The sequence below is a fragment of the Dongia deserti genome, assembly GCF_003574735.1.
Classification (GTDB): Bacteria; Pseudomonadota; Alphaproteobacteria; order Dongiales; family Dongiaceae; genus Dongia_A; species Dongia_A deserti.
Genome location: NZ_QORW01000011.1, coordinates 1 through 54,566 on the forward strand (window position 1 = coordinate 1; position 54,566 = coordinate 54,566).

A 54,566-nucleotide genomic window follows, 5' to 3' on the forward strand; every position below is an offset into this window, starting at 1 on the left:
CCATCATGCGGCGACTCTATTGTCGACCGCGAAGACAACACTGCTCCCGGCAAACGACCGCCTCGACGTCCAAACCGGGCTTGCATTTTGCCGCGCGATTAGACAACAGCCAGGGTCAAACTGAGAAATTGCTGGCAAATCTGGACAGGTCCGGTTCACGTTCGATTGCTGACCAACCAGCTAAGTGCCGGTTTCGGAAAGAAGGCAAGTGCCGGCCGCCGGGACTTATAGGTGACTTGGTGTAGTCTGGATTGCGGTAATCTGGATTATGCTGGGATCATCGAACACATTGTAAGCGCGCATCGACAGTTCCGACTTGGCATAACCGGCCCTCAGCTCGAGGCGCACGCCGCTCAAAACTTATGCATCTTTGTACTGTCTGCCCAATCAGAGGGCAAACACGCGACTGCGCGCCTCTGCCGCTGAAGCCGATTGCGGGAGACGCAGGCATCCTGGGCTGAATGTTCGCTCCTGACGGTGGCATTGCTCTTGCTTTGCATGTTGCGAGCGAAGATCAGGTCATGAGAATCATGAACGGCGGTCTTGAAATCGGCTTCGATGCCTGCCCGCTTTCGGGCCGCACGCGCCTGTCGCACCTGTATCAGATGGCGCCGTTGCGCGCCTTGTTCCCGCTGTGCACAGGCATGGATCTGCCGGTCGCCGTGACCACCAGCACGTCGGGCGGCTTTGCGGGCGGCGATCGGATGGATCTGTCGCTCCGCATCGGTGCCGGGGCCGGCGCCATGGGGACCGCCCAGGCTGCGGAGAAATTCTATCGCTCGACCGGGGCCGACACGGAGATCGCAATCCGGCTGGAGATCGGGGCCGGCGGCTGGCTGGAATGGCTGCCGCAGGAATCGATCCTGTTCAACGGCGCGCGCCTCAAGCGCCGCACGGAGATTACGCTCGCCCGCGATGCCGGACTTCTCGCCGGCGACCTGCTGGTGCTCGGCCGCCGGGCGCGGGGCGAGCGGATCGGTTATGGATGCATCCACGACCAGTGGCGCATCCGCATCGACGGCGCGCTGGCCTGGGCAGACTCCCTCTTCGGTGAAGATGACGATCTGGCGGATGCGTTGCAGCATCCCGCGGCGCTCGGCAATGCTGGAGCGGCGGCTTTGCTGGTGCATGCGGGGCCGGATGCCGCAGCGCGTCTTCCGCTGGTGCGCGATCTGCTCGATGCCGGCAACGTCCCGGTGCGCTGCGCCGCCACCTGCGTCAATGGCATTCTGCTGGTGCGGTGGCTGGCAGAGGAGTCCCTCGACATCCGGCCGAGCTTCGCGCGGATATGGACAGCCCTGCGCGCGGCGGCACGCAGCCTGTCACCTACCTTGCCGACCTTCTGGCATCATTGAGGGATCGCCGATGCGCCTGACGCCGCGGGAAAAAGACAAGCTGCTGATCGCGATGGCGGCCAACGTGGCGCGGCGGCGACTGGAACGCGGCGTGAAGCTGAATCATCCGGAAGCGGTCGCTCTCATCTCCGACTTCATCGTCGAAGGCGCGCGCGACGGGCACAAGGTCGCCGATCTGATGCGCGACGGCGCGAATGTCCTGAGGCGCGATCAGGTGATGGAGGGAATCCCCGAGATGCTGCACGAGGTGCAGGTCGAAGCGACTTTCCCTGACGGCGTGAAGCTGGTCACCGTCCACAATCCGATCCGCTAGGAGACGGCATGATTCCAGGCGAACTGTTCGTGCAGCCGGGCGAGATTGTCCTCAACGAAGGACGGCCGACCATCACCTTGCGCGTCGCCAACACCGGCGACCGGCCGATCCAGGTCGGCAGTCACTATCATTTCCATGAGACCAACGAGGCGCTCTATTTCGACCGCAGCGCGGCGCGCGGCTATCGGCTGGACATCCCCGCCGGCTCCGCGGTGCGCTTCGAGCCGGGGCAGAGCCGCATTGTCACCCTGGTCGCCATCGGCGGAGCGCGCGTGATCTGCGGCTTCTCCGGCGCTAAGAACGGTCCGCTGGAGAGCTGACATGGCCTATCGCATGGAGCGCGGCGCCTATGCCCTCACCTACGGCCCGACCACGGGCGACCGCATCCGCCTGGCCGACACGAATCTGGTGATCCAGATCGAGAAGGACCTCGCGATCCCCGGCGAAGAGGTGAAATTCGGCGGCGGCAAGACGATCCGCGACGGCATGGGCCAGTCGCAGCGCAGCCGGGCCGAAGGCGCGATGGACACCGTCATCACCAATGCGGTGATCGTCGATCACTGGGGCATCGTGAAGGCTGATGTCGGCTTGAAGGACGGCCGCATCGCCGCGATCGGCAAGGCGGGCAATCCCGACACGCAGCCGGGCGTCGACATCCTGATCGGCCCCGGCACCGAGATCATCGCCGGCGAAGGCCGCCTGCTGACCGCTGGCGGAATCGACGCGCATATCCACTGGATCTGCCCGCAGCAGGCGGACGAGGCGATCTACTCCGGCGTCACCACCATGGTCGGCGGCGGCACCGGTCCGGCGGAAGGCACCAGCGCCACCACTTGCACGCCGGGCCCTTGGCACATCGGGCGCATGCTGCGCGCGGTCGAGGGGTTGCCGGTGAATGTCGGGCTGCTGGGCAAGGGCAATGCCTCGCGTCCCGCCGCCTTGAGAGAGATGGTGGCGGCCGGCGCCTGCGGGCTGAAGCTGCACGAGGACTGGGGCACCACCCCCAGCGCAATCGATTGTTGCCTGGCGGTGGCGGAAGAGATGGACGTGCAGGTCGCCATCCACACCGACACGCTGAACGAATCCGGCTTCGTCGAGAGTACCATCGCGGCGTTCAAGGATCGCGTCATTCACGCCTATCATACCGAAGGCGCCGGCGGTGGTCATGCGCCGGACATCCTGAAGGTCTGCGGCCTGCCGAACGTGCTGCCCTCTTCCACCAATCCGACGCGTCCTTTCACGGTCAATACGCTCGAAGAGCATCTCGACATGCTGATGGTGTGCCATCATCTGGATGCACGCATTCCGGAAGACGTCGCCTTCGCCGAGAGCCGGATCCGGCGCGAGACCATCGCGGCCGAAGATCTGCTGCACGACCTCGGCGCGATCAGCATGATCTCATCCGACAGTCAGGCCATGGGCCGTGTCGGCGAGGTCATCATCCGCACCTGGCAGACCGCGCACAAGATGAAGGCCCAGTTCGGCTCGCTGCCTGGCGACCCGGCCGAGCATGACAATCTGCGGGTCAAACGCTACATCGCGAAGTACACCATCAATCCCGCGCTGACCCAGGGCATGGCCGCCGATGTCGGCTCGGTCGAGGTCGGCAAGCTTGCCGATCTCGTGTTGTGGGAGCCGGCGTTCTTCGGCGTGAAGCCGGACCTGGTGCTGAAGTGCGGCATGATCGCCGCGGCACCGATGGGGGATCCCAATGCTTCGATCCCGACGCCGCAGCCGCAGCATTATCGCCCGATGTTCGCCGCCTTTGGCGGGGCGCCCGCGGTCAGTGCCGTCACCTTCACCAGCGCCGCCGCCCTGCAGCGCGATATCGGGCGGGAATATGGGCTCACCCGGCAGCTGGTCGCGGTGGCCGGAACGCGCTCGATTTACAAGAAGGACATGGTGCATAATGCCGCCATGCCTGCGATCGACGTCGATCCCGAAACCTATGAAGTGCGTGCCGATGGCAGGCTGCTGACCTGTGAACCCGCCGCGCAGCTTCCGATGGCGCAGCGCTATTTCCTGTTCTGATGTCATGGACGCGGCGCGTCATGCTGCCCACTACATCGCCGCCGGCGAATGGCTGGCGACACTGGAAGTCGGGACCGTCACGCTGATCTACGCCGACCGTTGCCGGCGGCGTGTGCGCCTCCTCGATGATTCGGGCAACCCTTTCCTGCTCGATCTGGTGCGCCCCGCGCGCCTGGCTGACGGCGACGGGCTGGTGCTGGCAGATGGCACCATCATCCGAGTGATTGCCGCGCCGGAGCCGCTGACCGAAGCCATCGCCACCGACGCGCGGCATCTGGCGCGCCTCGCCTGGCACGTCGGTAACCGGCACGTGCCGGCGCAGATCGTCGATGAGCGCTGCCTGCGCATCCTTCATGACGCCGTGCTGGAACAGATGCTGTGCGGCCTGGCCGCCGAGACGCGCACCATCACCGCGCCCTTCCATCCCGAAGGCGGCGCCTATGTCACTCTGGCGGCCGGGCACCATCATGGACACGATTGAGCGGAGCGCGAGCGCAGCTGAAGCGGCGGCGCGCCTTCTTACCTGGCTGTCTCCCGCTTTCCCGGTCGGTTCCTTCAGCTATTCGCACGGGCTGGAATATGCCGTCGAAGCCGGCCTGGCATCAGACCGCTCGGCATTGCTCACCTGGATCGAAGGCATTCTGCGTCACGGCGCCGGCAGGTTGGATGGCATGCTGCTGCTGGAAGCGCACCGCGCCGCCACGGCCGCCGACCTTGATCGCTTGGCGGAGGCCGCTGAGCTCGCAGCCGCGATGCGCGGCAGCGCCGAGCTCGCGCTGGAATCGACGGCACAAGGCACTGCTTTCCTGAAGGCGATCGGCCGCGGGTGGCCGCACCTCGCCGATGCGCCGGCGCTTCGGACCCTCGCGCGCAGCACGCGCGTGGTCTATCCGGTGGCGGTGGGTGCAACCGCCGCCCTGGCAGGGATCGCCGAAGCCACGGTGCTCCAGGCCTATCTCGCCGCCTTCTGCGGCAATTTTGTGTCCGCCGCCTTGCGCCTGGCGCCGATCGGTCAGAGCGATGGTATCGCGGTGCTGGCCGCGCTGGAGCCGGCGATCTCCATCCAGGTCGAGTGCCTGGGCGTGACGCAATTCGAGAGACTTGGTTCCGCATCCTTGATGGTCGATTGGTGCAGCATGAAACACGAAACCCAGGATACGAGGTTGTTCAGGTCATGAGCCTTCCCGTTCGCATCGGAGTCGGCGGCCCGGTCGGCTCCGGCAAGACCGCCTTGCTGGAGCGGCTGTGCCGATGCCTCGCCGATTCGTACGAGATCGCCGTCATCACCAACGACATCTATACCAGCGAGGATGCCAGGTTCCTGACCCGCTCCGGCGCGCTGCCCATCGAGCGCATTGCGGGCGTCGAGACCGGCGGCTGCCCGCACACCGCGATCCGGGAGGATGCCTCCATCAACCTCGCCGCCGTCGATGAGATGTGCGGCAAGTTCCCGCAGCTAGAGCTGCTGTTCGTGGAATCAGGTGGCGACAATCTCAGTGCCACCTTCTCGCCGGAGCTGGCGGACATCACGCTCTACGTGATCGACGTTTCCGCCGGCGACAAGATTCCGCGCAAGGGTGGGCCGGGCATCACGCGCTCCGATATCCTTATCATCAACAAGACGGATCTGGCGCCGCTGGTCTGCGCCGATCTCGATCTGATGGCGCACGATGCAGTAATCAAACGCGGAGAGAAGCCGGTTGTCTTTTCCAACATGCGCACGGGCGAAGGGCTGGAACGCATTGTGTCCCTGATCCTGGAGTTGGGCGGTCTGCCGGCGCGCCGCGCCCAGTTCGTCCGCGAGCTGCCGCCGCTGACGGAATGGCGGCAGGTCTAGGAGCTGTCGCATGCTGACCGGGACATGCCATTGCGGTGCAGTGCGCGTGACGATCCCGAGAAAGCCGCGCAGCGTGACGGATTGCAACTGCTCGATCTGCCGCCGCTATGGCGTGCTCTGGGCCTATTACACGGCGTCCACGGTCCGCGTCGAGGCCAAGCGTGGAGCGACCGAGTCCTATTCCTGGGGCCGGAAGGCGCTGCGGTTCGTGCGGTGCACCACGTGCGGCTGCATCATGTGCTGGCAGCGGGCTTTGCATTTCAATTCCGGATCTACTGGCGCGTCTACAGCTTAAGGGACTTACGATAAACGATCCGGCAGCCGCCGAGCGGTTTATCAAGTTCGTAGGCTACTTCCGCTTCAGAGATTTTGCCCTCTCTCTGATGCAGCTGGCTCCGGCTGGCTTTCTGCGCAGTAGTCGCATCTTTGCAGCTCGCACACAGTTCGAAGACGTCCAAGCCATATAAAATTTGAGCGATCGACGAAATCCCACTCGGATGGGAACCTTGCGGGGAGTCGCTAGTCCGGTTCGCATCCAGCAGCAGACATAACTGGCTCACACCGGCTCGCCTGCGTAGTGCCAGACTGAGACGTCGTATGCAGTCTTGTGATCGGTCGGGTTCACCGCCGAAAGCAGACCTCTTTCCTGCCCGCGCTGGGTACCTACCATGACCTTGCGGCGGCACCGTTGCGACAGGTGCGGGCGCGAAAACGTGAACTTTCTTACCAGCAGGGCTCTACGGGGCAAGTCCGCGCAGTTTGACTCGGCGATGCGTGCTCCACCCATCCAAAACTGCGACCTCACGACAATACAGGTGCGGGTTTGCTTGGGCTCACGCGATTTCCGGTGGTCGCGTGAGCCACATTATACCGAGCAGATGATGACCGACGCCGTCAGACGCGTGCTGAGCTTCGGTGTCCGGTACTGGCGACGCTGAAGGTTAATCGTTGTCCGAAGCGGCCGCGCCGGCATCAACGTGTGAACGGGCAGTGGCCGGAACCGTCGTCAGCATGGCGAGGTCGTCGAGGCGTCGCCACACGTCCAGCGGGACGCGCCGGCCACTGCACCCAAGCTGCGCCAAAGAATGGATCGTGCCCTCGCAGACGAGCACCACCGTCGCCTGTTGCGCGAGTTCGGCGCCCTGCACCGAGGCCGATATCCAATAGCCATCCGGCGCCAGGACAGCATCGAAGCCGTGCCAGTGGACCCTAACCGGTCGCTGCATGCCACGGGCGACAAGAGCGGCGAACGGCAGTACCAGCAGCGGGAAGGCCACCTCCAACATTGTCAGCTTGCCTGCTCCAATGCCTTCTGGCAGTGCGGCGAAATCGGAAAGGGCGGCACCAGCCTTAATGGGACAGAGCAACTCGCCCTGCGCCGCCCGCCATTTGCCCGGCCCAACGGTTGGCGGCTCACCCGGCGGCGCCTGGAGCAATTGGAGCACCAGTTCTGGCCCAGGAAACCCGGCGGCGGTCAGCCAGGCCGCGCCCGCACCGACTTCCTCGGCCAATCCCCACGGCAGCCCGCTTCCACGGGCGGCCTTGAGGCACACAGCCTGTATCTCCGAGATCGAGAACATGATCTCGTCGGAGGCCGCGGTTGGGACCGGTGGACCGGCGCGCGTTGGATCATGAGGCTCAATTCTCATTCGACTGAATCCGCCAGCTCGTCAGGAAAGGGCGCGCCCTGGAAGAGGCTAATTCTGACCCAGCGGTCCGAACGCGGATCGAAGCGCGTGGCGCCGAAGAACGCCAGCTTGCAACGCAGGAGGTCGATGGGGAGCATGTCGGCCGAGATCAAATTGTCACGGATCTCGGCATAAGGGTGCGTTCGGGCGATCTGCACGCGACGGATCATGTAGCGGAATTCCGGATGGGCCAGAAGGAAGGCCGCTATGGGCGCGTGCACATCCCAGTGCTTGAGCGCCTCATGGAGCGACTGCGCCTGGCGCCCGATATCGAGCGGCTGCTCGCGCTCGGCGCCCGCTTCCTCGAAGCGTTCGCCGAGGCGTGGTTCCAGCTTGTCTTCCGACACGTACCAGAAGCGCGCCGTGTTCTCCGGCTGGGCATAGTCCAGCCTCAGCGGCGTGTCATAGATTTCCGCCATACAATTCCGGATTGTGCCTACAGCCATGCTGCCGTCGATCGTAAAGCTTGCGTCCTCATCGACATGCATGCTCTCGGCTAAGTCATCGACGAGGGCTCCGTGCGGCTCGATCACCAGCGCCAGCAACTGCTCCTGGCCCTCCGTCGAGAGCTGCACGTTGGCCCAGCGCCAGAGCGCATCCCACGCGTTCGCCGCCCGCCTGTCCCATCCGTCGGCAATGTAACCCGAAAGTCGGGCAAGGTCGGCGCGAAGGCTGTGCAGCTTCGCGACTTGGATCGGATGAGCGCTTGACCAGAGCGCCGCGTTTTCGCGCGCCCGCTCAAGTGCCGCCTCGAAGTGCGCGCATTCGCGCCTACCGGCCCCGGGCAAGGCCCGCACGCGCGCAAGCGCTTCCTCCCGCGCCATCACCCAGTTGTTGAGCAGGGCAGGATGTCGGATCAAAAAAGGCGCCATGCCGAGCCCCGTGGCATTGCCGACACCGAGCCGTCGCCGCAACGACCGATCCAGCTTGGCGGCAGTGGTGCCGCCTCTCGCCTGCGCAAGATGTTCGACTAGGTCGACCGTAAAAGCACGGATGAGCCAGACCGTCAGCATCTCGGCCTGGAACGGCGCGCGCAGTTCCGGCCGCTCGCAAATCCGCGCGCGGTCGGCGGCGCCGAACTTGCCGGACCCGTAGACCGCCGTGGTGCGCATCAGATAGCCGACCGAGTCGAGCTCACGCTGGTTCGGCTGACGCCCCTGCGCGAGACTGTCGACCACGTGCGAAAAGACGCGCACTGACTGATTGGCACGACTCAGCGTCAACTCGCTCGCGGTGATGCGCCCCGCTTCCTGCAGGGGGACATTGGCAGCAAGCCGGCTGACGTCGGACGGGGCGCGGGTGCCGTCGAACAGCGCGAAGGTCGCGTCCCAAGCGGTGGCGATTACGCGATCCGAACGCTGTTCATCCGGCAGGTCATGGCCGAACGCCACCAGTGAATAGGTGCGGACAGGACCGATGGCGCGATAGACGGCGTGCCCCACACCTTTATGATCGAGGTTCCAGACGGGCCGATCGAACCGCCAATGCTCGTCCTGCATGCGGCGCAGCAGGCATCGAAGGAAGGACAGGCGCGTGGGATGGCTGCAGCCCATGCGGGTGAGCCGCATCACCTCGGCCGGGCTGCGGCGAAGCAACGTGGTGTCCGCGACCCGGGTATGGACGCTGGTGCTCATAGTGCGGATGCCGGGCCGAAACTTGAGGCGAAGAACCGCAGCCAGTTACCGCCCAGGATCGCCGCCACCTCTCCCTCGACCATGCCCACCTTACGCAGGCCCGCCGCGATGTTCCCGAAGTCGCGGTTGTCACGGAACCAGGCGGGCATCTCTGGAAATCCGGGCGCCGCGGCACTGCCTTCACCGTAATCGATCCTCTTGGTCCAGCGGCCGGAGCGCATCCATTCCACGACGCTGTCGGGCTGGTCCTGGCAGAGGTCTGTGCCGAGGGCAAGCCGTTCGACGCCCATCAGCTCGGCGGTGTGCGCGATCATCGCGCAGAACTCGTCGAGTGAACAAGCGCTGCCGTTCTTCAGGTGATGCGGATAGGCCGAGAAACCGAGCACGCCCCCGCTTTCCGCCAGCGCTCGCAGCACGCGCTCCGACTTGTTGCGCCGGGCGGGGTGCCAGCTGGCGGGATTTGCGTGGGTTATTGCGATCGGACGGGTGGAGTGCTCGATCGCCTCCAGCGTTGAGCGCTCGGCAGAATGGCTCACGTCCACCACCATGCCCACGCGGTTCATCTCCGCGATGACCTCGCGCCCCATGCGCGTGAGGCCGGCATCCTCGGCCTCATAGCAGCCGGTGGCGAGCAGGGACTGGTTGTTGTAGCTGAGCTGCATGAATCGCAGCCCCAGCCGATGGAGCACTGGCACGAGCCCGATTTCATCTTCGATGATCGAAGGGTTCTGCGCGCCAAAGAAGATTGCCGTGCGGCCCGACTCTTGCGCCCGTTCGACATCGTCTGCGCTGAAGCCCTGGAAGATGAGGTCCGGATACCGTTCGAACCAGTGGTTCCAGGCGGCGATGTTGGCGGCGAGTTCGCGGAAGGTCTCGTGATAGGCAATGGTGACGTGCAGCGCATCGACGCCCCCTTCCCGCAGCTGGCGGAAGATCTTCTCGGACCACCGGTCATACTGCAGCCCGTCGATCAGTGGCGGCCGCCTCATACCGGCTCTCCGGCGGCGACATAGGCCGTCTTGACCGTGGTATAGAATTCGGCCGCATAGCGGCCCTGTTCGCGCGGACCGTAGCTGGACGCCCCGCGGCCGCCAAAGGGGACGTGATAGTCGGTCCCGGCGGTCGGCAGATTCACCATGATACAGCCCGCCCGCATGTGGCGGCGGAAGTGACGAGCGCGCGCCAGCGACCGCGTCATAATCGCGGCGGTCAAGCCGAACTCGCTGTCGTTCGCGATGGCCAGCGCCTCCTCATAGGATTGAGCCTTGATGATGCAGGTGATCGGCGCGAACATCTCTTCTTGGTTGATCCGCATGTCGTTCCGGGTGTTGGCGAAGATTGCAGGGGCCATGAAGTAACCGTCCGTCGGCGCCTCGACCCGGAAGCCGCCGCACAGCAATTCGGCGCCCTCGCTCCGGCCCAGCGCGATATAGTCCAGATCTTGCGCCAGCTGTTGCGCGCTCACCACGGGACCGATTTGTGTGCCCGCCTCCAGGGCGTGACCAACCTTCAGCGCCCTGGTCGCAGCCACCAGCTTCTCGACAAAGGCGTCGTGAACCGCCGCGTGAACAATGAGCCGAGAGGCCGCGGTACATTTCTGGCCGGTGCCACCAAATGCGGCGTTACAGGCATGGGCAATGGCAAGGTCGAGATCGGCGTCATCCATCACCAGAAGCGGGTTCTTGGAGCCCATCTCCATCTGCAGCTTCTTCATCGTGCCGATCCCGCTCGCCGCGATCCGGCGGCCGACCGGTACGGAGCCGGTGAAGCTGATGCCATCGACCGAGCGGCTTTCGGCCAGCCTGCGACCGATTTCGCCGCCCGACCCCATGACCAGATTGAACACCCCGCGCGGCAAATCGGCGCGCGCGATGATCTCGGTCAGCATGACGGCGCTGGCCGGTGTCAGCGTGGCGGGCTTCCAGACCACGCCGTTGCCGAAGGCGAGCGCAGGCGCGATCTTCCATGCCGGCGTTGCGATCGGGAAGTTCCACGGTGTGATGAGCGCGACGACGCCGAGCGGCTCGCGCCGGATTTCGATCTCGATCCCCGGCCGCACGCTGTCCGTGGCTTCTCCCATCTGCCGCACGGTTTCGGCGGCGAAATAGGCGAAGAACTGCCCCGCCCGATAGACCTCCCCACGACCTTCCGCCAGCGGCTTGCCCTCTTCGCGCGACAGCATCGTGCCGATTTCGGTGGCACGCGCCATCAACTCGCGTCCGATGGACATCAGCGCTTCGTAGCGACGTTCCGGACCGGCTGTGGCCCATTCTGGCTGCGCCGATCGCGCAGCGGCAATCGCTTCTTCGACCTGGCCACCATCGGCTTGCTCATAAGAGCCGATCAGGTCGGCAACGTCTGATGGATTGCGGTTTTCAACCACGCCGGTGCCCGCGCGCCATTGGCCGTCGATGTAGTTGCGGGTTTCGAGATTCATGGCGCGGGCCCGATGGTCGCGATGCCGGTCCAGTCTCCGCGATTGCAGTGTTTCAGGCAAACGAGTAATTTTCGACAAAGCTTCAAATTTTCTGAAGTGGATCAAATGATCAGGCTCGAAGCGATGCGTGTTTTCCTCGCTGTGGCTGATTGCGGCAACATCAGAGAAGCGGCGGAACGGCTGGGCCGCACGCCATCAGCCATCTCCATGACGCTGAAGCAGATCGAGGACCGGCTTGGGAGCCCTCTGTTCCAGTCCGACCGCAAGCACAGCGTGACCGAACTGGGCCGGTTCGTGCTCGACGCAGGCGCGGTGCTGTTGCGCGATTTCGACCGGACGATGGACCTGATCACGGCGTACGCGGAGAGCCGCTCCGGACGGCTTCGCCTCGCCTCGGTGCCCTCGGTAGCCGCCATGCTGCTGCCGCAAGTCCTCAAGGAATTCACAACAGCACGGCCGGGCCTCGAGATCGAACTCATCGATACCGATAGCTTCGATGTCCGCAAGCTCGTTGAGAGCGGCCAGGTCGATGTCGGCATTGCAAGCGCACCGAGAGACCAAGCCGGGCTCGACTTCGATCCGTTGTTCACCGATCCCTTCCGGCTGGTCTGCCGAGCAGCCTCGCCCCTTGCAAAGCGCAAGCGGCCCCTTTCGTGGGGCATGCTGCAAGGCTATGAAGTGATCGTGAACGAGGCGTCGCGACCGCTTCCGTCACCGGAATTTCAGGCCCTCGCCGCTCGCGGACGTTTGACCGTGCGCAACGTCACCTCGCTGCTTGCGCTGGTGCAGTCGGGGGCCGGAATCACCTTGTTGCCGGCTTTGGCAACTGCCAACCTACCACCCTCCCTGCGCGCGGTGCCGCTGGCCGATCGCTCCGCCATGCGCACCGTCGGATGGCTGTCGCGCCAGGGTCGCATTGCCAGCCCGGTGACGACTGCCTTTCGAGCCGCATTGTCCGCTGCAACGCGACAAAGGGCTAAGGAGCTAGGGCTTGCCCTCCCGACGGTGCGCTGAGCATATGTGCCGGGTCAAGTCCGCTCCTTGCTGGTTTCAGCTGATTCCAACGCAGAGAATGTATCCCAGAAGCATGAGTTGAAGATAAATAGCTGATGGCGCGCTAGTGCCATTTGCTCCGACAGGCTGCGGATGCCCCCGAGTTCATAGCCTCTACAACTCTGCTCGACTCGATTTCCGCCATGGGTCAAACTGAGCCTATCCATCCAGTTGAAGGATGGTCGGATCTATCTCCGACAGCAGACCTCCCTATTGCCGCCACATAGTGAATTGACTCGGGGCCCCAAGCAACTTGAACAAACGACGCCTGATTGGGCGCATGTCGCCCAATCCGACTCCGAGTCTACTTAATCGCGGATTCCGTCAAACGGGTGACTAGACGAAGATCCTTGATCGCCGCCTCGACGGTATTTCGCACCGGCGCGCCTTCGATCACACTCTTCCAGAACCCCACGAGCTCGCGGATAAACGGCTCCTCGTAGCTTGGCCGGTAGACGGTCTCCTGCCAACACATGGCATCCGATCTGGACACGGTGAGTTTGGTCGGAAAGTGGTTGAGGTAGGGCGATGGAAAGGTCAACTCGTAGACGCAGTCGTTGAAGTAGATCGTTACACGCTCCTTATAGTCGGCGACCTTGTGCACGAACAGGTGAGTCAACTGCCAGATCGCGTCGCAGCCGGTCAGCCGCACGCAGCCATGGCTACCGTCGCCGCCGGCGAAAAAGGCGGCACCGACCACCGCGCCTGTTTCCAGGCCCAGCGCCTCCAGAACACCGTGGACAACGTTGATGTCATGAATCATACTCGAGCAATAGGAGTTCGTGTAACCCCACATTTCGCTCGGCGTCAGCGCGCGACCGACCGCGCGCGCGACCTGCTCATCCCGCCGCCGACAGCCGTCCGCCAGGATCTCAGCCGGAATGTCGCCGGTCTTCACGAAATCGCCCTGATGTTGATTGAAGGGCCATGAATCGGGATCCTGCACTTCCACGCTTATCATCCGCAGCTGAGATGGGTCCTTCGGCAGAAGCGACAGGAGCTTCTCGTAACTGGGATCGTAGCGCTTCATGTAGCCGACCTGGACGACCCTGCCGGCCTTGTCCCGTGCGGCGGCGATCTCCTCGGCTTGCGGCACCGAAAAGCAGAGCGGCTTCTCGCAGAAGACATGGACGCCGCGATCGAGGGCGCGGAGCGTGATCTCCGCGTGATACTGGTCGGGCGCGGCGATCAGGATGGCGTCGATCCCGGCCTCCAGAAGCTGCTCGTAACCGGCGAACGCCGTGTGGCCGCGGCTCTCCAGCTCGCGACGCATATCTGCGGAAGCATCCGCTATGCCGACGATCTCAAAGAGCCTCTCCAGCCGACGCAGGTTGGGGATATGCTCGACCTGACCGATCAACCCGGCCCCAACCACGCCAATCCTCACTCGCTTCGCTCGGTTCATTCCTATGTTCCCCCTCCCGCGCCGCTACAAGTTGATCGTGTCTTCAGCCATGGAGTCGCTTCTGCTCGCCGAGGCGGCTGATCTCGGCTTCGAGCCGGCTGAGGTCCTCGCCGCCGGCCATGACATGCAGTACCTCATCGCGGCTGATCTCGCTGCGCGCGTACGTCCCTCTGCTGCGGCCACGATTGAGAAGCGTGAACCTGTCGGCGACGGTGTAGGCGTGATGGATGTTGTGCGAGATGAAGACGACACCCAGGCCCCGATTGCGCGCCTGCGCCACGTATTTCAGCACGATCGCGGCCTGGTGCACGCCGAGCGCCGACGTCGGCTCGTCCAGGATGAGCACGCGGGCGCCGAAATGAACCGCTCTTGCGATCGCTAGGCATTGCCGTTCGCCGCCGGACAAAGTGCCGACCGCTTGGCTGGGATCGCGGATGTCGATGCCGATCTCGGCCAGTTCACGGATCACGATCGCGTCGGCATGGTCGACATCGAAGCGCGCGAACGGCCCCCAGCCGATCTTGGGCTCTCGTCCCAGGAAGAAGTTGCGGGTGACGCTGAGCAGCGGAATCATCGCCAGGTCCTGATAGACAGTGCCGATGCCGCGATCGAGCGCCTGGCGCGGTGAGCCTATCTGAACCGGCTCGCCGTCGATGAGATAGGTGCCGCGGGTCGGCGGGTGCACGCCGGCCAGGATCTTGATCAGCGTCGATTTGCCCGCTCCGTTGTCGCCCAGCAGGCAGTGTACCTCTCCCGGGTAGACGGCGAAGCTCAGGTCCTGCAGCGCAACCACGGTGCCGAAGGACTTGTAGACGCTCTGGAGCTCGATGATCGGCGTCATGGCGCGCCTCCTAGCGTTCCTGTGTGGCGCGTCGGCGCACATAGTTGTTGAACAGCACGGCGACCAGCACCATCAGGCCGAGGAAGACCTTGAACAGGTCGGAATCGATGCCGATGTAGAGAATGCCGATCTGGACGGTGCCGTAGATCAGCGCGCCGAGCATTGCCCCGATCGCCGAGCCGTAGCCCCCGGTCAGCAGCGTGCCGCCGATCACAACAGCGATGATCGCATCGAACTCCTTCTGCGTGCCGCGGAGCGTATCCGCCGAGCCGACCGCGAGGACTTGCGTCGCCGCGAACAGGACCGCCGCGACGGCCGTCAGGATGAAGAGGATGATCTTCACCCGGTGCACGGGGACACCGACATTGCGGGCTGCCGACGGATCGCCGCCGACCGCGAAGATCCAGTTTCCGAACTGCGTTCTCAGCAGCACCCATGTGGCGAGCAGCGTCAGCCCGACCCACCAGACGATGGAGACGGGAAGCCCCTCGACCACGGGCAATCCGTTGGCTCTTGCCGCGATCCATCCATGATCCGCCATCCAGGCGAAGACCGGCTGCCCGATCCGCGCACCGAATATGCTGATGACGATGCTGTCGGGATCGCTCTGCGTGATCTTGGGGATTTGCGTGTATCCGTTGACGTAGCGCGTGATGGAGATCGCGAGTCCGCGCAGGATCAGCAGGGAGGCCAGCGTCACGATGAAAGACGGCAGGCCGGTCTTCACCGTCACGAGACCGTTGAGCGCGCCGATCCCGGCACAGATCACCAGGGCGATCAGGAAGGAGACCGATAACGGCATGCCATATACCGTGGCGGAAAGCCCGATGATGACCCCGGCGATCCCGATCATGGACCCGATCGACAGGTCGAACTCGCCCGCGATCATCAGAAGCGCCGCGGCCGCGGCCAGGATGCCTATTTCGGCCGACACCTGCAGGATGTTGATAATCCCCTCGATCGTGAACATTCCGCTGTCGCCGGCCACGGCGAAGAAGATCGCGTAGATGAGAATGACGCCGGACAGCGCGCCCAGCTCGGGCCGGCGCAACAGCCGCGCGATCGGGCTGCTGGTTCGGATTCTCGTCGTGTCGCTTCCCATGCCCTTCGGCGAGAGAGGTGCCATCTCCGTATTGCTTGCCATCGGTCCGACTCCTGTCGTGTCCATCTAGCCGCCCCTTCCAGGCGCGACCGTGCGCGGCGGGTTGGGCCTGACTCGCGTAGCACAACCCGCGCTGACGGTCCGCAAGGCAGATCAATGGGTCGGTAACGGGCGGCGGACATGATAGGAGGGATCGCGCCATTGACGGTACAGGGCGGGAAGGAACTCCCGGTACGCGCTCCACATCGATGGATACGGCGGCGGACAATCGGCCCGGATGGTCTCATGCAGCAACGGCAGCGCATGATAGGGCGTCGAGGGATACATGTGGTGTTCGACATGATAGTTCATGTTCCAGTACAGAAAGCGCGAGACGGGATTCATCAGCACGGTGCGCGAGTTGAGCCGATGATCCAGCACGTTCTCGGGCAGGCAGGCGTGCTGGACGATGCCGAAGAAGTTGTAGAGCCAGGCTCCCCCGATCGACGGGATCAGGCCGAACAGGTAGATCGGCAGCCAGGAACCGAGCCAGATCGCAGCGCCGGCGATCGCCGCAAACGCCAACACCCAGGCGCGCGCCTCGACAATGACCCGAGCGTGTTCGGCCTCCGGGACAAGAGTCTGCTCTTCAGGCGAGATGCGGCCGAAGGCGTTGCGGATGCTTGCAACGAATTCCCTGGGCGCCAGCTCGAAGCCGAAGAAGTCAAGCACCAGTCGGACCGGTCGGATCGGCAACCGGACCTGGATCTCCTGGTCCCTGCCGACGATGAGCGTGTCGGTATGATGGCGCGCGTGGCTCCATTTCCAGACGGTGGGCCGGCGCATGACCTGGAAGGACGCGATCTGATAGAGCCATGTGTTCATCCAGCCGGTCGCAAAGGGCGTGCCGTGCCCGGCTTCATGCCAACGGGAGTCGGCGGGGCCGGCGTACAGGGTCGCATAGAGGAAGAACGCCGGATACGCCCAAGCCGAGTTCCACGTGAGGACCAGCAGCCCGCCTGAAACCGCGATCAGCCCGTACCAGATCGCGGTGTCGCGCAGAGCGGGAGCGTCCGAGCGGCGAACGATGGCCTTCTTGAGCGGTCGCGGAATGTCGCTGCGGTACCATTCGGCCTGCACCAAGCCATTGGCCCGCGCACGCTCGCCATCGCCGCCGATCAATCGGTATCTGTCGTGGGCCATGATCGGGTCGCTCTCCCGGTCGGCCGGCCTGGCCTGCCGGGCACTGCGGCAAGCCTGGCTTGAGGCCGGGAACGTGTGCGCCTAGCGGATGCCTTTCTTGCTGAGGACCATGATCTTCTCCACGTCGGTGGGAGAGATGGCATTCGGCCCGGTATAGATGTTGTTGATCGGCAGCACCCCGTATTTGGCATTGAGCGTCAGCATGACGACCGGCAGGAAGCCCATCAGGTACTGCTGCGCATCGAACGAGAACAGCAGCTCCTTATCGCTCAGCGATGCCAGCGTATCGCCCGAGACGTCGAAGTTCCCGATCTTGTAGTTGGCGAGCGTTCCCTTGTCCCGGAGCGCAGCCACGACGTTGGTGGCCGAGGGCGCGCCCAGCGCCAGGATCCCGTCGATGTCCGGATGCGACGCCAGATAGGCGTTCAGCCTTGCCGCCGTCTCGGTCGGATCGAGGCTGATCTCCACGCGATCGCCTTTGCCGTTCATCGCCTCGATGAACCCGTCGCAGGCCGACTCGTTCACCAGGTTGCCGGTCTCATGGTTGGCGCATACGCCCTTCTTCACGCCGGCGTCGAGAAGCTGTTTCGCCGCTCTCTTGCCCTGCTCGAAATAGCTCGTTGTCCCGACAAAGAGCTTGAGACCCAGCTCCTCCACCTGATCCTCGCCGCTGTCAATGACGATGACGGGTATGCCGGCATCGGCGGCGGCCTTGACCGACTTGCCCAGCGCCTCGGCATCCGCGATGGAAACGACGAGGCCTTGCACCTTCTGGGTCACCGCCGCGTCGATCATGCGCGACATGACGACATAGTCGGTGGTCTGCGGCGCCTGATAGGAAACCTCCGCGCCCATCATTGCGGCGGCGTCGTCAACGCCCTTCTTGACCACACTCCAGTACGTGTCGGCCGATTGCCCGTGTGTGACCACTGCGATCTTGACCGAATCCTCGGCCATGGATTGCGGTGCCGCCAGGACGGCGACGGCCGCCATTGCAACCGCCACCGAGATTGATTTGATTGCGCGACTGCGAAGCATGACTTCCTCCTCCCTCTGGTTCTTTCGGGGCAATCCGGCCTCAAGCCGGTCCCACTGCTTGAATTGGTTCCTTGTCCCGCCCTCCGTTCATTACCGATCAGCGCGGGGCGCCCGTCATGGCGTGCTCACCGATAGGTGACATTGCGCAGCAGCTCGACCGATTTGCGCACGCCTTCCAGGGGATCGATGAGCGAGTCCTCGTGCTCGATCGACAGGACATCGTCATATCCGGCCATGCGCAGGGCGGCGCAGAACTGGCGCCACCATGCCTCGCCATGCCCGAAGCCGAGTGTCACGTAGTTCCAGCAGCGCGCACCAACCTCGCTGGCCGGGCGGGTGTCGAGCACGCCGTCGATCGCGGCGGGAATCGGCTTCACCCGCGTATCCTTCGCATGTACGTAATAGATCGCATCGCCCAGCGCCCGCACGGCCGCCAGCGGGTCGGCTCCCATCCACATCGGATGGCTGGGGTCATAGTTGGCACCGACGATATCGCCGACAACGTTGCGCAGCCGCTGCAAAGTCGATGGATTGTAGACGGCCTGCGCCCCATGCAGTTCCAGGCAGATGCGCTTGATGCCGTTGTCTCGCGCGACGACCGCCAAGTTGCGCCAATAGGGAATGATCTTCTCCTGCCATTGGTACTGCAGGATCGTTCGGCACTCCGGCGGCCACTCCGTAACGATCCAATTCGGATTGCTGTCGCCCGGACCACCCGGCAATCCAGACATCATTACGATCCGGTCGATCTCGAGAAGACGCGCGAGCTTGAGGGTCTTGACGGTCACATCGTGCTGTCGCGCGCCCTCGGTGCCCGGATAAAGCGGATTGCCCGAACAGTTGAGAGCCGAGATGGCCAGACCCCGATCGGCGACCTTCGCCTGGAACTCACGTCTCGCCACGCTGCTCTCCAGCATGCGATTGAGTTCGATGTGCGGTGCGCTCGACCAGTTGCCGCACGCGAATTCGAGACACTCGATCCCGAGTGTTGCGGCGGACTCGAGCATCGCGTCGAAGCCGAGGTGCGGCAGACTGTCGGTAAGCATTCCGATCTTCATGCGACGCCGATAACTCTAGTGCCTGAATACAACAATGAAACATTATTTATATCCCAAAGTCAAATGACGGAAACTGCAAAGGAACTACTTTGTGATCAAAATAAATCTCATACGAATATTTGCGTTCGAACGAACCAGTCTGTTCGGCATCGCGACAGTGCAAAGCCGTTTGGATGTGCTTCAACATTCCTGAGTAGCGCGCCCTACCCGGGTCCAAACCGTGATGGATTCGCGCGGAACGCCTTATGGCGGTGGGGAAACGTAGGAAGCAGCGCCGAAATCGTCGGCGCAGATCGGTGCTGCCGCGGGAACGAGCGTCAAATGAACCGTGGCGCGTCCAATCGACCCCTGGACGGGCCAATGGAAGGCGCTGGAACTGCGGATGTTTGTCAGCTTGCGAGCACGCAAGCGCACGCGACTACGCCGACCAATCTGCGGTGAACCAGGCGGCAAAGCCCGTCTTTGCCCCGCGCTTTCACGCACGGAGGCGTCATTTTCGCCATCGGCAAGAGGCTTCGACAATCGCACGACGTCGCCCCTCATTCCTCCCTATGAGTGATAATTATCGCTCAGGCAAGGACGCATTGAAAGGGGCATTCCTCCTCATGGATCCAGACAGCCCACGTCAATCGCATAGAGCAGATCTGCTTTGATTAAGGTCAATGCCCGCGCTCCAACTGCCCCGTTCGGCCCTTCGGAAAGATTCCCATCAATTCTTCCCTGTAGCACCGTAGCGATTCACGTCCTCAAATTTCGTGCAATAGGACCAAATGCGATGTGAGGGCGCAGCGTCGTTTGCATATCAAGTGACGTGCTCCGGGCCAACATGAGGCACAGCAGGCAGACCTGGATGGGTCAGGTTCACCTCTGACAGCTGAACGTCGCTTGCTGACGTCAGTTCGGCAGGTTCGCCGCAGTCCGAGTTGCCTTGGGTGTGGCGCCCCACCGGACCGCTCACAGCGACGCTCAAGCACTTGAGTGAGCGTGTAGGTCGGTAGCGGCGGGTCAATCCGGGAGGAATTGTCCTCCACACCCGCGGACGCGTCGGAAGTCTGCTCTCGAACGCTGCCGTCGTTACAGAGTTCATCCGAAACCTGCCGGCGGCTGCCAACTCGCGGCGCTACAACCGGCGTTCTGCGGCTCGACAACTGAACTGACAGTTCGCCGACACAGCGGCTTTCGCCACTGGTAAGGGTGCCGCAAACCATGAGATGGTCGGCTAGACGGGGTCGTCTGACGGTCGATGGGCGGCCCCATCCGGCCAGGCGCAGATACAGACTCGGTTGCCCGCGCGGTCAGCGAGCTTCCAGTGCGGCGGTTCATGCGACTCTCTGACGATACGGCCGCCCGCAGCGAGCGCTGCCTCCAACCGCGCCTTGACGTGCTCGCGCGCGACCGAGACGTCGATATGCATCGCGTGGCGCAATGGCTTGGCCTGGTCGAGCTCTTGCATCCAGACCGTCGATCCGTGTCCAAGGGGGTCGACCGCATTGTCATCGGCCATCAGGGTGTAGCCGAGGACGGCGCGCCAAAAACCGACGTCAATTTCATCGCGTTTCGCCGCAATGGCGACCTGGACCTCCTGGACGGCCCCACGATCGGCGACCGCACCGTATTCTGGCGCAACTGCCGAAACCGCCCGCGCGAGTTGGACATGCCATGATTCGAGATTCCAGATGTCACGGCTCAGCCGGACGGTCACGCGAGTATCTGTAAGGGTTAGCAGCACCCCCGCACCCGCAATCCCAGGTGTCTTCGCAACCGCCTCAGCCAAGCGCGCCGCCTCACTCAGCGACCCGACGCGAAAGACAGCGGTCGCGCCACCGTGCAGTACGACCCAGTCATTGACACCCTCGGCGGCGAGGAAATCACGCCAACCCTGCTCGCTCATGCTCATTCTCCAGGTTAAGCGGCGATAGGCCGCTGATCGGTGTCCCTCCCATGTTCTTCGCCCCGACGCGCCCAGACGCGCACCGCATCGTGGAAGCCAATGCCGCGTTTGGCAACAGGCCATAGATTTTGCCGCACAGCGCCGCAAGGACACGAACATCGGCTCTGCACGCTTGCCCCTCGGAATCCCTGCGGTGTCGTCAGGGCCGCTTCGGCCCGGTAGCAGACCGGATGCCTGTTGCTGAAGCTCCCAAACACAGCCGTATGCTTTGTCGCACTCGAGCGAGCGATGCTCGTTATCGTCTCGTGGCACGAGCAAACAAGTCGTTGGCGCCAGCTCACGTCGTCGAGAGGACATGTGTAGCGGAGGCAAGGAACGCAATCTTGCGATGTTCAGGCTTTCGATCGACGGCAGGCTGAGACGGCATGACGTCGTCCATCTGAAGGTCGAAGACAGTGGTCCTTGCGTCCTGAGGGCCGACCGGGCGCAGAGTCCGTCAGCGCAGAACCGGACATCAGATAAGGTGCGATTTCACAGAAAGACTCGCGATGGCCGAGCAGGCCGGTGTGTGCACTACCCGGATAGAGCAGACCTCCTCTATCCCGCTCCTATTGCCGGGTGGTGCCAACAGCCGACACTCGAAATGTATTCGGGAAGGAGTCACCCATGCTGGCAACAAGCACATGCCTTTTTTGAAGGAATCGCATTTGGGCCGATTGTTTCACCGTGAGGTGGCTCACGTCGGTCAACAGTGACGTTAGAAACTGCACCTTACAGATCAGCGTTTTCTGGAGTATTTCGGCCAATTTCCACAAATTGGGCCAGTGGGCCGGCCGGACAACCGGCTCTTTTATCCGCGCCACGTCGACCGCCGCGAAAAGTGAGGCAACGACCGGCACGACGGGTCGCAGCGCCGGCTCGGGCCGCACAGTGGCAAACCGGATCGGCGGCGCTGGGGCCAATTAGCTATCGACGCGCCAATCTGCCCGCCGGAGGTGATACCAATCCAGGTAAGGCTCCGCCATGCCCTGGCGGAACGCATGTTGGACGCGCCGGTCCAGCTCCGCGGGCGTCATCGCGGTGTATTCCTCCCGCCCCCGCGCCGCATCGCAGAAGGCCTGCTCGACTCCCGTCGGATCGACGAACCTCAGCGATGTGATCTGGCCACCTTTGTATGGGGCCTGGAACAGCAGCTTGTCCGCATCGTCCGCATGCCCATGGCCCAGGCGCCAGATCTCGTAGTCGAGCACGTCGCGCGCGAGCGTGAGATCGGGCAAGAAATCCGGCATCGCCATGGTGCCGCGCTTGGTCATGCCGAGCTTCCCAGCGATCGCCGCAGATACCGGATTAATGCGCCCGAAGATGACGGCCGAGACGCCTTCATGCGGCGTCGCCGCGAACAGCCAGTCGATCGCCGCCCGCACCGCTTCCTGCGCCAAGCCCTGGCCCCAACATTGCGGCGCGAGGCCATAGAGAATCTCCGATTCCTCGCCGATATCGGGGACAGCGAAACCGCACCAGCCGATGAGCGCGCCGGCCGGCGTCGCAATGCCGGAGCGAGCGCGCACCGCCCACCCGCCGTAGCCGCGTTCGTCCCAGTTAGCATTGTGCCAGCCGATGCGGTGCGCCGCGCTGGCGCGGCTGCGATCCGCTGTCGAAGCATTGGCAGTGATGTTCTTGGTGACCTCCGGGTCGGCGAGGATTTCCGCCAGCGCGCTGATGTCGACGTTGGTGAAAGCGTCCAATCTCAGGCGTTTAGTCGTGATGACGCGTATCTCGGCCACGTCGTGCCCCGCGTGATGTGCTTGTTGATCGGCCGCTTCCGGCGACGATTGGTCAAAAATACTGGCAGTGGTCCGCCTTGACGGCCTTCTCTGTCAGGAACCATCCCGGATCGACGATGCCCTCCGCTTCGGCAATGAGATCGGCCTGCTTTACCTCGAAGGTCTGAGCCGCATAACGGCAGCCGTACAAGGTCACGTTCCCGGTTTCGACGAGAAGCTTCAGGAAGTCCACGATCTCGGTCGGCTCGCCGTCCGCGGTCATCCGGGCGCGCAACCACTCCGCGTCGTCCTTGTGCCGACCGTCCACCGAGAGGGAGGCCGCTCCCTTGCTGGTCAGCGCCTTTACTGCCCAGAGCAGAAAGAGCATGTCGACCTTTACGCCGTTTCGGGCCTGGGTGTAGGCGAATGTCAGTGGCGTGAGAATCTTATCGTAGGCCGTCGTCGCGCACGACGATCGCGAGATGCTTCATCTTGAAATCTCCAATGCTTGCGGGCGTTCGTCTCGCCCAAAGTCGCGTCCCACCGCCGAATGACGGAGGCGGCAGAGCGCACGACAAACTCAGGCCGCCTTCCGGCCCGACGATGCGGTTGCTCTGGCTCGGGTCAGAGAGTTCTTGTTCACCGAACTGTGGGGCTTCAGCGCCAGGCGCTCATTGGCAAGGGCTTCGGCCAGACCGGTCAGCCCGCCGCGGACGGCAGCCTCGGTGAGCGTCCAATCGATAATGTCACGCTGTGCGTGGCTGCCGCCGAAGCTGTTGGCGATGAAGCGTGCGCCATGGAGGCGGTCGGCCGCGGCCTCGTACTCGCCGCGCCAGAACGCTGCGAACCCTTCAATCAGAGGCACGGCGGTCCGCTGCCTCCATTCAGCGACATCGGATGCAGCGGTGCCGTTCCGACAGGCCTCGACAATCCGGTCGACCGCACTGTCCCGGCCCGCGCCGAGATAGGCCATCACCGCATGCCAGTCGTTGAACGGATAGGTGCGGCCATCGGCATGACTGTCCCAGGTCGCCGCCAGCTCGTTCCAGCGGTCACCGACATCATGGCCCGAGAGATGCAGGCGCCAGAGGAGCGCCGACGCATCGATCATGTCGAGTGCGACGGTGCTGCGGTCCTGACGGATCGGCCCGTCATAGAGCGCAAAGACCGCATCGACCTGCCCGAGATCCAGGTGATACAGCGAACGATGCCACCAGTTGTGGACCTTGAAGAAATTGTCGTCGCCGGACCAATGTGACTCACGGGCGATCATCCAGCCGATGCCGTCCTCGGCCCTGCCCTGCATCTCCATGACATGGGCGACGGCGTGGTGCGCCCAGCAGTCGAGCGGCTGCAGGTCTACCGCGCGGCGGCCGGCGTCTTCGGCCCGTCCATAGTCGCCGGTTTCCTCGAGGCCAAACGCGTGCATCCCGAGCAGGATCGAATAACCCGGCATGTCCGCCGACCATTTCGGCAGGACGCGCGCGATGCGGTCGCGCAGACCCCGCGCGTGGGCGCGGAAGAAATCCATCAGGTGGCCCGACTGAAGCGCGACGATGTCATGCGGATAGTATGCATTGTGCTGATCGAGAGCCTCAGCGGCGGCGGTCCACTGTCCCGCAAGGAGCAGGTCGAGCGCAGCAATGTGCGAGGCCTCGCGTTCCGAGAACCGCAGCGTCTTCACCTTGCCGACGATCGCTTTTGCTCCCCTCGTCGCCTCTGGTTCGGTTGCCAGGCCGAACAGATGTGCTTTCAGGATATGCGCCATCGCGAAGTCGGGTGTGGCTTCGATGGCGCGGTCCAGCATGCCGACGGGGTCGCCGCGATAGATGTTGAAGGCCTCGACGGCCTCGTTGAACAACTCTACGGCCTCGACGGTGGCGCCCGAGAGGGCGTTGCCCTGTGCATCGGTAAGCATGTTCGGGTTTTCCTTTAGAATGAACAGTTGCCGCATCGACTGCTTGAATCACAATCGACTGCCGGCTGAGCGGTTTCGATGCTAAGCTAGACTGGCTGACGGGAGCGGTTAATGAGCGATGCGCCGGAACACTTGACCGAGCCGCCGCTTTTGAGGGGAGTATGCCCGGTAGATGCTCTATTGGACATGCTGCGCGCGATGCGCCTCACGGGAGGGATATTTCTCGACGTGGAGTTCACCGCGCCGTGGTGCGTGACCGCTAAGGTTGGTCCCGAGGATTGCATCCCGTTCACACCCGAACCGCGCCACATCATTGCCTATCACTACGTCACCGCCGGCCGCTTCCTTCTGAAGGTCGACCATCAACCGCCGGTGCGGGTCGAGAGCGGTGAGATCGTCGTTCTGCCACGCAATGACGGTCACGTCATCGGCAGCGCCTTGAATCTCCGAGCCGTCAGTGCCGAGCATCTGATCCAACCGGCGGCGGGGGGCGGGCTGGCAAAAATCGTTCACGGCGGAGGCGGAGAGCGGACAAAGATCCTGTGCGGGTTTCTCGGCAACGACATGCCGCATAATGCCATCATAGCGTTGCTGCCGAGCGTCCTGAAACTCAAGGTCACGGAAGGCGCATCGGGGAGTTGGATCGAAAGCTCGTTCCGGTTCGCCGGGAAGGAACTTTCAGAGGCCGAGGCTGCCTCGACGCCGATCCTCGCAAAGCTCGCGGAACTTCTGTTTATGGAGGCGGTCCGCCGCTACTTGGTCTCTCAGCCGCCCGCCATCAGCACCTGGACGGCGGGCATGCGTGACCCGATCGTCGGAAGCGCGCTTGGGCTCCTTCACAGTCAGATCGCGCGGCGTTGGACCACGGAAGGTCTGGCGCGAGAGATAGCCGTGTCCCGCTCAGCCTTTGCGGAACGCTTCACGCGCGTCATCGGCGAGCCGCCAATGCGCTACCTGGCCCGACAGAGGTTCGAACAGGCCTTGGCGCGACTAAGGGATTCCGCCGACCCGATCGCACGGATCGCCTTCGAAGTGGGCTACGAGTCCGAAGCGGCATTCAACAGGGCGTTCAAACGCGAGTATGGCGTTCCACCGGCGAGCTGGCGTCGGGATCACAGGGCTGGCAAAGCTTGAACCTTGACCAATCACTCGCGGAGCCAAGGCACACCATTGAACGACAGGAAGGGTGGCATTTCGTGACATCCAGATGTGCTTCTTCAGGGAATGGGCCATCCATGACTATGGATGCGGAAACGTATGTCCGACAAAACAGCGCAGCTAAAGGGCGAGTTCAAAGAATGCACTATGAGAAGAACTGGACTGTGGGGGCGCTGAAAAGTGGCGTCAGCCGACCTCGATAATGGCAACTAAATGCTCCGCACGTAGCTCGATTCGTGACCGCAGATCGAACAGAAAATAGCCACCGATCAAGACGGCCAGCACAAGTGCAGAAAGCGACATCTGTCCCGTTGTCCGCGAGAGAACTATTCGAGCTCGATCTCGCCATCGACAATCAAATTCAGGCCGGTCTGACCAAGCGCTAATGTCACCTTGGCCGTCAGCTTCTCCTTGCCGGACAGGCTGCCTTTCGAGAGCGCCTCCCGTACCGCGTTCTCGATCTCGCGCTGCGCGGTGATTCCGACTTCCTTGAAGAACTTCCGCACGCTCATGACGGCCGCGCGCATGACCGTTTTGGGTCTTGGCCGTGTGAAAAGGCTGCCATAGGCGATCCAGTGAAACTGGTCATCGGCATTCTGGGATTTCCAACGCGAACAGCCACCATTGGCATCCGAGAGCCGCTGTGAAGGCATTTGAGCCGTGCCGTCGGCCAGAGAATGACGCTACAGAGCCCGCTATGCCCCGATCGCGGTCATGAGCGGCTTGACGCCGACGATGTTCATCACGCGCGTCAGATTGTAGGCGAGCACAGAGAGTGCCATCTCTGTGGCGACCTTCGGTAGGGTCTTCGTCAGGAAGTGCGTCGCGCCCATCCGCGCCTTCATCGTGCCGAATGGATGCTCGACGGTCTCGCGGCGCATCCGCATGGCGTCCGGGCTCGCATCGAGGCGCTCCTGGACGGCCTCCAGCAGGTGCTCGTGTTCCCAGCGTGGGATACGCCGCAGCGGCGCCGTCGTGCATCGCGATTGCAAGGGGCACCTTGGACAAGCCGTCGTCCAATAGCGGCGGATCGTCATGCCGTGCTCTTCCGCTGAGAACCGATAGGTCAGCTGCTCTCCGGCCGGACAGCGGTAGACGTCCTTTTCCGGCACATAGACAAAGTCTTGCTTACCAAAGCGACCTAGCGATTTGGCGCCGGACGTCAAGGGCTCCCACCAACTCTGGATCCAGCGACGAGGTCGGCTCGTCGAACAGGAGCAGCTTGGGTTTCATGGCCAGAGCGCGGGCGATGGCGACACGTTGCTTCTGACCGCCAGAAAGTTCTCGGGGATAGGCCCGCGCCTTGCCCGCCAAACCAACGCGGCGCAGTAGAAGATGGGCATGCGCTTCGGCGTCCGATCTGGATTCGCGGCGAACCTGGATGGGGGCTTCGATGATATTTCCCAAGACCGACAGATGCGGAAACAGATTGAAGTGCTGGAAGACCATCGCGGTATCTACGCTCGCCTACGCCAGATTTCGACAGGTTCGATCGGGCCAAGGCCGAACAAAGACCGTATCGCATGCTGTCCAAGACCGGAACTCATTGCGCTGTTTGTCAGCTAAGCCCTCATCAACGGCAGCGGCGGCGCGCCGCCGATGCTTCGAGGTGCACCCAGCGAGACAAAAGGCCTAATGTGCGGCGCGTTCTGCTATATCCAGATTTATCGCAGCGCCTGGTCAAGAAAGATGGATCCGATCCCGCCGCCTTGCGTACCGTTGGTTCTGCGGCTTGAGCATCGAGGACAAGATCCCTGACCACTCGGCCTTCACGCGGGCGCGCAACGAGCGGTTTCGCGACGGCGGACGGGTCGATCCACTAACAACCCACGCTTCCCGAAAAAGCGCCAAGCCTACGACTTCAAATATCGGTTGCGCACTCGTCTATCCGAGGGCACAGTAATTGAGACTGCACAATTGCCAGACCTACACGATTGCACGGCGGGACCGTCCCTGGTCTTTCGTTGGGCTCAATGTCGACGTGCGCCGACCGCTTCCGTCCGCGCGCGTGCAGCTTTTGTCATCGAGACGTTGTCGTAAGTGCATATTGTGACGGCAGGCATTTCACAAAGGGGGAACATCTGTCAACCGTGGGTCGTGGCAAACTCAACCATAAGGAGTCCATCCGCGCGATACCCGCGAGTTCAGTTGGGCGTTCTGCCCGCATTCGGTTCATCTGCGGTTCATCTTCTTGATTCAATAGGAGAAAATCCGATCACGAAGCCGCGAGGTAACGAGGTCGTCACATGGGGAATCGGGGCGATCATCGTTACATAGACGGTGGCGGGACGAGCGGCAGGCGCCGTTCGAGGGACGCCCTATAGGAGGTCACAATGAGAACGCCCACAGAGCTTCCGCGCCGCAAGGGTTGGGGGACCAAAGCCGTTGGAGCGCTGATTGCAGTTGGCGTCGCGCTGGCCGCTTCCTCGCCGGCCATGGCAGACAAGTGGAACAATCCGGGCCACAACAAGCACTGGAAGAAGCATCACCAATACGAACATAGCCACGGCGGCTATTACTATTACCAGCCGCGGCCGAAGGTGGTGTACGTGCAGCCGGCGCCAGTCTATGTGCAGCCGGCTCCGGTCTACGTGGCGCCGCCGCCGGTCTACTATGTGCAGCCGGCGCCGGTGATCTACCCACGGCCGCAGGTGAACATCGTTTTCCCGCTCGATTTCTGATTTCCGAACTGGGTGTGCGAGGGGCGAGTCCCGGAAGGGCCCGCCCCTTTGCGCGTCCGGTCGACCGCCCAGGCGTGCATTCGCTAGGATTTTAACCATTACGTCCTCTCGCATTTGAGCCATATTTGATGCATCAGCGATGGCTCAAATCGCGAAAGGACAGGCACCCATGAAGCTCGGATCCGCAGCCTTTCGGCTATTCGTCGGCGCCCTGATGGCGCTCGGCTTCGCCGTCGGCAGCGCGCTGTTCGGCGCAGCGCCGGCCAGCGCGCAGTACTACTCCGCAGACGTTCCCCCAGTCGTCTTCCAGGACGCTCCCCAGGACATTCCGTGGTACATGCCGCAGCCCTGGGTGCATCCGCCCCAGACTGGGCCCAAGATCCGGAAGCTACCGGGTTATTACGGCCACAATTATCGCGATCGGCCCTATGGCGGATTCAGCAACGGCTGTTACGGCTCTTGCCGCGAACTGCCCGGCACCATCAGCACAGGCTACGGCGTGGTCCTCTCGCAGCCGGTCGTGGCGATCTTCGACCCGCGCGGTTATGCACTCGTGCCGCGAGTGCAGTATCAGCCGCAGCCGGCCTCCGCCCTACCGCCCGCCCCGAAGCCTGTGGAGCCGGCCGTCGTCTCGGTGCGCGCCGCCTCCAACGCACCAAGGGGACTGCAGCCCAAGTTCACCTTGCAGAACGGCGTGCGCATCCTCCGGCCGTCTCCAGTGACGTACTAGGGAGGCGGGCTCCCCGCTCGCACAACACCCCGTTTCCCCCCGACACGGGGAGGGTCGGGGCGGGCGAAGCGAGCGAAGACTCTTTCCGACTAGTCGATCGGCTGGGTGGTGTCGAACTTCACGCGATCGATGACGACCATGGCCTCGAACCGCTTCATGTGCTTGCCGAACATCAGGCGCTTGGCGAAGTCCTGGTACTCTTCCATGTCGGCGGTAGCGATCACCAGGACGTAATCGGTCGCCCCGGTGACGTGGTAGCATGCGGTCACCTCGGGCGCCCGTCGCACCTGGCGCTCGAAGTCCTCGAAGACGTGCTGCTGCTCGCCTTCGAGCGTCACCGTCAGGACCATCATCAGGCGGCGCCCGATTGCCTTCGGCGAGACGACGGCGATCTCGCGCTCGATCACACCGGCTTCCCGCAGCTTCTGCGCGCGCCTGAGGCACGCCGCCGGTGACAGGCCCACCAGGGCGGCGAGCTGTTCGCCGGTCCGGCGGCTGTCTTGCTGCAGCGCATCAAGCAGGCGGCGATCGAAATCATCCAGCTCCATGGGCTCCTCGCGATCGAAATCGTCGCAAAGACCGGGATCATAGCGAAATCTCCGCGCGACGCTGCGCCCTTTTGCGCCCCTTTCTCTCGTCACTCGGGCCATCATCCCGGCGCAAACACGATGTCGAATCCCGCGATTTCACGCCAATTTTCAGGCTACGGAGGAGACCATGCTGAACATCGAAACCATCGCCTCTCGCAGCAGCCTCGCCATCGCCCTTCGCAACGCGTTCGGCCGCGTGGCGCGGTCGATCACCCTCGGCGTCCAGGACTGGTTGATCCGCCGCGAGGACAGCATCTTCGCGGAGATGCCCGACCACCTGCTCAAGGACATCGGCCTCAGCCGCGACAGCCATGGTGCGCTGCGGCGAGAAAGGCTGTGAGCCGCCGCGCAGCGTTGCCGGCCCCTCACGTAGTGCAAGAGCTTGATGGTCCACCGCGGAGCGCTGGTGTGCAGACCATCACGGCCCACCTGGAAGTTGGAGGCGGCGACTAAAGGGGCGGCTTCCCCTCCCTAGCCCTCCACCGTGTCGGGGGGAGGGGATCGCGGCGAGGGAGATCACTGTGACCTTCGCCACAGCTTCGCCCCTCACCGCAATGTGTCTCTGCCCGGCGCACGCAACTGCAGCGCGGCGCGGCTGTTTGTCGTATAATCGTTGCTTCTGCGCCGTCGATTGAAACCATGTGAAGGGCGGCAAGCATGATTGCACAACATCCCTATTCCTCCATCACGCTGCGCCTGCTCGCGGTCCTGGCGGTTGCGTTGGGCTTCGTCTTTGTGCTCGCCAGCAGCGCGGCGCAATCGGCGAGCGCCGATTCCAGCCAGTGGATCCGTTCGCAGCCCCATTGGTGGGACCACTCGAAGGCGTGGCACAAATCGTGGCACCACCGACGCCAGTTCCGCAGCAGCCGGCCCCGCATCATCATCGGCGGATCGGGCTTCTCCTTCTCCAGCCCGGGGGTCGTCATCCATCGGGGCTTCACCCATCCAGGCTTCGTCAGTCGAGGCTTCGTCAATCCCGGCTTCGTCAATCCGGGGTTTACCCATCCCGGCTTCGTGGTGCGCCAGCCCAGCTTCATCGTGCGGCAGCCGGGGTTCATTGTGGGTCGGCCCAGCTTCGCGACGCGGCACCCGAGCTTCATCTTCGAGCGGCATCCGCACGTCTTCAAACGCCATCATTCGCTGCACTTCGGCAAGCCGTGGTGGCACAAGAGATGGAAGCACACACATTGGCGGCATGCGCCGACCGGAGGTGCGCCCATGGGGCTGGGCGGTGCGCGCATCATCGCGCCCGGCATGAACTAAAGGCTGAGCGGCGGGCCGATTCGGCTCCGGAACCAATCGCTGGCGGGCTTGTTCCAAGGGCCGATTAACCGTCTTGGGAGCTTGCGAATGCCGAGTTTGTCCATCCCAATCGAGACCCTGGGCTACATCATCGAGCGGGCACGCGAGTTCGACGCGGAGGTGCCGCCGGTGCTGACCGATGACGGCAGCAACCCGATCGACGACGAGGCCGGCGACACCACCATCCTCGAGGACCGCCTCGACAATCCGACCGCGGAGGAGCTTGCTGCCGCGCTCGATCAGCTCAACGAAGACCAGCGCGACGAGATCATCGCCCTGACGTGGGTCGGCCGCGGCGATTTCAGCAAGGATGATTGGCGGGAAGCGGTGGAGGCCGCCCACGACCGGCACAATGGCGATGAAACGCGCTATCTCCTGGGCACGCCGCTGTTGTCGGACCTGCTGGAAGAAGGCGCTGCCCAGCTTGGCTACAGCCGCGAGGATCTGGAGGAAGGGGAGCCGTAACCTAACGCATCAGGTGGTCGCACAGCAGGGGCAGCTTGTCCTGGCCCCAGAACAATTCGCCGTCGACGACAAAGGTCGGAACACCGAACGCGCCGGCAGCGAGCGCTGCGGCGACGTTCTGTTCGTGCCGCGCTTGGACCTTGCCCGACCGCAGCAGGGACCGGAACTCCCTGGCCGGCGCACCAGCCTGCAACGCTAATTCTACCAGCAGGTCTTCGTCGAACCGGCTTTGGCCCTTGTCGAAGCACAAGCTAAAGAGACTGCGAGCGACCCCTTCCGCCACGCCCAACAGCTCGGCCGCGACGCAAGCGAAAGCCAGCGCCTGCCAGTCGACGGCCACCCAATCTGGTTCACGATAGGGAACACCGTAGTGCTGCGCCCACCGTTGCGCGTCTTTCGCGCGATAGGCGGGGTCATATTGGCCGCGGCGTGCTGCCGCTGCGAACGGATTTGGCCCCGCTCTTTCGATCAGCACGCGGCTGTACAGCGGCCTCCACGCGAACGCGGCGCCTGTCTCATGCGCGATCACGGAGACCTGTGTCGCGGCCAGATATGAATAGCGACTACCGAGACCGAAGAAGAAGAAGTCCACCTGCGCGATGTCATCAGCTCTTCAGCCGGTAGCCGGTCCGCAGCCAGTAATGGACCCAGGCGAACAGCCCGAGATTGATTGCGATCGCCACGGTGGCCGACAGGCGCAGGTCGGCCACCGCCTCGCCGATCGCGCCAAAGCGGAAGCCATCGATCAGATAAAAGATCGGATTGAAGGCGATCAGGGTCTGCGCCAGCTCCGGCATCGCGGTGACCGGCGCGAACACGCCGCTCAAGAAAGCGAGCGGCAGCAGCACAAAGGTGTGCAGCGCCGTGTACTGATCCCACTTCGCCGCCCAGATCCCGAGCAAGGTGCCGATCAGACCATGCATCATGCCGGTGGCCGCGGCAAAGAACAGCAGGGCGCCGGGATGCGCCACCTCAGCCGGTACGAACAGCAGCGTCATCAGCGCCACCGCGCTGCCCACCACCATTCCGGCGATGGTCGAGCTGAGTGCGAAGCAGGCGGCCTTTTCCGTCGGGGTCAAGGGCGCCATAAGCCAGTCCATGTGGGTGCGCTCGTGCTTGTCGAAAATGAGGTTGGCGCCGGAGACCTCGAAAGCACGCTCCGCGATCGAAAAGCAGACCAGGCCCGGCGCGATGAAGATGACGATGGCCTGCGGGTCTAGCTTGGTCAGCGAGGATGACGCGATCACGAACAGCAGCAGATAGAGCGCGTTGGAGATGACCGGCCCGAGGATCGTGTAATGCAGGTCGGAGAAGCCGTTCTTGAACTGCCGGCGCAATAGGCTCCAGCAGCCGATCCAGTTGACCGGTCCGAAGCGGCGCGCCCGCAAAGCCATCACCTGCGGAGCCGCCATGTCGCTCATGCTTTCAGATGAAAGCCGGTGGCGAACAGGCGGTGTGTCAGCCACAGAAGCACCGCATTGGCGCCCAGCAGCACGAGGATGCCGGCGGTCAGCGAGCCGTCCGCATGGCCGATGAAGCCGTAGCGGAACCCGTCGATCATGTAGAACAGCGGGTTCGCATGCGCAACGCCCTGCCAGAAGGGCGGCAAGCGCTCGGCGGAATAGAAGGTGCCGGAGAGGAAGGCCGCCGGGGTCACCACGAAATTGGTGATCGCGGCCATGTGGTCGAACTTCTCCGCCCAAACGCCCGCCAGCACCCCGACCAGCGACATCAAGAGGCTCGCCATGACCGCATGGAACAGGATGAAGCCGGGATGCGCGACACTGACGGGCACGAACGGCACCATCGCCACCCAGGTCGCGATTCCCACCAAGATACCGCGGGTAAGCCCCCCACACGCCATGCCGATCGTGCGCTCCAGCGGCGTCAAGGGCGGCATCAGCAGATCGACGATGTTGCCCTGGATCTTGGAGATCAGGATCGACGATGAGGTGTTGGCGAATGCGTTCTGGGTGATCGCCATCATGATGAGGCCGGGCGCCAGGAACGCCCGATACGGCTCGCCCGCCACCTGATCCACCGCGTGCCCCAGCGCCAGCACGAACACCGCGAGGAACAGCAAGGTCGTCACCATCGGCGCCAGGATGGTCTGGGTCGCCACCGTCATGAAGCGGCGCACCTCTTTCATGTAGAGCGTCCACAGCCCGACCCAGTTCATCGTGCGGTAGTGGCGCGGCGCCAAGCTTTGCTGGAGAAGTCGCGGTGTCGTCATGGCGCGGGGACGATAGTCACCTCGCGTGCCATGTGCAAGTCACCCACCTTGGCATCGTGCACCATTTCTGGCACCATATGTTTATGGGCCATCTGCGACCGCCGCGCCGTCTTACGCCCGCCGACTTGAAGGGCGCCGCTCTCGATTATCTCGATCGCTTCGCCGCCACCCGTGCGCGTCTGCGCCAGGTGATGCTGCGCAAGATCCGCAATTCGGTGCGCGCCCATGGCGATGATCCGGCGCCGCTCATCACTGCGCTGGACGATACCATCCAATGGCTGGAGGCCAGCGGTTTCCTGAGCGACCGCGCCTATGCCGAGGCCAGGGCGCGCACTCTTTCCGCCCGCGGTACGTCGCGCGCCCATATCATCGCGACGCTCACTTCGAAGGGCGTCGAGACGGCGACCGCCCGTGCCGCGGTCGATCGCCTTTCCGTGGAATTCGAGGAGCCGGAGCTGGAGGCGGCACGACGCTATGCACGACGTCGTCGCCTCGGCCCCTATCGCAGCGCGGACGAGGTGCGTGCCGAATGCCGGGACAAGGATCTGGCCGCCATGGCCCGCGCCGGCTTCGCCGGCCGCGTCGCACGCCAGGTCATAGATGCGGAAGAGGCTTAGAGAATCCTCCGCGGACCATACAAACAAACCTAGTCACGCTTCCGTCCCATTACCGCAAACAGGCAATGCGGCACGCGCAACGGGTCCTGCGGGAAATCGCGCGCTAGCATCGCGCCGAGCTCGGCATCGAAGGCGCGCACCTCATCGGGAGACAGAGATCCGGAGACGCCGGCAGACGCACGCATGCGACCGCGCCAGCCTTCGTGGCTATAGGGAATGTCGAAGTCGACAGAGAAACTTTCGATCGGCTGGAAGCCAGCCGTGCGGAGGTCGCGAACGAAGCTCGGTTTCATCCCGTCGAGGCCGCCATAGGGCCATGCGGGATTGTAGCGTTGGATGATGGCCTCGCTGCGCGCAACGACGTTGGCGCCGATCGGCAGCCAATCCTGCGAGCATACTACCAACCAGCCGCCGGGCCTCAGTAAACGCGTTGCTTCCGCACTCGCCTTCGGCCGGTCGAACCAATGCCAGGCGCAAGCAGCCGTCACGAGATCGAATACTCCAGTCGGCAGCCCGGTCTCCTCGGCCTTCCCGACGATGTAGTCGATCGTGAGCCCCTGTGCCGCATCCAGTGTCTTGGCCGCCGCCATCATATCCGCCGACACGTCGAGCCCGGCGACGCCGAGCCCGCGTTGCGCCAGGCCCCGCGCCAGATAGCCGGTGCCGGTGGCGAGATCCAGCGCCTGCATGCCCGGCCGCGCCAGGCCGCGCCGCATCAGCCGCTCGAAGAACCAGTCGGGGTAGCTGGCGCGATGGCGCGCATAGTCCTCTGCGGTCTTGCCGAAATCGGCAGTGAACTTCTCCCGTTTCATGTGCCCTTGTAACCGCTGGACAATCGCGCGCCAAGCCGCCACCTTGGACGCATGATACGCGGGGGCGTCACGGGCGAGAACGAAGCGGAGTTGATCGTGGTGGGCGGCGGGCTGGTCGGCCTGACGCTGGCGATCGCGTGCGCCGACGGCGGCATCCGCACCATCGTGGTGGAGGCCGAGTCGGCAGACGCGCTCAGCAGCAAGGCCTATGACGGTCGCTCCTCCGCCATCGCTCATGGCTCGCAGCAGGTGTTGCACGCGATCGGCGCCTGGGATCGCCTGGCATCCGACGCGCAGCCCATTCTCGATATTCGAGTGACCGACGGCGGCTGGCATGTGAAGGGCGAAAGCCACGGCTATGTGCACTACAGCCACTTGGACCTGCTCGATCGGAAGCCAGATGTCAGAGATCAGATGTCAGATGTCAGCGGCCTGCAGTGCGAGCCTGAGGCACTGGCTCGATCCGACACGTCGCGCCCTGGCGCCCCTGCTTCCACTCTGACATCTGACAGCCGACATCTGACATCTGCCCCGTTCGGCTACATCATCGAGAATCGCCTGACCCGCATCGCGCTGCTGGAGCGGGCGAAGGAATGCGCCAACCTCACGCACCTCGCACCCTATGTCGTCACGGCGCTCGATATTGCGAGCGATGCGGCGCGTGTCACCTTGGGTGACGGGCGCGTGCTGACCGCCCAATTGATCGTCGCTGCCGACGGCAAGCAATCGGCGCTGCGCCGGATGGCCGGCGTTGCCTCGCGCCAGTTCGGCTACAACCAGACCGCCATTGTCTGCACGGTCATGCACGAGAAGCCGCATCACGGCGTCGCGCACGAGCATTTCTTGCCCGCCGGCCCGTTCGCCATGCTGCCAATGACGGATGAAATTCTGCCGGACGGCAGCCGCCGCCACCGATCCTCGATCGTGTGGTCGGAGGATCCACGCCTGGTGCCGATGCTGCTGAAGCTGGATGACGACGCCTTCGGCAAGGAGATCGAACGGCGCTTCGGACTGAGCCTGGGCCAGGTGCGGCCGCTCGGGCCGCGCTTCTCCTATCCGCTCACCATGACCCTGGCCGACAGCTATGTGCGCGACCGGTTCGCCTTGACCGGCGACGCGGCGCACGGCATTCATCCGATCGCGGGACAGGGCTTTAATCTCGGCGTGCGCGATGTGGCGGCCTTGGCCGAGGTGCTGGTGGACGCTTCGCGCGGCGGGTTCGATCTTGGCTCCATGGAGGTGCTGGAGCGCTATGCGCGCTGGCGGCGATTCGACAATCTCTTGCTCTCCACCTTCATGGACGGGCTGACACGGCTGTTCTCCAACGATTTCGCGCCGCTGCGGTTCGCCCGCGACCTCGGCTTCACCATCTTCAATCGCACTATGCCGCTGAAGCGCCTGGCCATGCGCCATGCCATGGGTATCGTCGGCAAGCTGCCGCGCCTGGTGCAAGGGCGGCCGCTCTGACCTTGCGCGTGGCAGTGCTGGGGGGCTATGGCGCCTTCGGCAGCCGCATTTGCTGCCTGCTCGCGCGCATCGACAAGATCGAGCTGCTGGTCGTCGGGCGTGATGCGCGGCAGGCGGAAGCCTTGGCAAGAGAACTGAAGACGGAGCATGCGGCGCTCGACGTGGGGAAGCCCGGCGATCTCGCCGCATTGATGGCGCGCCGTCCGAAGGTCGTGATCAATACCGTCGGGCCGTTCCAAACCGCAGACTACCGCGTGGCGCAGGCCTGCATCGAAGGCGGCGCGCATTATATCGATCTGGCAGATTCGCATGCGTTCGTCGCCGGCATTGCGCAACTGGATGAAGCCGCCCGGGCCAAGGGCATTACCATCATTTCCGGTGCCAGCACTGTGCCGGCTTTGTCCGGCGCCGTGGTGGCTGAGTCCGGCCTCACGCCCACCGCCGTTCGCATCGGCATCAGCCCTGGCAACAAGGCACCCCACGGCCCCGCTTTGGTGGATGCGATCCTGAGCCAGGCAGGCAAGCCCCTGCCCGTCTTGCACGCGGGCCGGTCAACGAAGGTGCCAGGCTGGGGCGAGATGCATCGGCGGCGTATTCGCACCGACCGCGACCACGGCCTTGGCAAACGGTGGCTGTCCGCTTGCGATGCGCCCGATCTGGTATTGCTGCCGCAAGTCTATCCGTCGCTCCGGAGCGTGGAGTTCTACGCAGGGCTGGAGCTGTCCGTGCTTCATGTCGGATTGTGGATCCTGTCGCTGCCTGTGCGCGCCGGATGGCTGAAGAGCCTGCTGCCGCTGCGCAAGCCGCTGCGTTGGATCGCCGACCGCCTGAAGGTGCTCGGCAGCGATCGCGGCGGCATGCTGGTCGATGTGGAGGGGACGGACAGCGAGGGGCAGCCCAAGGCCTATCGTTGGCGTTTGATCGCGGAAAGGGGACAGGGGCCGTTCATTCCCGCGTCGCCCGCCACTGCGCTGGTCGCCCGATTGGCACGTAGCGAGACTCCGCGCCCGGGTGCCTATCCGTGTCTCGGGGTCCTCAGTGTCGACGAGATCCTGGCCGTCGTTGCGCATCTGCCGATCTTCACCTTGAGCCGCATCAAGGATCGCAGTGACCTCTTTGCCTTGGCGCTGCACCAGGAGTTCCGTCGGCTGCCGCAGCCGATCCGCATCATGCACAGCCGCAGGGAATGTGCGTCGGCGCGCGGACGTTGCGATGTCGATCACAGCGCGAACCCGCTCGCGCTGCTGGTCCGCGCCTTGTTCCGCATGCCCCGCAAGGGGCGCGACCTGCCGCTCACCGTCCGGTTCATTACCCGCGGCGGCTCCGAGGTCTGGGAACGGGATTTTAATGGGCGCATCATGCGCTCGTATCTCAGCCGCGCATACATACCGGGGGAGATCACCGAGCGGTTCGGCCTGTTTCGTTTCACCATCCGCTTGCGCTGGGACGGCACGCGATTGCACTACCAGATCGTCAAGGGAAAGCTCATCGGCATCCGGTTGCCGCGCGCGCTGCTCCCGCGCACCACGGCTTTCGAGCACGTGGAGGATGGTGTGTTCCGTTTCGACGTGCGCCTCAGCCTGCCCGTGATCGGGCTGCTGGCCCATTATCGGGGCTGGCTGAAGCCCGATGAGATCAGTGGCGCCGCGGCGGCTCTCGGCTGAGACCCTTCTCCGCCAGCGCCATCAGATACTCCGCCCAGATCTTTTCCTGATTGCGTCCGAGCTCGTAGAGATAGCGCCACGAATAGATGCCGGTGTCGTGCAGGTCATCGAATTTGATGCGGACGGCATAGTTGCCGACCGGCTCGAGCTCGAGGATGCCGACGTGGCGCCGGCCAGGGACGATGGTCTTCTGCCCCGGTCCATGCCCCATCACTTCCGCCGACGGGCTCTCCACCCGCAGCAGCTCCGCCGGATAGCGGAACTTCGAGCCATCATCGAAATCGACCTCCAGCACCTTCTCCGCTTTCTTGAGCCGGATCTCCACCGGCCAGTGCGGTGTGCTGACGTCTTCGTGTTTGTCGTTGGTCAAGTCTCTCACCAGCAGATATCCCCTCCCCGCATCGGGGGAGGGGGCTAATTCGCCGCTGCCAGCTCGTCGTCCGTGAGCTGGCGGGCTTCGTCGACCAGCATGATCGGGATGCCGTCGCGGATCGGATAAGCCAAGCCCGCACCGCGGCTGATCAGCTCCTGCTTCTCGCGATCATAGATCAGCGTGCCCTTGGTCAACGGGCAGACCAGGATCTCCAGTAGTTTCGGGTCCACGGCAAAAGCCGGATTGCGGTCGGTCGGCGTGACGTCGGTCATGTCCATCCCTCAATGTAGAATGCGATCCGATGACTGCTTGTTGGTGCCGGCCAGCTCGAACAAGGCGGTCATCATCGCGCCAAGCTGCGCTAGGTCAGCGCACTCCAGCAGGCTCTGCTTCTCGTCCGGCGAGAACGGAGAGAGCATGGCCAGCGACACCAGCAGGTGATCGTCCGGCGCGCCCTTGATGGTGTCCCAATCCACCTTCAGCTGCTTGGCCTCGACATAGGACTTGAAGGCGGCAAGGAATTCCCGTTTCGCTGCCATCTCGAAATCGCGCTCCGCCATGTCTTCGGCGAAGGGCACATAGTCGGGCTCCACCAGTCGGAAGCCGCCTGCATGCAGCGGCAGCTCCCGCTTGATCGCGAAGCGGATAAGCCCGCTCAGGGTGATGACGTAGCGGCCGTCTTCCGTCTCCTGGAACGAGACGAGGCGGCCCGCGCAACCGATGCGATGGACGGCGGGGCGCGCATCGGGATCGAGATTGCGGTCGGCCCCCGGCTCCACCGGCTGCACCATACCGATGAGGCGCGTCGGCGACATCAGCGCGTGACGTGTCATGGCGAGGTAGCGCTGCTCGAAGATGTTGAGCGGCAGGCGGCCACCGGGAATGACCACCGCGCCGGTCAGCGGAAAGATCGGCAGCACCTCCGGCAGCTCGCGATAGCCGGGATCGAAGGGACCGAGCGAAGTCGGGCCGGGGCGCATCGTTCCCCTAGCTGAACAGCAGCGATGAAAGCCGCCGCCGCCCGCTCAAGGTCAGCGGATCGGTCGGGCCCATCGCCTCGAACAACTTCACCAGTTCCTTGCGCGCGGCCTCTTCGTTCCACGCGCGGTTGAGGCGAATGATCTCGAGCAGCTGATCGATCGCGCCCTCGCGCTCGCCGCCGGCGAACAGGGCCTGCGCCAGGGCAAAGCGCGCGTCGAGGTCCTTCGGGTTGGCTTCGACGCGCGCGCGCAGTTCCTGCGACTGGCCGGCCGTCTTCTGCCCCGCTTCGGCCAGCTCCAGCTGCGCGCGAGCACCAGCGATCGCCGGATCGTTGGCGGACGCCGCCGGCACCTGCGCCAGGACCCTCTTGGCCTGGTCCAGTTCGCCCACCGCGATGCAGCAGCGCGCCATACCGCCGAGCGCCTTCACATTGTCGGGCTCATGCTCCAGGACCTGCGCGAAGATCGCGCTGGCGGCTTCATGATCGCCTTCCTTGAGCGCGGCTTCGGCATGTTCGATGGCCTCGTCGATCGGGGACGGGCCGGGCTCGCCGCCACCGAGCTTCGCGAGGCGCTGGATGAACTGCTTCAGCGCGCTTTCCGGCTGGGCGCCGACGAAGCCGTCGACCGGCCGCCCCTGGAAGAAGGCGTAGACGGCCGGGATCGACTGGATGCGCATCTGCGCCGCCAGCTCCTGGTTCTCGTCCACGTTGATCTTGACCAGGCGGACCGCGCCGCGCGCGTCCTTCACCGCCTTTTCAATGATTGGACCGAGCTGCTTGCACGGGCCGCACCAGGGCGCCCAGAAATCGACGATCACCGGCACCTGCAGCGAGGCTTCGAGCACGTCGGCGCGGAACGAGGCTGTATTGGTATCTTTCACGAGGTCGCCCGCGGGAGCGCCCAGTTTTTCGCCAATCAACTGATCCATTTCATCAAACTCCAAATATTCCCGGAACTTGGCTGTTAATCTGGCCCTTTGTGGCGCCGCAATCAAGGCGGCGCCAGGGATCGGTAATCAGGAATCAGGTATCAGAAATTCCTCTGATTACTGATACCTGATCCCTGATACTTGGCCTCAAGCCAGGTCCATCAGCGTCGGGCTGTGCCCTTCAGCCTCGAGAAACCGGACCAGATCCCGCGGGGAAAGGGCCGTGGTCATGGTGTTGACCAGGGGATGGGCATTCACCGGGTCGAAGCCCATCAAATCGCGATCTAGCACCACTTTCACCTTGCGGTCCGTGTCATTGATGATGGCGAAGGGCGTCACGGCCCCCGGCAGCACGCCCAGATAGCGCATGAGCCGGTCGGCCGAGCCGAAGGAGAGCTTGCCTGCGCCCAACCGTTCGCCCAGGGCCTTCAGGTCGATGCGCTTGTCCTCTTCGGCCACCACCAGCCACATCTCCTCCTTCTTGTTGCGCAGGAACAAGTTCTTGATGTGGCCGCCGTGAAGTGCGCCGCGCAAGGCCTTGGCCTCTTCCACGGTGAAGACCGCGGCGTGCTCATGGTTCCGATAGGCGATGCCGAGCGCCTCCAGCCGCCCCAGCAATTGCTGGGGCAAGGTGGGGATTGCGGGTGTTTCGGCGGTCGGTCGGGCAGTGTCGTTGGGCATGAATGGGCGGCTTCCGTTGATGCAAATCGAGGCGCTGAGATAGCCAATGGCGCGGCGGAATGCCAGCCCCGCGCCCACCGCGCGCCGGCGCAACCGCCGCGATTCTGAGCGCAAGCCATTGAAATCTATCGAAATCAGAGGCTTGCAAATGCGTCGCTGATCGCTATGATGCGCGCCGCCCACCGACGGAGCGCGGGCGTAGCTCAGGGGTAGAGCACAACCTTGCCAAGGTTGGGGTCGAGGGTTCGAATCCCTTCGCCCGCTCCAAAATTCTCGAATCTTTACCGAGTGTTAGCGAAGGTCTGCAAAGCCTTCCCCATCCTAGGCGCCGACATTGTGGTGACTTTTGTGGGGAGTGCTTCTCTATGAGTGTTTTCAAGCGTGGCGACATCTACTGGACCGAGTTTGTCTACAAGGGCCAGCGCATCCGCGAATCCACCGGGACCGACAAAAAGAAGCTGGCGGAGGAGTTTGAGGACAAGCTGCGCCGGGAGTTGCATGAACAGGTGATGCTCGGTCGCACGAAGGCAATGACCTTCGGAGAAGCGACGGACCATTACACGACGACCAACATTAACATCCGCCGTCGCAACCCCGATGGCACGATGCGCTCCGGCACGAAGGACGACCTTGGCCGCATCAAGCGCATGGAGGAATACTTCGGCACCGATGCGCTGCTGTCCCAGGTGATCGCTCCCGCCAAGATCGCGGAATACCGGAAGCATCTTCTCGCCACCGGGATCAAGCCCAACAGTGCCAATCGCATCCTCAACATCTTCCGCGCCGTTCTCAACGCTGCCTTCAAGGCTGGCGGTTTGGCGCGTGAGCCGATCATTGAGAACTTCACTGCCAATGATGCCCGCGAGCGGTTCCTGTCTGAGGACGAAGAAAAGCGGCTGCTGAAAGCCTGCCCGGCATACCTCCGCAACTTGGTGCAATTCTATCTCGATACCGGAGCGCGCCATGACGAAGGGGTCAAGCTCACTTGGGATCGCGTGAGCCTCGTAAAGGATGGCCGCTCATCGGTCACCTTCACCAACACCAAGAACGGCAAAGCGCGCACCGTGCCGTTGCCCTCCCGCACCGCCGCGATGCTAACCCGCCTGCGGCCGAAGGGTCTTAAGAAGCAATCCCGAGTGTTCCTGTGGAAGGCGCCAGGGGCAAAGAAGGCTGTCCCGTTCGCCGACCCTAAGAAGGCATGGGAGACAGCCAGGACAGCCGCCAAGCTGGATGGGTTGCGCATCCATGACTTACGCCACACCTACGCTTCGAAGCTCATTAAGAAGCGGGTGCCTCTCTATGATGTGTCGAAACTGATGGGGCACGGTTCCGTCCGAATGACGGAGCGTTACGCGCATCTGGTGCAGGAACAGCTTGAGAGCGCCGTTGCGGTTCTCGATCAGGCGGCTTGAAGCATCGCCATGCGGCGACGATAGCGGGCCTCCGGGTCTTCCCCGGTGTTCTTGTTCTTGATCTTGGCGGCGATGCCCGTAACTGCCGCCTTGATCACCTCCCGCGATGGTTCCACGGTCGGTGTAGCGATTGGCTGAATGCGGTTTGCTTCCAGGTAGGTGAACAGGTCGGACCGCAGGTAGACGGTTCGCCGTGCAATCTTCACCTTGGGCAACCCGAGCCGGTCAATCGTTCGGATCGAGACACCCAGGAAGGAACTCGCCTCAGCCCGTGAGAGCGTTGGTTGTTCCGACATTGTCCTTTCTGAAACAAAAACCCCCCGCCTCCAGATGATCAGTCCGGAAGCGAGGGGTGTCACGCCTCGTTACAAAGAGGGCGCGTTATTGTCGAGCCGCAGCCAATGTTCGCGGAGATTCACAAGTGCCACGACCTGTTCCGCGTCATAGAGGATGCGCCGCCCATCGTGCCATCGGCGCAACTTCAAGGCGTTGAGTTGTCCGAGTGATACGTGCAGCAACATTGCCGCATGAACACGCTTCACCCCTGGACGGTCTGAGGTGTCAGTCATCGCCGCACGCGCTCCGGCTTGCCGCCCGTCGCCAGCCACTGCTGCCACGTCATGCTCCGGCCATCGGCAGTCGTCAGGATGATTCGACCATCGCTGCCACGAGACGCGGTGCCGCCGATCACTTCCGCCTCCAGGATCATCCCAGGGTCGATAGTGTCGAGGTTATGGAGGTAATGCTTGGCGAGCTTCTGATAGCCATGGGTGTTGCGGAGAGTAACCTGCCGGTCAACCGCTTCGCGCATCTCCAGTGGCTTCGCCTGCCATGCCCACTCCCACACGTCTGCCGGATCAACGCCAAGCTGAGAGGCGGCATTGTTCGCTTGTGCCTCAAGCTCCGGCCGTAACGTATCGACCATCGCCTGCACCTTGGCCGGTTCAACGCCCATCTGCGAGGCCGCGTCCGCCATCCGCTGTTCGCTGATCTCGCCATCCGTCGTCAGTTCCCGCACCGCTGCCACACGCGTCAAGGCGCTCGTGTAAGCATTCAGATCGGAGAATACTTCCTCCGCCTCGCGGCTCACGGCTTCCGTCTGCAAGTCAGGATGCAACGGCTTTTGCTGCGGCTGCTGTTCCGGTTCTTGGGCGACACCCTGTGGCGCTACTGCTGCCTGTGTGGTGCCGCCCTGATTAGGGCGCGTTAGCCAGCCCATCGCGCGCGCTTGATCAACCGTCAACTCCGCGCCGTTCATACGGATGATGCTATCGCCTGTCACCTGGTGCGATGCCAAGCGGCTCTTAGTCTGCGGGTGCATGGCCCATTCCCAAGGGTCACTGTCGCTTTTCACGGCATCGGCGTTGTTGATGCGCTGCGCTCCTTCAATCCGATACTCGAAAGTGCCATCGGGTTGTCCGATCGCTCGGGCGACGCGGTTGTCGTCATAGCTACGCGCCTGCGGTTGAGCGGGCTGGCCGGGTTGAGCGGAATTGCTCATGGCTCCGGCAAGATCGATACTTGATACGTGTGTCATTCTGTTTCCTTGGATGTTGGCAGCGGTGTTCTGACCGCCGCATTTTGTTCAGGACTGTAGGGGTTCCTGGCTTGGTGCAAGACCATCGCCACACGGAGAGACACCAGCCCAATTGTGTTCTCCAGTTTCGTTGCAAGTAGGTCGCGAGTTGCGACTGTTATGCGGTCGTAGCGTCGGCCCCCCTCCCCACTTCGCCAGCGTGCGGCGACAGGAGCGGGAGCCTTTCGCAGAAACCGCAGGACAAGCTGATGGCGGAAATGACGGTCGGAACGGAAGGCGTTGGGCTGATCTTCCCGATAGAAGAACATGGCTGCAACGATGGACAGCAATTCCTCCGCCGGCACCGCAGCGTGTTCCAACCGGTCAAGCCAGCCGTATATGCGCTCATGTGGTGTCGCGTTGTGCCGCTGCCCCACGCTGCGCGGACGGCTGCCATAGACCAGCTCGGCAGTGCGCCGGATGGCTTCGGCTATCGCCGGGTGGTGCTGGTGCTGCTTGATGTAGCGCGAAGCGTCCTTGAGGTAGGGCGCCAACTCCTTGACGCGGACTGAATGGCCGGAGTGATGGCCCGTCCGCTGTTCCGTCCCGTCATGCCGCTCGCATAGCCGCCCAATCTTCTGCACAGGGAGATAGCATCCCGGCACCTCGCACCGCCTGCCGCGCGCCTTGTTCCGCCGGATCACCGCCTTTATGTGTTCCGACATACTGCTGGCCGGTCCATCGCAGCGTCGGGCCACTCTGGTGCGGGCAGCGCGGGACTGTCTTGGTTCAATTCGTCCAGTTCGTCCGCGCTCGGCAAGCCGGCCAAGACGTCGCTCCAATGCGGCACCTCGCCTGTCTGTAGCTTGAGGCTGTCCGTCGTGATCCCATTGTCACTCAGGAATTGCCGGGCGACGTTTAAGGTCGCGGCCTGCAACTCGTCCGCCGGAGTGTTCTCAAGCGTCTGCGCCAACGCCTTGGCCTGGGCCAGCCATATCCGATGCAGCACCTCTCGGCGCTCATCATCGGTGGACCTGACCGCGTTCTCGCTCATCCCCGTAGGACCGTAACCAGCGAGGCTCGCTCGGCCTGCACCTGTGCCGGAGTCACGATGCCGTCAAGATGGCCTGCCAAGAGGGCCAGGGCGCGTCGGATAAGTGCGGAGCGCGGAATGGGCCGACCGACAATGTCGCCGCCTACCGCCATGCACTGGGCAAGGTCCGCCTGTGCCTTGGAATCGAGAAAGGTCACAGTGCGCGAGACGCCTGGGACCAGAGGAAAGTGTTTGCTCATTCAGGTAGTTCCCTGTGGAGTTGGTTGATGAGTTGCTCCGCGCGCTGGGCTATTCGGCTTCGCGTCTCGGGGCAGGTGATTTGCCGCAGAACCTTCCCAAATAGTTCGACCTTTGCCAGTGCTTCACGCACGGCGTCGGCTTCTTGGTTGGGCGGCATGATCTTGAGACTTTGCATTTGCAGCTTTCTCAGTTCGGTTCGGGGATTGATGAAAAGTCGTTCGTGATCAGGTGCTTGGTTCGCTTTTTGATGCCTGTGCGTGCAAATTGCACGGGGGCGCTAAAAGTCCTCATCCTCAGGTGTCCAAGGTCCGACCTCAGGTGCCTCTTTCTGCAAGTCCTGTATCCGCTGCATTACAGGCGCCCGTTCTCTTGGACACGTAATGCCGCGCATCGCCGCCAAGGCGCTGTCCAGATGCTGCATCGCGATTACTTGAAGGCTGACCTTCGATTGCTCCTGAAGCCCACCCTCAGCATGCCCAAGGTGTTCGCCTGAATACTGCGCAGCGATCTTGGGGAAATCCTGCCGCATCCAGTTCCTTATGGTGCTGAAAGGGCGCGCAAGCTCTTGGCCCATCGCTCGATACGATTTGAGTTGCGCCTTGCCGTCATAGTGCTTCCTGGCGCGCACATAAGCCTTGAACACAAGCCGCACCTCTCGCGCCTTCAGTGGCAACCCATGTGTCAGATTGGCTTCCGCTGCGATCCACCGCGCCTCTGTGCGGCTGGCCTTGGTGACTATGGCCTCGGTGTTGAAGATCCCGGCGCGCCTCATTGCCTCCACCCGATGGAAGCCATCAACAAGCACAGGTGCGCCATCCACCAGGGCAACCTTGATGGGCGGCATCGGAACCTCCGCCTTATAGCTCTGGCGGTATCGCTCAATGGTCGCTGGATCGAGCTTTAGCCTGATCTGGAAGGCGTCATTGATGACAAGGCTGGATAGCTTGATTGTCTCTGTGCCGCTCTGCGGCTGATCGTTCATCGTCATGGTGCTTCTGATGTTGTTGCTAAGGGGCGCCCCGAGTGAGGCACCAAAGGAAACGGCCCCGAGGTTTCCCTGCGGAGCCGCTTTGCGTTGGTCGGGTAGTTCTAGAAGGGGGACTTTGGTGTGGCACACGATGTGTCCGCCTAGGAGAGGGGAAAAATCGCTCCCTGCTCTAAGAACGGGGGTTTGATCGCTGTTGGATTATCTAGGATGGCCCCCAAATCAAAACCCGTCGCTGCTCGGCTGTTGCGCGAGGTGTGTAACCTCATGTGTTTCGTGTGGCCTAGGAGGCAAGGTAAGACGGTGTGTTATCTAGGAGGGGGGACAATTCCCCGGCCTAGGGGAACGCCTAATTCCCCCGCCCCTTCTCCCGCTCGCTGGCGCTACGCCACCATGGCGGCGTAATGACCACCTCCCGCCGGCCGAAGCGGACGAACAGTTCCCCACGAACAATCCAGCAATCGAACAGCGGCCAATGCGGCGACATGCGCTCGGCAACACTGCCCGCGACTGAGAAGCCGAGGAAGTCAAAGCCGTGCCAGATGGTGGAACTAATGTTGGTCATGAAGTGCGCTCCCTGTGTTGCGCGTTGAAGGGAGCTATCCAATAAGCGGCGAACGAATCAGGCGTCAACAAGGGGCATCGGACAACAAGGGATTGTAAATCCTGTGTGCCTGAGTCGCCTCAATGGCTTAGCGTCCGGTTGTCGCAATTCCCCCGCAACATATGCGTCTGGCGCAGAGTGGGGATTCCCAAATAGCAAGGGTAAGCCAGCCAAACAGACACGCGAACATTTCAAGCATCGAGCCGCGCCAGCACCCGCCGCACCGCTGTTGCCGTCCACCCGCCCGCCTTCCCGCGTGGTGTTAGGTCGCCTTCCGCGTTCAACCGTGCGGCCATGGCGTTCAGCGATAAGCCTTCCTTCTGCATCACCTCAAGTGGCGACCGAAGTAGCTCCGCAGACTCATTAGCCTTCGCCACGCGGGCTTTGGCCGCGGCCCCTGCCTGGGCTGCGATATCCGCAGCACCCGCCCGTAGCCCTCCTAATCGCCTCCCACGCGCCTTGGCCGCTGACAGGGCTTCCTTGGTGCGCCGGGATATGATCTCGCGTTCATGCTGTGCCAGCGATGCCATGACACCAATGGTCAGCGTGTTGGCCTCCGGTAGGTCTGCCGCAATGAACGGCGCGCCTGTGTCCCGCAGTTTATGCAGGAAGGCAGCCGAGCGACTGAGGCGGTCCAGCTTGGCCACCACCAGTGTCGCGCCTGTCCGCCTGCATCGTGCCAGCGCCTTGTCCAACTCCGGCCGATCATCCCGCTTGCCGCTCTCCACCTCGACATACTCCGGCGCGATGATGACGCCGCCACGCTGCGCCACGAATTGCTTCACGGTCTCCCGCTGCGCCTCTAGCCCAAGCCCCGACCGGCCCTGCCGCCCTGTGGAGACCCGCAGATACGCCACGTATTTGCCCGCTGCCTGTGCCATTGTCATCTTCCTCAACGACCGTTGTGCATGATGACATCGCATCCCCGGAGGCGTTGTACAAGCCTCAAGGGATTCATAATCCATCGACCAGTGGCGGATTCCTGCGGGTTTCGGGCGGATTGACGCAAGGTTTGTCGCAGCGGCCTGCTCGTCGCCCCCAAAGATTCCACCGCAGTGTGGCGGTTTTCCTCAGCCTCGGCGCAATGAGACTTCCAAGCGCCTATCCTTCATCAGTCTGCTCGTCCCCCAGGCCTCTTGCAGCGCCAGCACCATTGCGTCCGACGAACTGGCTGCGAGTTGTGCGCCTCGTTCTCCAGAGATGCAGCCATGGTGGCGTGATCACTCCGGGCCTGGTGCCCTTATGCCGTGCAGCCCCGGTGGCTGTCCCGCAGCTTGTTGTATGGTGCCCCGCCCCGGCCATCTTTGCGGACCATGCCCCCGGCCCCACCTATGCGGGGGGAAACGGCGGGAACGGTATAGCGATATGCCCTCTCGGATTTTTTGCGCCAAAGCATCCTGAAGTGCTCCTAGAGTAGTCAAATCGGACACACCAGATCGGAGGGGATCATGGGCAAGTTCTTAGCGGCGCAGATTGACGAATGGATCAGTGGCTACGAACAGGATCGTCTCCAGGTGATCGAGAAGATCGGCCGGATGAGCAACGTCCTGAAACTCATGGAAGGCCTCAACGACGATCCCTATCGCAAGGCCACTCTGGAGCTGCGCAATCGGCTGGAGCAGGACGTGGCGCTCTACGACAACCTCATCGGCCAGTATCGACGCTGGAAGGCTGAAAGCTAGGAGACCATCATGGATTGGGGCAGCACCGCCGACTGGGAGAAGGCTTTGATCATCTGTCTGGGAGTTGTGGACGATCCAGCAGGACGCCCGACTACAGCGGATGATCGTGGCGCGCGCCATCATCAACTTCCGCAAGCGATTCATCCCTGATCTCGATGACCACTAGTTACGCATTATTGGCAGCCCCACGCCGATTAGCGGCGTCACCCGCTTCCCCACGATCTTAAATTGTGGCTTAACTTGCGGGGGTCTTGGGGAGGCGGTCGTGGAATATCATCTGGATCGACGGGTGGTCCTTAGCCCGGTTTCAAAGCTCAGCAATCTCTATACGTGGTCTCTTCAAGAGTTCGACGCTGCTGGTAAGCAGATCGGAAGCGATCAGATGCCCTGGGGATGGACTCTTTACTTCACGGTGAGCGAACTCAGGCTAATCGACGTGACGACTTACGAGGCGAGCGAGGACGAGATCGAGAAGAAGGGTTTGCACGGGAAGCAGGTAATTCGAGCGAAACTGAATGCTGGCGTCCCGTGGGATCGGCATGGCGACTATAAGACCCGCTACTCGATGTTCGGGACCGACAGGATTATCTCAGACTTTGAATTGTCGATTGAGAAGCTGCCCGCCGGGAAAGAGGAAGAAACCTGCAGAGCTTGGGGATCTGTGAGCTACACCACCGATCATGATTTTCGGGATGAAACTACGGACGATACAGTTCTCTTCCATTTGCTAGTGCGCCCGGAAACGTTCGATAAGTACGCCGGGAAGATCACCGCCGGGCAGCTAACTGAAGCGACTTTTCGCGTCGGGCGCGTGCATGGCTTCTATTCGGAGTGGTCGCCGTCTATCACCACCAACTCGGTCAAGGTTCTGACGAGAGATGCCAAGTATCATAAGGTCGAAATTCCGGACGGCTGCCAGATTGATCCCAATAGGTTGGGACAGGTCGGAGAGGCCGAACTGACACTGGTGCGCAAGATCAAATTCGCGAAAGCACCTCAGCCCGTCGAAGAGGACTACGACGAAGCAATAACCGAAAGGGTCGTGAGTGATGGTCAGCCGCCTCAGCCAGTGGTGATCGCCGATGCTCGGCTGGTGAAGCTGCTATCCTCATTGAGGATCGCGGTCTGGGTCGTAGCCGGACTTTTACTGGGCATACTGTTGAGCCTGAAGTGGTGACGGAGCGAGAGGCCATGAAATCGTTTCCAAGGACCACCGATCTCCCTGATACCTTCAACATCAACATCGGGAAGATCGTTGTCGCGCACGCGAGCCTTGAGCAGCGGCTGCGAGACATCGTCTACGAGGTCGCAGGCATCGACCACAAGAGGGGCCGCGTGCTGCGAATTGCTAGGCGCTTGGCCGACTACCCCGAGCTGGTGAGAGACTTGCTGCGCGCCCAGGATAAGGACATCAAGCTCAGCAAACCCAAAGGAGCGCCTACCAGCTTCAAGGAAATGCTTGAGACCGCTGACGACGAGCGCAATCAACTTGTTCACGGGGTGTGGGTGAAGAAGCCCGATCAACGCTATCCGGTTCTCCAGGTCGTCGACAAGACGTGGACACAGGCTGACGGCAAAAAGGTGAACGCCAAGATCGCACCGCATGGCGTCATCATGGGCGATGAACACCTTCCAACGGTGCTGAAGTTCTACGACGTCTGCTTCGCGGTCGTGGAGGACTTCCACGTCAAGGTCCGAGCTATCCTGACTTCGTAAGCAGCCCATAGCCGATCAGCCGCGTCAACGACAGCGAGCATCAGGGCCGGGCATGGTGCCTCAATGTGTTCCAGTGCGTAGACACCCTGGCCGAAACACATGATCTTGAGGCGCTCGATCCATGTGCCAATGATGCTCGGCCGCAAACGTTAGTATGCCAAAAGACTGCCGGAACGTGACCATGTGGGCGGCCATCGTGCGCTCCAGTGGAATCACTCGGCCAAACTGAAACTGGTTCGCCACTGTCCACCTTCCTTGCTCAAGAGAACTTGGTTGTCCCATTAAGCTCAGAACCTCCGTTGGGAGACCGTCTGTAAAGGCGTCGTAGTTTGAGTACCAGCGAACGAAAACCGCACCATCCGGCGGCAAGATTTTGCCAAGGTCATGATAGAAAAGAGCCATCCCGAGTTTCGCACCAAATCTCATCATGGCGTCATTGAGTATCGGCCCTCCAACGTTCAGTACTCCCGCGGCACCTCGTGGCATTTGAGACCGTTGCGCGTTGAACAGCACCTTCTGGCGAACGTTGGGCTGAAGTTCCTCGAGCAGCCCTGGTATGTTGTTGTTCACGTGCCTAAAGATGGCATCCTGCTCGTTTTCCAGCAAACCCGGTGCTGGATCGGGAAACAACCGGGCCATCATACCTGCGACTAGCTCGGCTTTTCGGCTCCCGTCATTGCACGCTCCACAGGCAGAGAACTCCATCCCCTTCGGCCGATGGCGTGCATCGAACATGACCCTTGGAGGGACATGATCAATCGTTGTCGCAAGTTCAACTCCGCCACAGAAGACACAGTGGGGACAGCTGGTCAGAAGATGTTCTCGAAGTCGCCTAGCTCTCTTTGCTTCGCCCACGCAGCCCGTCCCCACTTTCGCCTAAAGCATGCGCCCAGCATGCCCCGCATGGCATCGGCCCGCGAATCGGCTGCCGCGAAATCACTTGGCTCCTGAAACGTGCTGCCTGATTTCTCGAGCCATCGCCTATACGTGTCGGTCGCTTCTACTTGTCCGACTTCGTTCTAGCTTTAACGATCCGCCTTGTCGGCCCACCAAGTCGCGATAAGAACATCTGGCTTCTCGCATTCGCTAGGCTTGCAGCGAGATCCACGCCGAACGAGTGTCCTTCGGGATAGACCTCCGCAACATCGCGCAGTATTGCTGCACAAACTAGCGCAGCAAAACCAATTTCCTCAGAACTCTCCTCGATCAAATCGGTCAGCGAGAACCCCTCAGGAAGTTTGCGGTCGGCAAGCGGTGCTGGTGGCAAGAAGGCCATTCCCGATTCAGCTTCAACTGCTTTCGAGAGGGCCACAGCGAACTTTGCGTAGGGAAGGGTTTCAACGTCAGTCCCCGCGGCCACGGCACGCAGTTGCTCAAGGCACTTGCACACGTCCACAGCAACGGCATTTACGCGTCCATATATTCTGATGGCGCTGTCCCAAAGACCGACGCCATTCCGAGCCGCCTCTTGGTAATGCGATCCAAGCAGATCGAGGCGTATCTTTGCGAGGGTCACGTCTTCATCTGCATAGGTGCTCGGCAGAGCACGCAGTTTCTTTTGTACAGCTTCTCGTATTTCCGTTGAGCCGGGAAGGAACTCTAACCAATCCGCAAAATGACCTGTGACTTCGCCCTCTCGGTTGCCGAGCTTGCCTGCGATGAAGGACGCCAAGGTATCAAGCAGCACCGTTCTACGTTTGTTGGAAGACCTTAATAGAGCCTCCGCAGTCGGTCCGGTAGGAACAGCCCGCAGAATGGCGCTAACAATGGCTCGAACACCTGCTTCCGACGCCCCAGAAAGATATTCCAGTGCATCTACACCAAAGGAGACCGCTGTCCCCTTTGCTTCCTGAGGAGCTTCGTCGATTAGCTGGCAGATGCTAGAAGCCACCTGCTCGGCCGCAGGCGTTCTGCTCGCCACGCGTTCGTCCAAAGCAAGTCCCGCAGGAACAATCCAAGTCCCGTCGTAGACGCCTGCCTTAACTAGCTCAAATAACTCACTGACCAATTCTGCTCGATCGTTCAAACTTCTCGAGAAGAAGTACTCAAGAAAAGTTCGATGAGTGAATCGATAGAGACCTGGTCCTGCATCAGTCAAAACCCAGGCTCGTCCCGTAATAAACTCTATAATGGCGCCGGCATCTTTTCGCGCTCTATTCTCTCTGTCCTTATCATACTCCTTTCGAAGGAACGCTTCGATGCTAGATCGGAGCCATTCTCGCTCTACCGAGGCAGACAAATTTTCATTTCGGAATATCTCCCAAGCAAGCGCCGGAAGGAGCCGTGAGACCTCGAAAGACTCCGGCAATCCGGGATAATCGATGTTTCGCCGCTTGTCCCACTGCTCGAACAGTAGTTCCGCGCATGCTCGATACAGTCGTGCTCTGGTTGCTGGCATTTCGCCGCGCCGCTCATGATACAGCCAAGTCATGAGCGCCAGCATAAGGGGATTCGATACTAGGTCAGAGGCTCTAGCGGTCTTCGATGTGAAGTCGGCGCTTTCTTTGTCGAGGTTAGACTGGGGCACGTCGTTGATAACAGATGTTAGCTTCCTAAAGTATTGCTGAGACTGTTCAAGTGTCAGTTCTTGGAGCTCATATACCGCAAAACTCTTGGGCAGAGGTGCTCGCTCGTATCCAACGACGCGCGAGGTCACTATTGCAGGGCAGAGGGGATAGGCGTCACAGAGTACCCGCACATCATCCACGAACCGATTACGCCTGCCGAGATTCATAATTTCGTCTAGACCGTCGAAAATGAGCACTGCCCGACCAAAACCAAGAAGGTTTCGCACCACAGCGCTTGAAACCGGTCGCGTAACAGCAGTGCCGAGACATTCGACGATAAACTCTTCCAAAGTCAGCGATGACCGCCGATCTAGGGCTTTCTCGTAATCTCGGATAGTAACGACAATGGGAAGACGGCCTTTCCCATCCCTAGCGAGCTTGCACAACCGGAACGCAACGTACTGAACGAGAGTTGATTTTCCTCCACCCGGATTTCCAAGCACTACCGCTCGATTAACGTGCGTTTCAAGGTCCTCTGGTGCCAGCAAGGTGTCATGTACGGCGAAGTTTTCGGAGAAGACCCCGGAGAGGATGGCGGTAGTACCTGTTCCCCAGGTGAAATCCGATATGCGCATATGGGTGGGGAGTTTTGGAAAGCTCGCCCAATTGGAACCGAGTTTGAATGAGCCGGAAAGCCACTCCGTTGCGCGTTGGCGGCGTAGCTTGCACGGGATGAAAATCTCTTCAATGTCTGCCCAACGTTGCCTCATATCAGGCCCGTATACGGGTACCTCCGCATACCGAGTATGCAATCTGTTGGCCACCTCCCGAACCTCAGCTTCAATCTCAGCGGAGCCAATGCGCGTCGCGTCTGCAAGCTCAGCAGGCTTACCCTTCTGACCAACAAAGAGGTCCTGCAAACGCCGATCAATTTCATTGAGGCGAGCCATCATCTCTCGTTGAGACGCCTCATCAACGAATTGAGAGAGTTCCTTCCTGTTCGATCTATAGAGTACGGTGGCCAAGGCCCTGGCGATTCGTTCGTACCAATTCCTCGCGGCTGCTTCGTCGTCTTTGACGTATTGCTTGTACAAGGCGATGAACGCTGCCAATTGCCCTTCGTGCACGTGGACGGAACCTGAGACTTCGAGCGGGTAGAGCGCTGCCGCTTCACACATGCTGGCCATCAGTCCAGATTGTGAGAGTGCTTCGAGGAATGCGCCTACGGGTTCAGTGAGATCCCCAGAGTTACCAATGGCGCGTTCAAGCTCTTTCGCCAATCGATCAACGACAGTCGCCCGAGTAGTCCCCTTGTACGCACCTCGGATGAGTAGAGCGAACCGACCTTCATCGAAGACGCGTGCCAATCCTGCCCACGCGAGTCGACTCCCAATTGATTGAGCAAGAGCGGATGCGGTGATCATCTATCCCCCTCTGTGCCTTTAACCGTTGCTTCCACAAGTGCCAGGGGCGGGTGCGGTTTGCGGCTAGCAAGGTTGTATTCTACTCCTGCGCGCCCGTGGGCGAGCAACTCCGCGTTCGAGTTTGCTTCCTGTGGGGCTCCCGTCCTCTCGCGCGCTCCTGAGACGCCCTAACTAATGAGGATTATTAAGTTTCCCC

Annotated in this window: 60 protein-coding genes, 1 tRNA gene and 1 pseudogene; 24 read left to right on the plus strand and 38 right to left on the minus strand. The window is 62.4% G+C overall.

Annotated features, from left to right (window positions below):
- Positions 1-521 precede the first annotated feature (521 nt).
- From DTX69_RS17630 to DTX69_RS17665, 8 genes are read left to right on the plus strand one after another with little or no spacing between them, the layout of a single operon-like run.
- A complete protein-coding gene (locus tag DTX69_RS17630; RefSeq protein WP_119303095.1) occupies positions 522-1,355 on the plus strand; it encodes an urease accessory protein UreD in 834 nt (277 codons plus the stop codon).
- A gap of 10 nt (positions 1,356-1,365) precedes the next feature.
- On the plus strand, positions 1,366-1,668 hold the full coding sequence (locus DTX69_RS17635) for an urease subunit gamma (protein ID WP_119302880.1): 303 nt from the start codon (positions 1,366-1,368) through the stop codon (positions 1,666-1,668).
- Between the two features lie 8 nt (positions 1,669-1,676).
- Positions 1,677-1,988 (plus strand): urease subunit beta, encoded by a 312-nt coding sequence (locus tag DTX69_RS17640; RefSeq protein WP_119302881.1) that lies wholly within the window; start codon positions 1,677-1,679, stop codon positions 1,986-1,988.
- 1 nt (position 1,989) lies between these two features.
- Positions 1,990-3,699 carry an urease subunit alpha gene (ureC, locus tag DTX69_RS17645; protein ID WP_119302882.1) on the plus strand — a complete coding sequence of 570 codons (1,710 nt, stop codon included), beginning with the start codon at positions 1,990-1,992 and terminating at the stop codon, positions 3,697-3,699.
- A 4-nt stretch (positions 3,700-3,703) separates the two neighbouring features.
- On the plus strand, positions 3,704-4,180 hold the full coding sequence (locus tag DTX69_RS17650; RefSeq protein WP_119302883.1) for an urease accessory protein UreE: 477 nt from the start codon (positions 3,704-3,706) through the stop codon (positions 4,178-4,180).
- The gene (locus tag DTX69_RS17655; RefSeq protein ID WP_284735869.1) at positions 4,140-4,877 is read left to right on the plus strand and encodes an urease accessory protein UreF; all 738 of its coding nucleotides are present in this window, start codon (positions 4,140-4,142) and stop codon (positions 4,875-4,877) included. Before DTX69_RS17650 ends, DTX69_RS17655 begins: the two co-directional genes overlap by 41 nt.
- A complete protein-coding gene (ureG, locus tag DTX69_RS17660; protein WP_119302885.1) occupies positions 4,874-5,536 on the plus strand; it encodes an urease accessory protein UreG in 663 nt (220 codons plus the stop codon). The genes DTX69_RS17655 and ureG overlap by 4 nt, the downstream gene beginning before the upstream one ends.
- Positions 5,537-5,546: 10 nt before the next feature.
- Positions 5,547-5,831 (plus strand): GFA family protein, encoded by a 285-nt coding sequence (locus DTX69_RS17665; protein ID WP_119302886.1) that lies wholly within the window; start codon positions 5,547-5,549, stop codon positions 5,829-5,831.
- 646 nt (positions 5,832-6,477) lie between these two features.
- Here DTX69_RS17665 and DTX69_RS17670 read toward each other — a convergent pair.
- The 4 genes from DTX69_RS17670 to DTX69_RS17685 all read right to left on the minus strand — a co-directional run bounded on the left by DTX69_RS17670 (position 6,478) and on the right by DTX69_RS17685 (position 11,295).
- Positions 6,478-7,116, minus strand: coding sequence for a DUF3726 domain-containing protein (locus DTX69_RS17670; RefSeq protein WP_284735871.1), 639 nt, complete (start codon positions 7,114-7,116; stop codon positions 6,478-6,480).
- Positions 7,117-7,181: 65 nt separating this feature from the next.
- Complete coding sequence (locus DTX69_RS17675) at positions 7,182-8,858, minus strand: hypothetical protein (RefSeq protein WP_119302888.1); 1,677 nt, start codon at positions 8,856-8,858, stop codon at positions 7,182-7,184.
- Entirely contained in the window at positions 8,855-9,847 is a 993-nt protein-coding gene (locus DTX69_RS17680) for a membrane dipeptidase (RefSeq protein WP_119302889.1), read from the minus strand. The genes DTX69_RS17675 and DTX69_RS17680 overlap by 4 nt, the downstream gene beginning before the upstream one ends.
- A complete protein-coding gene (locus DTX69_RS17685; protein ID WP_119302890.1) occupies positions 9,844-11,295 on the minus strand; it encodes an aldehyde dehydrogenase family protein in 1,452 nt (483 codons plus the stop codon). The genes DTX69_RS17680 and DTX69_RS17685 overlap by 4 nt, the downstream gene beginning before the upstream one ends.
- Positions 11,296-11,400: 105 nt before the next feature.
- Between DTX69_RS17685 and DTX69_RS17690 the strand changes: the two genes are divergently transcribed.
- Entirely contained in the window at positions 11,401-12,309 is a 909-nt protein-coding gene (locus DTX69_RS17690) for a LysR family transcriptional regulator (RefSeq protein WP_162917310.1), read from the plus strand.
- Positions 12,310-12,652: 343 nt separating this feature from the next.
- Here DTX69_RS17690 and DTX69_RS17695 read toward each other — a convergent pair whose 3' ends face one another.
- From DTX69_RS17695 to DTX69_RS17745, 10 genes are all read right to left on the minus strand, one after another.
- Positions 12,653-13,753 (minus strand): Gfo/Idh/MocA family protein, encoded by a 1,101-nt coding sequence (locus DTX69_RS17695; RefSeq protein ID WP_119302892.1) that lies wholly within the window; start codon positions 13,751-13,753, stop codon positions 12,653-12,655.
- A 43-nt stretch (positions 13,754-13,796) separates the two neighbouring features.
- Complete coding sequence (locus DTX69_RS17700; protein WP_119302893.1) at positions 13,797-14,594, minus strand: ATP-binding cassette domain-containing protein; 798 nt, start codon at positions 14,592-14,594, stop codon at positions 13,797-13,799.
- Between the two features lie 10 nt (positions 14,595-14,604).
- A complete protein-coding gene (locus DTX69_RS17705) occupies positions 14,605-15,738 on the minus strand; it encodes an ABC transporter permease (RefSeq protein ID WP_284735872.1) in 1,134 nt (377 codons plus the stop codon).
- A 111-nt stretch (positions 15,739-15,849) separates the two neighbouring features.
- Positions 15,850-16,878: a fatty acid desaturase gene (locus DTX69_RS17710; RefSeq protein ID WP_119302894.1), complete on the minus strand. Its 1,029-nt coding sequence runs from the start codon at positions 16,876-16,878 to the stop codon at positions 15,850-15,852.
- Positions 16,879-16,959: 81 nt separating this feature from the next.
- Positions 16,960-17,916, minus strand: coding sequence for a substrate-binding domain-containing protein (locus DTX69_RS17715; RefSeq protein WP_119302895.1), 957 nt, complete (start codon positions 17,914-17,916; stop codon positions 16,960-16,962).
- A gap of 125 nt (positions 17,917-18,041) precedes the next feature.
- The gene (locus DTX69_RS17720; RefSeq protein WP_284735873.1) at positions 18,042-18,962 is read right to left on the minus strand and encodes a sugar phosphate isomerase/epimerase family protein; all 921 of its coding nucleotides are present in this window, start codon (positions 18,960-18,962) and stop codon (positions 18,042-18,044) included.
- 1,231 nt (positions 18,963-20,193) lie between these two features.
- On the minus strand, positions 20,194-20,865 hold the full coding sequence (locus tag DTX69_RS17725; protein ID WP_119303097.1) for a VOC family protein: 672 nt from the start codon (positions 20,863-20,865) through the stop codon (positions 20,194-20,196).
- Positions 20,866-21,827: 962 nt separating this feature from the next.
- Positions 21,828-22,649: a GNAT family N-acetyltransferase gene (locus DTX69_RS17735; protein WP_162917311.1), complete on the minus strand. Its 822-nt coding sequence runs from the start codon at positions 22,647-22,649 to the stop codon at positions 21,828-21,830.
- A gap of 52 nt (positions 22,650-22,701) precedes the next feature.
- Positions 22,702-23,016, minus strand: coding sequence for a hypothetical protein (locus DTX69_RS17740; RefSeq protein ID WP_284735875.1), 315 nt, complete (start codon positions 23,014-23,016; stop codon positions 22,702-22,704).
- Between the two features lie 192 nt (positions 23,017-23,208).
- The gene (locus DTX69_RS17745) at positions 23,209-24,546 is read right to left on the minus strand and encodes a tetratricopeptide repeat protein (protein ID WP_119303098.1); all 1,338 of its coding nucleotides are present in this window, start codon (positions 24,544-24,546) and stop codon (positions 23,209-23,211) included.
- 111 nt (positions 24,547-24,657) lie between these two features.
- Between DTX69_RS17745 and DTX69_RS17750 the strand changes: the two genes are divergently transcribed.
- Positions 24,658-25,680 carry an AraC family transcriptional regulator gene (locus DTX69_RS17750; protein WP_119302899.1) on the plus strand — a complete coding sequence of 341 codons (1,023 nt, stop codon included), beginning with the start codon at positions 24,658-24,660 and terminating at the stop codon, positions 25,678-25,680.
- A 350-nt stretch (positions 25,681-26,030) separates the two neighbouring features.
- Here the strand turns inward: DTX69_RS17750 and DTX69_RS17755 are convergent, their stop codons facing one another.
- From DTX69_RS17755 to DTX69_RS17765, 3 genes and pseudogenes are all read right to left on the minus strand, one after another.
- Positions 26,031-26,216 carry a DUF6494 family protein gene (locus tag DTX69_RS17755; protein WP_284735877.1) on the minus strand — a complete coding sequence of 62 codons (186 nt, stop codon included), beginning with the start codon at positions 26,214-26,216 and terminating at the stop codon, positions 26,031-26,033.
- A 183-nt stretch (positions 26,217-26,399) separates the two neighbouring features.
- Positions 26,400-26,876, minus strand: a pseudogene (locus DTX69_RS17760) (transposase); the annotation flags it as partial.
- Positions 26,833-27,153, minus strand: a complete 321-nt coding sequence (locus DTX69_RS17765; RefSeq protein ID WP_119302901.1) for an amino acid ABC transporter ATP-binding protein — start codon at positions 27,151-27,153, stop codon at positions 26,833-26,835. The gene DTX69_RS17765 and the pseudogene DTX69_RS17760, both read right to left, overlap by 44 nt.
- 244 nt (positions 27,154-27,397) lie before the next feature.
- Here DTX69_RS17765 and DTX69_RS31035 point away from each other — a divergent pair, with 244 nt between their 5' ends.
- The 3 genes from DTX69_RS31035 (at position 27,398) to DTX69_RS17780 (ending at position 29,115) form a co-directional block, all read left to right on the plus strand.
- A complete protein-coding gene (locus tag DTX69_RS31035) occupies positions 27,398-27,607 on the plus strand; it encodes a transposase (protein ID WP_407643990.1) in 210 nt (69 codons plus the stop codon).
- Positions 27,608-28,037: 430 nt separating this feature from the next.
- Positions 28,038-28,385, plus strand: a complete 348-nt coding sequence (locus tag DTX69_RS17775) for a hypothetical protein (RefSeq protein WP_284735878.1) — start codon at positions 28,038-28,040, stop codon at positions 28,383-28,385.
- A gap of 169 nt (positions 28,386-28,554) precedes the next feature.
- A complete protein-coding gene (locus DTX69_RS17780; protein ID WP_119302902.1) occupies positions 28,555-29,115 on the plus strand; it encodes a hypothetical protein in 561 nt (186 codons plus the stop codon).
- Between the two features lie 89 nt (positions 29,116-29,204).
- Here the strand turns inward: DTX69_RS17780 and DTX69_RS17785 are convergent, their stop codons facing one another.
- Positions 29,205-29,663: an Lrp/AsnC family transcriptional regulator gene (locus tag DTX69_RS17785; protein ID WP_162917313.1), complete on the minus strand. Its 459-nt coding sequence runs from the start codon at positions 29,661-29,663 to the stop codon at positions 29,205-29,207.
- Between the two features lie 169 nt (positions 29,664-29,832).
- Here DTX69_RS17785 and DTX69_RS17790 point away from each other — a divergent pair, with 169 nt between their 5' ends.
- The 3 genes from DTX69_RS17790 (at position 29,833) to DTX69_RS17800 (ending at position 31,472) form a co-directional block, all read left to right on the plus strand.
- Positions 29,833-30,045: a DUF1127 domain-containing protein gene (locus tag DTX69_RS17790; RefSeq protein WP_119302904.1), complete on the plus strand. Its 213-nt coding sequence runs from the start codon at positions 29,833-29,835 to the stop codon at positions 30,043-30,045.
- Between the two features lie 317 nt (positions 30,046-30,362).
- Positions 30,363-30,968, plus strand: a complete 606-nt coding sequence (locus DTX69_RS17795) for a hypothetical protein (protein WP_119302905.1) — start codon at positions 30,363-30,365, stop codon at positions 30,966-30,968.
- 87 nt (positions 30,969-31,055) lie between these two features.
- Entirely contained in the window at positions 31,056-31,472 is a 417-nt protein-coding gene (locus tag DTX69_RS17800; RefSeq protein ID WP_119302906.1) for a DUF3775 domain-containing protein, read from the plus strand.
- Position 31,473: 1 nt separating this feature from the next.
- Here the strand turns inward: DTX69_RS17800 and DTX69_RS17805 are convergent, their stop codons facing one another.
- From DTX69_RS17805 to DTX69_RS17815, 3 genes are read right to left on the minus strand one after another with little or no spacing between them, the layout of a single operon-like run.
- Positions 31,474-32,064: a 2-hydroxychromene-2-carboxylate isomerase gene (locus tag DTX69_RS17805; RefSeq protein ID WP_162917314.1), complete on the minus strand. Its 591-nt coding sequence runs from the start codon at positions 32,062-32,064 to the stop codon at positions 31,474-31,476.
- 13 nt (positions 32,065-32,077) lie between these two features.
- The gene (locus DTX69_RS17810; RefSeq protein ID WP_162917315.1) at positions 32,078-32,884 is read right to left on the minus strand and encodes an ABC transporter permease; all 807 of its coding nucleotides are present in this window, start codon (positions 32,882-32,884) and stop codon (positions 32,078-32,080) included.
- A gap of 5 nt (positions 32,885-32,889) precedes the next feature.
- Complete coding sequence (locus tag DTX69_RS17815; RefSeq protein WP_119302909.1) at positions 32,890-33,705, minus strand: ABC transporter permease; 816 nt, start codon at positions 33,703-33,705, stop codon at positions 32,890-32,892.
- Between DTX69_RS17815 and DTX69_RS17820 the strand changes: the two genes are divergently transcribed.
- A complete protein-coding gene (locus DTX69_RS17820) occupies positions 33,696-34,322 on the plus strand; it encodes a regulatory protein RecX (protein ID WP_284735880.1) in 627 nt (208 codons plus the stop codon). The genes DTX69_RS17815 and DTX69_RS17820 overlap by 10 nt on opposite strands.
- A 29-nt stretch (positions 34,323-34,351) precedes the next feature.
- Here the strand turns inward: DTX69_RS17820 and DTX69_RS17825 are convergent, their stop codons facing one another.
- Positions 34,352-35,134: a class I SAM-dependent methyltransferase gene (locus tag DTX69_RS17825; protein WP_119302911.1), complete on the minus strand. Its 783-nt coding sequence runs from the start codon at positions 35,132-35,134 to the stop codon at positions 34,352-34,354.
- 51 nt (positions 35,135-35,185) lie between these two features.
- On the opposite strand from DTX69_RS17825, the gene DTX69_RS17830 reads away from it, so the two are divergent.
- On the plus strand, positions 35,186-36,601 hold the full coding sequence (locus DTX69_RS17830; RefSeq protein ID WP_119302912.1) for a UbiH/UbiF/VisC/COQ6 family ubiquinone biosynthesis hydroxylase: 1,416 nt from the start codon (positions 35,186-35,188) through the stop codon (positions 36,599-36,601).
- Positions 36,602-36,609: 8 nt separating this feature from the next.
- On the plus strand, positions 36,610-38,265 hold the full coding sequence (locus DTX69_RS17835; RefSeq protein ID WP_162917316.1) for an SDR family oxidoreductase: 1,656 nt from the start codon (positions 36,610-36,612) through the stop codon (positions 38,263-38,265).
- Here the strand turns inward: DTX69_RS17835 and DTX69_RS17840 are convergent.
- From DTX69_RS17840 to DTX69_RS17860, 5 genes are all read right to left on the minus strand, one after another.
- Positions 38,237-38,635 (minus strand): gamma-butyrobetaine hydroxylase-like domain-containing protein, encoded by a 399-nt coding sequence (locus tag DTX69_RS17840; RefSeq protein ID WP_119302914.1) that lies wholly within the window; start codon positions 38,633-38,635, stop codon positions 38,237-38,239. The two genes, DTX69_RS17835 and DTX69_RS17840, sit on opposite strands and share 29 nt — an antisense overlap.
- 44 nt (positions 38,636-38,679) lie before the next feature.
- Positions 38,680-38,910, minus strand: coding sequence for a Trm112 family protein (locus tag DTX69_RS17845; RefSeq protein ID WP_284735882.1), 231 nt, complete (start codon positions 38,908-38,910; stop codon positions 38,680-38,682).
- A 9-nt stretch (positions 38,911-38,919) separates the two neighbouring features.
- Positions 38,920-39,618, minus strand: coding sequence for an LON peptidase substrate-binding domain-containing protein (locus tag DTX69_RS17850; RefSeq protein WP_119302915.1), 699 nt, complete (start codon positions 39,616-39,618; stop codon positions 38,920-38,922).
- Between the two features lie 7 nt (positions 39,619-39,625).
- Positions 39,626-40,549, minus strand: coding sequence for a thioredoxin (gene trxA / locus DTX69_RS17855; RefSeq protein WP_119302916.1), 924 nt, complete (start codon positions 40,547-40,549; stop codon positions 39,626-39,628).
- Positions 40,550-40,696: 147 nt separating this feature from the next.
- Positions 40,697-41,230, minus strand: a complete 534-nt coding sequence (locus DTX69_RS17860; RefSeq protein ID WP_162917317.1) for a prolyl-tRNA synthetase associated domain-containing protein — start codon at positions 41,228-41,230, stop codon at positions 40,697-40,699.
- 192 nt (positions 41,231-41,422) lie between these two features.
- Between DTX69_RS17860 and DTX69_RS17865 the strand changes: the two genes are divergently transcribed.
- A tRNA-Gly gene (locus DTX69_RS17865) sits at positions 41,423-41,497 on the plus strand.
- Positions 41,498-41,595: 98 nt separating this feature from the next.
- Positions 41,596-42,642, plus strand: a complete 1,047-nt coding sequence (locus DTX69_RS17870; RefSeq protein WP_119302918.1) for a site-specific integrase — start codon at positions 41,596-41,598, stop codon at positions 42,640-42,642.
- Here the strand turns inward: DTX69_RS17870 and DTX69_RS17875 are convergent.
- The 9 genes from DTX69_RS17875 to DTX69_RS17915 all read right to left on the minus strand — a co-directional run bounded on the left by DTX69_RS17875 (position 42,630) and on the right by DTX69_RS17915 (position 47,922).
- On the minus strand, positions 42,630-42,938 hold the full coding sequence (locus DTX69_RS17875; RefSeq protein ID WP_162917318.1) for a helix-turn-helix domain-containing protein: 309 nt from the start codon (positions 42,936-42,938) through the stop codon (positions 42,630-42,632). The two genes, DTX69_RS17870 and DTX69_RS17875, sit on opposite strands and share 13 nt — an antisense overlap.
- A gap of 269 nt (positions 42,939-43,207) precedes the next feature.
- Positions 43,208-43,900, minus strand: a complete 693-nt coding sequence (locus DTX69_RS17880; protein WP_162917319.1) for a hypothetical protein — start codon at positions 43,898-43,900, stop codon at positions 43,208-43,210.
- Positions 43,901-44,175: 275 nt separating this feature from the next.
- Positions 44,176-44,802 (minus strand): hypothetical protein, encoded by a 627-nt coding sequence (locus DTX69_RS30230; RefSeq protein ID WP_162917320.1) that lies wholly within the window; start codon positions 44,800-44,802, stop codon positions 44,176-44,178.
- Positions 44,803-44,867: 65 nt separating this feature from the next.
- Entirely contained in the window at positions 44,868-45,212 is a 345-nt protein-coding gene (locus tag DTX69_RS17890) for a hypothetical protein (RefSeq protein WP_119302922.1), read from the minus strand.
- Positions 45,209-45,451, minus strand: a complete 243-nt coding sequence (locus DTX69_RS17895) for a hypothetical protein (RefSeq protein ID WP_119302923.1) — start codon at positions 45,449-45,451, stop codon at positions 45,209-45,211. The genes DTX69_RS17890 and DTX69_RS17895 overlap by 4 nt, the downstream gene beginning before the upstream one ends.
- Positions 45,448-45,627 (minus strand): hypothetical protein, encoded by a 180-nt coding sequence (locus DTX69_RS17900; protein WP_119302924.1) that lies wholly within the window; start codon positions 45,625-45,627, stop codon positions 45,448-45,450. Before DTX69_RS17900 ends, DTX69_RS17895 begins: the two co-directional genes overlap by 4 nt.
- 102 nt (positions 45,628-45,729) lie before the next feature.
- Complete coding sequence (locus tag DTX69_RS17905; protein WP_162917321.1) at positions 45,730-46,434, minus strand: ParB N-terminal domain-containing protein; 705 nt, start codon at positions 46,432-46,434, stop codon at positions 45,730-45,732.
- A gap of 352 nt (positions 46,435-46,786) precedes the next feature.
- Positions 46,787-47,002 carry a hypothetical protein gene (locus tag DTX69_RS17910; protein WP_119302926.1) on the minus strand — a complete coding sequence of 72 codons (216 nt, stop codon included), beginning with the start codon at positions 47,000-47,002 and terminating at the stop codon, positions 46,787-46,789.
- Positions 47,003-47,232: 230 nt separating this feature from the next.
- On the minus strand, positions 47,233-47,922 hold the full coding sequence (locus DTX69_RS17915) for a recombinase family protein (RefSeq protein WP_284735883.1): 690 nt from the start codon (positions 47,920-47,922) through the stop codon (positions 47,233-47,235).
- A 567-nt stretch (positions 47,923-48,489) separates the two neighbouring features.
- On the opposite strand from DTX69_RS17915, the gene DTX69_RS17920 reads away from it, so the two are divergent.
- From DTX69_RS17920 to DTX69_RS17930, 3 genes are all read left to right on the plus strand, one after another.
- A complete protein-coding gene (locus DTX69_RS17920; RefSeq protein ID WP_119302928.1) occupies positions 48,490-48,723 on the plus strand; it encodes a hypothetical protein in 234 nt (77 codons plus the stop codon).
- 265 nt (positions 48,724-48,988) lie between these two features.
- Positions 48,989-49,900, plus strand: coding sequence for a hypothetical protein (locus tag DTX69_RS17925; protein ID WP_162917322.1), 912 nt, complete (start codon positions 48,989-48,991; stop codon positions 49,898-49,900).
- Between the two features lie 14 nt (positions 49,901-49,914).
- Positions 49,915-50,439, plus strand: coding sequence for a hypothetical protein (locus tag DTX69_RS17930; protein ID WP_162917323.1), 525 nt, complete (start codon positions 49,915-49,917; stop codon positions 50,437-50,439).
- Between the two features lie 60 nt (positions 50,440-50,499).
- Here the strand turns inward: DTX69_RS17930 and DTX69_RS17935 are convergent, their stop codons facing one another.
- Positions 50,500-51,081, minus strand: a complete 582-nt coding sequence (locus DTX69_RS17935; protein WP_162917324.1) for a hypothetical protein — start codon at positions 51,079-51,081, stop codon at positions 50,500-50,502.
- Positions 51,082-51,439: 358 nt separating this feature from the next.
- On the minus strand, positions 51,440-54,370 hold the full coding sequence (locus DTX69_RS17940) for an NACHT domain-containing protein (protein ID WP_119302932.1): 2,931 nt from the start codon (positions 54,368-54,370) through the stop codon (positions 51,440-51,442).
- Between the last annotated feature and the right edge of the window lie 196 nt (positions 54,371-54,566).

Excerpts from the sequence above, each read along its gene's own strand:
- DTX69_RS17630 (WP_119303095.1), top strand. The coding sequence starts at position 522 with ATGAGAATCATGAACGGCGGTCTTGAAATCGGCTTCGATGCCTGCCCG.
- DTX69_RS17635 (WP_119302880.1), top strand. The coding sequence starts at position 1,366 with ATGCGCCTGACGCCGCGGGAAAAAGACAAGCTGCTGATCGCGATGGCG.
- DTX69_RS17640 (WP_119302881.1), top strand. The coding sequence starts at position 1,677 with ATGATTCCAGGCGAACTGTTCGTGCAGCCGGGCGAGATTGTCCTCAAC.
- ureC (WP_119302882.1), top strand. The coding sequence starts at position 1,990 with ATGGCCTATCGCATGGAGCGCGGCGCCTATGCCCTCACCTACGGCCCG.
- DTX69_RS17650 (WP_119302883.1), top strand. The coding sequence starts at position 3,704 with ATGGACGCGGCGCGTCATGCTGCCCACTACATCGCCGCCGGCGAATGG.
- DTX69_RS17655 (WP_284735869.1), top strand. The coding sequence starts at position 4,140 with ATGTCACTCTGGCGGCCGGGCACCATCATGGACACGATTGAGCGGAGC.
- ureG (WP_119302885.1), top strand. The coding sequence starts at position 4,874 with ATGAGCCTTCCCGTTCGCATCGGAGTCGGCGGCCCGGTCGGCTCCGGC.
- DTX69_RS17665 (WP_119302886.1), top strand. The coding sequence starts at position 5,547 with ATGCTGACCGGGACATGCCATTGCGGTGCAGTGCGCGTGACGATCCCG.
- DTX69_RS17670 (WP_284735871.1), bottom strand. The coding sequence starts at position 7,116 with ATGTTCTCGATCTCGGAGATACAGGCTGTGTGCCTCAAGGCCGCCCGT.
- DTX69_RS17675 (WP_119302888.1), bottom strand. The coding sequence starts at position 8,858 with ATGAGCACCAGCGTCCATACCCGGGTCGCGGACACCACGTTGCTTCGC.
- DTX69_RS17680 (WP_119302889.1), bottom strand. The coding sequence starts at position 9,847 with ATGAGGCGGCCGCCACTGATCGACGGGCTGCAGTATGACCGGTGGTCC.
- DTX69_RS17685 (WP_119302890.1), bottom strand. The coding sequence starts at position 11,295 with ATGAATCTCGAAACCCGCAACTACATCGACGGCCAATGGCGCGCGGGC.
- DTX69_RS17690 (WP_162917310.1), top strand. The coding sequence starts at position 11,401 with ATGATCAGGCTCGAAGCGATGCGTGTTTTCCTCGCTGTGGCTGATTGC.
- DTX69_RS17695 (WP_119302892.1), bottom strand. The coding sequence starts at position 13,753 with ATGAACCGAGCGAAGCGAGTGAGGATTGGCGTGGTTGGGGCCGGGTTG.
- DTX69_RS17700 (WP_119302893.1), bottom strand. The coding sequence starts at position 14,594 with ATGACGCCGATCATCGAGCTCCAGAGCGTCTACAAGTCCTTCGGCACC.
- DTX69_RS17705 (WP_284735872.1), bottom strand. The coding sequence starts at position 15,738 with ATGGCAAGCAATACGGAGATGGCACCTCTCTCGCCGAAGGGCATGGGA.
- DTX69_RS17710 (WP_119302894.1), bottom strand. The coding sequence starts at position 16,878 with ATGGCCCACGACAGATACCGATTGATCGGCGGCGATGGCGAGCGTGCG.
- DTX69_RS17715 (WP_119302895.1), bottom strand. The coding sequence starts at position 17,916 with ATGCTTCGCAGTCGCGCAATCAAATCAATCTCGGTGGCGGTTGCAATG.
- DTX69_RS17720 (WP_284735873.1), bottom strand. The coding sequence starts at position 18,962 with ATGCTTACCGACAGTCTGCCGCACCTCGGCTTCGACGCGATGCTCGAG.
- DTX69_RS17725 (WP_119303097.1), bottom strand. The coding sequence starts at position 20,865 with ATGAGCGAGCAGGGTTGGCGTGATTTCCTCGCCGCCGAGGGTGTCAAT.
- DTX69_RS17740 (WP_284735875.1), bottom strand. The coding sequence starts at position 23,016 with ATGCTCTTTCTGCTCTGGGCAGTAAAGGCGCTGACCAGCAAGGGAGCG.
- DTX69_RS17745 (WP_119303098.1), bottom strand. The coding sequence starts at position 24,546 with ATGCTTACCGATGCACAGGGCAACGCCCTCTCGGGCGCCACCGTCGAG.
- DTX69_RS17750 (WP_119302899.1), top strand. The coding sequence starts at position 24,658 with ATGAGCGATGCGCCGGAACACTTGACCGAGCCGCCGCTTTTGAGGGGA.
- DTX69_RS17755 (WP_284735877.1), bottom strand. The coding sequence starts at position 26,216 with ATGAGCGTGCGGAAGTTCTTCAAGGAAGTCGGAATCACCGCGCAGCGC.
- DTX69_RS17765 (WP_119302901.1), bottom strand. The coding sequence starts at position 27,153 with ATGGTCTTCCAGCACTTCAATCTGTTTCCGCATCTGTCGGTCTTGGGA.
- DTX69_RS17775 (WP_284735878.1), top strand. The coding sequence starts at position 28,038 with ATGAGAACGCCCACAGAGCTTCCGCGCCGCAAGGGTTGGGGGACCAAA.
- DTX69_RS17780 (WP_119302902.1), top strand. The coding sequence starts at position 28,555 with ATGAAGCTCGGATCCGCAGCCTTTCGGCTATTCGTCGGCGCCCTGATG.
- DTX69_RS17785 (WP_162917313.1), bottom strand. The coding sequence starts at position 29,663 with ATGGAGCTGGATGATTTCGATCGCCGCCTGCTTGATGCGCTGCAGCAA.
- DTX69_RS17790 (WP_119302904.1), top strand. The coding sequence starts at position 29,833 with ATGCTGAACATCGAAACCATCGCCTCTCGCAGCAGCCTCGCCATCGCC.
- DTX69_RS17795 (WP_119302905.1), top strand. The coding sequence starts at position 30,363 with ATGATTGCACAACATCCCTATTCCTCCATCACGCTGCGCCTGCTCGCG.
- DTX69_RS17800 (WP_119302906.1), top strand. The coding sequence starts at position 31,056 with ATGCCGAGTTTGTCCATCCCAATCGAGACCCTGGGCTACATCATCGAG.
- DTX69_RS17810 (WP_162917315.1), bottom strand. The coding sequence starts at position 32,884 with ATGGCGGCTCCGCAGGTGATGGCTTTGCGGGCGCGCCGCTTCGGACCG.
- DTX69_RS17815 (WP_119302909.1), bottom strand. The coding sequence starts at position 33,705 with ATGACGACACCGCGACTTCTCCAGCAAAGCTTGGCGCCGCGCCACTAC.
- DTX69_RS17825 (WP_119302911.1), bottom strand. The coding sequence starts at position 35,134 with ATGAAACGGGAGAAGTTCACTGCCGATTTCGGCAAGACCGCAGAGGAC.
- DTX69_RS17830 (WP_119302912.1), top strand. The coding sequence starts at position 35,186 with ATGATACGCGGGGGCGTCACGGGCGAGAACGAAGCGGAGTTGATCGTG.
- DTX69_RS17845 (WP_284735882.1), bottom strand. The coding sequence starts at position 38,910 with ATGACCGACGTCACGCCGACCGACCGCAATCCGGCTTTTGCCGTGGAC.
- DTX69_RS17850 (WP_119302915.1), bottom strand. The coding sequence starts at position 39,618 with ATGCGCCCCGGCCCGACTTCGCTCGGTCCCTTCGATCCCGGCTATCGC.
- trxA (WP_119302916.1), bottom strand. The coding sequence starts at position 40,549 with ATGGATCAGTTGATTGGCGAAAAACTGGGCGCTCCCGCGGGCGACCTC.
- DTX69_RS17860 (WP_162917317.1), bottom strand. The coding sequence starts at position 41,230 with ATGCCCAACGACACTGCCCGACCGACCGCCGAAACACCCGCAATCCCC.
- DTX69_RS17870 (WP_119302918.1), top strand. The coding sequence starts at position 41,596 with ATGAGTGTTTTCAAGCGTGGCGACATCTACTGGACCGAGTTTGTCTAC.
- DTX69_RS17875 (WP_162917318.1), bottom strand. The coding sequence starts at position 42,938 with ATGTCGGAACAACCAACGCTCTCACGGGCTGAGGCGAGTTCCTTCCTG.
- DTX69_RS17880 (WP_162917319.1), bottom strand. The coding sequence starts at position 43,900 with ATGAACGGCGCGGAGTTGACGGTTGATCAAGCGCGCGCGATGGGCTGG.
- DTX69_RS17890 (WP_119302922.1), bottom strand. The coding sequence starts at position 45,212 with ATGAGCGAGAACGCGGTCAGGTCCACCGATGATGAGCGCCGAGAGGTG.
- DTX69_RS17895 (WP_119302923.1), bottom strand. The coding sequence starts at position 45,451 with ATGAGCAAACACTTTCCTCTGGTCCCAGGCGTCTCGCGCACTGTGACC.
- DTX69_RS17900 (WP_119302924.1), bottom strand. The coding sequence starts at position 45,627 with ATGCAAAGTCTCAAGATCATGCCGCCCAACCAAGAAGCCGACGCCGTG.
- DTX69_RS17905 (WP_162917321.1), bottom strand. The coding sequence starts at position 46,434 with ATGAACGATCAGCCGCAGAGCGGCACAGAGACAATCAAGCTATCCAGC.
- DTX69_RS17910 (WP_119302926.1), bottom strand. The coding sequence starts at position 47,002 with ATGACCAACATTAGTTCCACCATCTGGCACGGCTTTGACTTCCTCGGC.
- DTX69_RS17915 (WP_284735883.1), bottom strand. The coding sequence starts at position 47,922 with ATGGCACAGGCAGCGGGCAAATACGTGGCGTATCTGCGGGTCTCCACA.
- DTX69_RS17920 (WP_119302928.1), top strand. The coding sequence starts at position 48,490 with ATGGGCAAGTTCTTAGCGGCGCAGATTGACGAATGGATCAGTGGCTAC.
- DTX69_RS17930 (WP_162917323.1), top strand. The coding sequence starts at position 49,915 with ATGAAATCGTTTCCAAGGACCACCGATCTCCCTGATACCTTCAACATC.
- DTX69_RS17935 (WP_162917324.1), bottom strand. The coding sequence starts at position 51,081 with ATGATGGCCCGGTTGTTTCCCGATCCAGCACCGGGTTTGCTGGAAAAC.
- DTX69_RS17940 (WP_119302932.1), bottom strand. The coding sequence starts at position 54,370 with ATGATCACCGCATCCGCTCTTGCTCAATCAATTGGGAGTCGACTCGCG.